We start from the raw sequence: 43,192 nt of genomic DNA, 5'->3' as shown, positions 1-43,192 counted from the left end.
GTGAGGACGTTGCCCTTGTCGTCGTAGGTAGTGGCCACCGTGCGGCCAGCCTCCGTCACCAAGGTCGGCAGCGCGAACGTGGGATGCCACTGGGTCGTGGTGGTCTGCGCCTGTGGGGTGCCGGCAGCGCGCGTCACCGACAGCGGCAGGCGGCGCACCGTGTCCCAGGTCGTCGTGGTGACGACACCCTTGAAGTCGGTCTCGCTCGTGATCAGGCCGTTGGCGTCCTGGGTGCGGGTAGCGGCATCACGCTCGCCGGTGCCCGAAGGCAGTGAGCCGCCACGGACGGCGAAGACTCCGTTGGCCGTGCCGTAGCTGAAGCGTCGACTGGTACCGAGTGGATCGGTGACCGTGGCAGAACCCGCTCCCGCATAGCTGACCTGGTAGCGGTCTGCCGCTGCGGCCAGCTCGGTGCCGATGGCCCGGCCCTGGGCGTCGTAGGTGAAGGTGGCCCAGCGCGCGCCCGTCTCATCGGCGATGCCGGTCAGGGCCTGCGGAAACATCGATTCCTCGTAGAAGAACCGCCGGGTCTTGCCGTCTGGATACGCCACCGAGATCAATCGGCCACCGCGGTCGTAGCCGTAGCCCACCACCCGCGCATCGGGGGTCGTAACGCTGCTCAACTGGCCCTGGCCGTTGTAGGCCAGCGTGAGCGTGCGGCCGAAGGGGTTGGTGATGGTGCTCAGGCGCCCTGCGCCGTCATGGGCATAGAGGGTGGTCCAGCCATTGCGCTCGGTGCGGCTTCGCAGCTTGCCCGCGGCATCGAAGCGATAGGTCGCATCGTCCTGGGCCTGGCGCCAGAGCCAGTCGGCGCCTTGCGGGGTCAGGGTGTCGGCACTGTTGCCGGCGCGCCAGACGCCGGTACCACCGGTCTGCGAGAAGGCCACGCGGTAGCCATCGGGCAAGGTGATGGTGGCGGCGTTGGGGGCGTCCGGCGATGGTGGGGAGAAGAGGTAGTCGTGGTCGTGGGCCCAGCCGATGCCCAAGGGGCTGCTCAGACGCGTGGGGTCGGTGCGCCAGCTGCTGCGGTAGGTGCGGGTGAAGCGCAGCGCGGCAGGGCCGGCATCGGCGAAGTCGTGTTCGAGGCGGTACTTCTCGCCGGTGGCCGGAAGGATGGGGTGGCCCGCAGTGCCGCCTGCGGTGCACATCTGCGACGGGGGTGGTGCGACTGCGACGCAACTGGCGTGCGACGGGTCTTCCTGGAAGCCCTCGTTGCACTGGCACTGGGCGCCCACCGGTGTGCTGTTGGCGGGACATGTATCCCGGACCTCCCGGATGCCGAGTTCGGCACGCGTGGCGGCGAAGGGCGCGGTGGGCGATATCTCCCAGCCCACGCCCCATGCGTCGTGCAAGAAGCACCACGTCTCAGACCACGAGGCGCCTTCGGGGAATGAACCCGCCGTCCAGGTCTTGGCGATCGGCAGTGCTGCGTCGCAGGCCGCGCGGATCGTCGGGAACTGGCCGCTCATGGGTTGGTAGACACGCAGCACGACGTAGCCGAGCGTCGGGGGCGAGAAGGCCGCGTGGGCCGCGAGCGAGACGAAGATCGACAAGGCGCTGATGCACAGGCGCCAATGGCCGAACACACGAAGCACACGAAGCACGCGCGCGACAGCAGCCACGCGCCCAACGGGCGCGGCAAAGATTTTGTTCATGATTTCCTCCCCGCCGCGATCGATCAGTCGGGGTTGTTGTTCTTGATGGGCGCGGATGATAGCCGGAGTTTTTGCGGCTCAACCCCAATCGGCGCGAACGCGAACAACGTTCAGGTTTGCGTCACCGCGCCGCGGTCATCCTTGCAAGCGATCGGGCCCAACCCGCTCCCCAGGCACCAGCGCACGCGAACGCCGCACCCAGGTCCACAGCGCCTCGGACGGCAACGGCAGCACCAAAAACCAATGCTCCAAGATCGCCAACGACAGCAGCGTCGCAGCAAAGGTGAGCGCGGTGGCGTCGAAGCTGCGCGCGCCGTCTGCCAGCGCGGCCTGCCAGAGCAGAACGGCCAGCCAGGTCGACGCCGCCACCGCGGCCGGGAACAGCGCGTTCATCGGTTTGCGGGTGAAATAGGTCTGCAGGTACTTCAGGTGGGCGGGCAGGAAGTCTTCGTTGAGGTTGCGCACGCCCAGGAAGACATTGAGCTTGGCGCTCTGGCGCATGACCCAGAGGATGGCGAAGGTCAGCAGGCCGGTCGGGTTGCTGCCGTTCCAGGTCAGCGCCACCACCGCAGCGCCGAGCACGACGAGCGCGAATTCGTGGTGCAGCAGGGTCTGCAGGGCGAAGCCGGCACGTCGCCAGCCGCGCGCACCGGGCGGGCAGGGCGTGCGCCGCGGCCCGGTCACGTAGCCCAGCAGGAAGGCGATCTCCTGCCATGCCCAGACCATCAGGGCGCAGGTGAACGACAGGTAGGCACCGGTCACGCGCTCGTCGTTGCGGGTCGCGTACAGGCCCAGCAGCGCCAGCGCCAGGAGCAGCGTGGCGCTGCCCATGGTCCAGCGGAAGGTCCAGCGCGGCTGGCCGTTCAGGTACAGGATGACGCCCGTGCTGAACCACCACAGGAAGACCGTGTAGAGCATGGGCAGCACGTACTGGGACATGCGGTGCTTTCGATGCGCGCGTGCGTGCTCACCAGGTGGGCGCGAGGCGCGCGTTCTCCGGCAGGGCATTGGGCTGCGCGCGCATCATGAAGAGCCGTCCGAACGCGACTGCGCCGCGCGCGGCCAGCCCCACGCGTTGCAGCGCCCCGGCCACGCCGCCGCGCGCCTTGGCTGCTTCGGTCGCGACCGAGATGGCGCGCAGGTTCTCGAGCCCGTCGCGGAAGGCCGGGGCCTCGATGTCGAGCGTCAGCGGAAACACCTGGCGCGTGATGGCCGAGGTGATGCGGAACACCGTGAAGTCGTAGGCCGTCGGGTCCATGCCCAGGGCCGCGTGCATCTCGGGGCGCTGGTGGTCCCGCACGTACATGGTCGCGAACACCGCCAGCAGGAAGAAGCGAATCCAGAGTTTGTTGACGCCCGCCAGCAGTTGCGGATTGGCCCGCAGCAGCAGCGCGAAGGCCTCGCCGTGCCTGAACTCGTCGTTGCACCAGCGTTCGAACCACTGGAAGATCGGATGGAAGCACAACTCCGGATGCCGCTCGACCTGCCGGTAGATCGCGATGTAGCGGGCGTAGCCGATCTTCTCCGAGAGGTAGGTCGCGTAGAAGATGAACTTCGGCCTGAAGTAGGTGTACTTCTTGGCCCGCGCGAGAAAGCCCAGGTCGACGCCGATGCCGAAGTCCTTGAGCCACTGGTTGATGAAGCCCGCGTGGCGGCTTTCGTCGCGCGCCATGTAGCCGAAGAGCTCCTTCATGTCGGGGTTGGTCACCCGCTTCCTGATCTCCGCGTACAGCACGCAACCCGAGAATTCCGAGGTGATCGAGCTGATCAGGAAGTCCGAGAACTCGTCGTACAGGGCCGGTGGCAGCTGCGCGTAGTTGCCGGCCATGTCCGCCGGCCGCTGGAAGTGGTCGGTGTTGTTGTCGGCCTGGAATTCCTTCATCAGCGCATTCCACTGCGCGCGGATCGGCTCCACGTCGATGCGGTCCATGGCCTTGAAATCGGTGGTGTAGAAGCGCGGCGTGAGCATGGTGTCGCGCAGCGCGGTCTCTGTCGATGTGTTGGTTGCGCGGGGCGGTGCGAAAGCCGTGGTGGACATGCGGTGCTCCTTCATCGGGCGGGCTGCGCGGCAGCGGGATCGCCGGTCATCAGCGCGGCGAACACCGCCGCATTCGTCGGGCCGAACGACCCGAGGTCGACGGTGCGGCCCGTGGCCGGGTCTTCGAGCGTGAGCTTGCCGTCGGCCCGGCCGATCATGCGGAACGGAATCTCCGGGCCGATGCCGCGCCGGTGCCGCTCGCGCGCCAGCCCGCGCATGGTGCCGCGCAGGAAGCCGTTGGTTTCGGGCGCGACCCGGTGCACGACGCGGCCGCTGCGCGCGTCCTTCACCTCGATCCCGCCGTTGGGGAGGTCTTCGAAAAGGAACTCGCGCTGGCTCACGGCCTGCGCCTGCGGCACGTGGACGACGCCGATGCCGGTGTAGCGCACGAAGCTCACACCGGCGAGCGCGCAGAGCACCAGTGCACCCAGCGCCAACAGCACGCCCCGCGGCAGCGCATCGGGCGAGCGGTGTTCGGTCTGCAACTGCACCGTGTCCATGGGTCAGGCCGTCAGGGCTTCGGGCATGGCCTCGCCGGCTTCGCGCGTGCCGGCCGCCGGCGCCACCGCATGAAGACCGCGGCGCGGAATGCCGGCCGACGCTGCCAGCGCACCGGCCAGCAGTGCCGCCACCTCGCGGGCACGGGGCAGCGCGCGCAGCATCGGCTGGGTGCGGCGAACGTGCCATGGGCGCGCATGGGGCCAGAGGTGCACGTAGGCGATCTGCGCGTCGCCGTTCAGTGCCAGCGCGATGTCGCCCGTGCCATCGGCGTGGTGGTGCACCGATGCGGAGGCGATGGCGCTGTAGGGCAGGTTGAAGGTCACGGTCAGCACGATGCCCACGCGCATGACGACACGGCGGTCGGTCACGGTGTAGACGCTGGTGCGCGCTGCCAGCCAGCCCAGGCCGACGAGCGTGCCGATCGCGAGGCCGGCCAGCGGCAGCAGCCAGGCCATCGACACGAGCGCGTCGAGCGCGCTGCCGCCGCCCGCCAGGGTGTTGGCACCGCGCCAGACGATGAGGACGCCGAAGTAGAAGGCCAGCCCTCGCACGTGGAGCGCGCTGCGCGTCAGGCGCTTCCAGTCGGGCGAGCCTTGCCACAGCATGTGTTCGCGTTCGGGCAGCTTCTCGGGCAGTCCGTAGGCCGGCTCGAAGTCGTGGTCGTCCCCGCCGTTGGCCGGGGTCAGGTTGGCGGCTTTCACAGCAGCGGCTCCTGGCGCTGCGGCGTCGCGTACAGCGTGCCGCCGCCGTAGTAGGCCATGACCTTGTCTTCCTCGAGCAGGGTGACTTGTTCCGCCTCGCGCGTGGCCGGCACGAAGGCGAACTGCGTGCTCAGGATGGAGCGCACGCGCACGCGGTGCGTTTCGACTTTCGCGAAGTTCATCGGCAGCAGCACGCGCCGCGGCCCGGCCTCGGTCGGCACCTCGAGCTCGAGGTAGCGGAAGACGGCCTCGGCCCGGTCCACCCACAGGTCGACCACGTCGCCCGCGACGAGTTCGTCGGCACCGAAGACGGGCATGCCGACGGGGTTCGGGTCCTTCCGCGACAGGCCGAAGCCCGGCGCACTGCGCAGCGGCACGATGCGCAATTCATGGTCGATGGTGGTGTCGGCGATGTCGGCGCGCTGCGCCCAGGCACCGGGGCCGATGCCGTCGAGCATCGGATCGCCCGTGGGTTCGAGCGGCGCCCCGAGCCATGCGCCGCTGGGTTCGGCCGCCAGGTCGCGCTCCTCGCGCAGCCGGTTGGGTGCCTGCACCGTGCGGCCGTCGCGCAGCAGGAAGGTCTTGGGGCTCGGCACGCCGGGAAAGCCCTGCACGTCGATGCGGCCGGACCGGTCGTTCTCGAGCGGATAGCCTTCCCGCTTGTTCTCGCGGTGAAGGTAGTAGACGAGTCCTGCGAAGAAGGCCCAGAACAGGTAGAGGACGATCTGCGCCACGTCGATGTAGCTGGTGATGGCTCCGTTTCCCATGGCGTTGCTCCTTGGAATGAGGGTGCGCGTGGCCGGGTGCGCCTGGCGATCAGCCCGGAAACTCCGTCAGGCCGAATTTGCCCGGCCTGGCAGTCGAGGCGGCGGTCGGCTCGGGTGCCGACGACGGCCGGTCATTCGATGTGCGTGGCTTGCGCGGCGTGCGCACCAGCGGGCCGATCGCGACCAGCGTCGCGAACAGCAGCACGATCTCGACGTAGTAGACGACGCTGTAGCCGATCGATGGCGCCGACATCACGGCACCCAGCGTGCCGTGGGACGCAAGGTACGTGACCGCGTCGCGCAGCCAGCCGCCGAGCGCGATCGCGAGCCCGCCGGTCGACGCCTGCACCGCGCCCCAGGCGCCCAGGGCCAGGCCGTTGCGTGCGCCGGTGTCGTGGCCCATGGCCGCGGTGAGCGTCGCCACCGAAAACAGGCCGCCACCGAAGCCGATCAGCAGCGCGCCGATGCGAAAGAGCAGCTGCGAGCCCACCGGGTCCGCGAACACCACCGCCGCGAAGGCGAAGATGCCGACCACCGTGCCGATGGCCGCCAGCCGGTGCGGCTCGCCGCCGTGGTGGAACCAGCGCGCCGCGAGCACGAAGGCTGCCAGAGCGCCGCAGGCGATCATCGCGGTGAGCTGCGTGGTCGACGCCACCGCCATGTGCATGATCTCGCCGCCATAGGGCTCGAGCAGCACGTCCTGCATGCTGAACCCGGCGCTGCCGAGCCCGACGGCGACCAGCAGGCGCGCCGAGCGGCCGCCCTGGATGAAGGCGCGCCACGACTGCCGGAACGACGGGCGCGGGTCGGACGGCGCGGCCGCGGTGCGCGACGGGATGCGCGCCTCCTGCTTCCACAGCGCGATGAGGTTCAGCACCATGGTGAGCAGCGCCGCGCCCTGGATGACCTGGATCAGCTTGACCTGCTGGAACTCCTGCAGCAGCACGCCGAAGCCCAGCGCACTGACCATCGTGCCGACGAGCAGCATCACGTAGAGCAGCGCCACCACGCGCGGCCGGTTCTCGGGCGTGGCGAGGTCGGTGGCGAGTGCGAGCCCGCCGGTCTGCGTGGTGTGGAGCCCGGCGCCGACCAGCAGGAAGGCGAGGGCGGCGCCGATCTGCCCGTAGACCACCGGTCCGTGGGTGTCGCCCGACAGCACGATCAGCGCGAAGGGCATGATCGCGAGCCCGCCGAACTGCATCAGCGTGCCCATCCAGATGTACGGCACGCGCTTCCAGCCGAGCGCCGAGCGGTGGTGGTCGGAGCGGAAGCCGACCAGCGCGCGGAAGGGCGCGAAGATCAGCGGCAGCGCGATCATGGTCGACACCAGCCAAGCCGGGACGTTGAGCTCGACGATCATCACGCGATTCAGCGTGCCGTTGAGGAGCGCGAGCGCCATGCCCACCGACACCTGGAACAGCGACAGCCGCAGGAGCCGGCCCAGCGGCAGCTCGCGCGTCGCGACGTCCGCGAAGGGCAGGAAGCGCGTCGCGATGAGGCTCCACTTGCGAGCCATCTCGTTGTTCAGGCGGGTGACGGCGTTCACGATCTCACCATCTCGAGGGCCTGGGACGTATAGAAGCCGCTGGCGATCCGCTGCGTGCGGCCGCGCCGCCAGCCGGCCAGAAGCGGGTCGGCGTCGAGCAGGCGATGCAGCGCCGGTTCGGCCACCGGCTCGATCCATGGCGCACGGTTGCCGCGCGGGAACAGCCGGCCCACCGCCCGAAAGACCACCAGCGCCGGGTTGCTCGGCGCGAAGGTAAACAGCACCGCCCGATCGGCGCGCTGCGCCAGGCCCGCCAGCACTTGCACCGCATCGGGCGTGCGGTAGTGGATCAGCGAGTCCATGCCGACGATGTAGTCGAAGCGGCCCAGGCCCGGGTCGAGCATGTCGCCGGCGCGGAAGTCGATGCGGCCGGCTCGTTCGCCAACGCCAACGCCAAGTCCGGCACCATCGACCAACGCCGCCGGCTGGCGCTCGCGCGCCAGGCCCACCAGCGTGGGCGACAGGTCGATCGCGACCACGTCGGCGCCGCGCCGGGCCGCCGCGACCGCGAGTGCGCCGGTGCCGCAGCCGGCGTCGAGCAGCCGCATGCCGCGCAGGTCGGCAGGCAGCCAGCCGAGCAGGGTGTCGCGCATGCGTTCGCGCCCGGCGCGCACGCTGGCGCGGATGCGCCCAACGGGCGCATCGGACGTGAGCCGGGCCCAGGCTTGCGCGGCGGTGCGGTCGAAGTAGGTTTCGATCTCGCCGCGTCGTTGCAGGTAGCTGACGTGTGCCATCGCCATTGTTCCTTGTGCGTCAGTCGAATCCGAGCAGGTCGAAGATGTCGCGGTCCTTCATCGGCACCGCATGCAGGGGCTCCGCGCCCAGCCAGAGCGCGGCGGCCAGGCGCATGTACTCGTTCTGCACGGCCTCCAGCTCGGGCGAATGCTCCATCTCGAACAGCGTCGACTTCTTGAGCCGGCTGCGGCGGATCACGTCCAGGTCGGGGAAGTGCGCCATCAGCCGCAGGCCGATCTGCGCGTTGAATTTGTCGATCTGGTCGGTGTCCCGGCTGCGGTTGGCGATCACGCCGCCGAGCCGCACGTTGTAGTTCTTCGCCTTGGCGCCGATGGCCTGCACGATGCGGTTCATCGCGAAGATCGAATCGAAGTCGTTGGCGGTCACGATCAGCGCGCGGTCGGCGTGCTGCAGCGGCGCGGCGAAGCCGCCGCACACCACGTCGCCGAGCACGTCGAAGATCACCACGTCGGTCTCGTCGAGCAAGTGGTGCTCCTTGAGCAGCTTGACGGTCTGGCCGACCACGTAGCCGCCGCAGCCGGTGCCGGCGGGCGGGCCGCCGGCCTCGACGCACATCACGCCGTTGTAGCCGGGGAAGACGAAGTCCTCCACGCGCAGTTCCTCGGGGTGGAAGTCGACCGTCTCCAGCACGTCGATCACGGTCGGCATGAGCTTCTTGGTCAGCGTGAAGGTCGAGTCGTGCTTCGGGTCGCAGCCGATCTGCAGCACCCGCTTGCCGAGGCGCGAGAAGGCCACCGAGAGGTTGCTCGACGTCGTGCTCTTGCCGATGCCGCCCTTGCCGTAGATGGCGAAGACCTTCGCGTTGCCGATCTTCAATTCGGGGTCGAGCCCCACCTGCACGCTGCCCTCGCCATCGGCGCGCGACGACGGTGCGAGCGAACGCAGCCCGGGCTTGCGGACATCGGGGAAAGGCACGGTGACGGCGTTCATGCGGGGCTTCCTTCGTAGACACCTTCGAGCCGGTCCTCGAGTTCCTCGCCGGCCCGCCGCAACGCTTCGAGCATCGTGTCGTCCGGCTTCCAGAACTGGCGCTCCGACGCTTCGAGCAGCCGGCTGGCGACGCGGGCCGACGCGCTCGGGTTGAGTTCGGCCAGGCGCTCGCGCATGGCGGCGTCGAGCACGAAGGTCTCGCTGAGCTGCTGGTACACCCAGGGCTGGACCTGGCTCGTGGTGGCCGACCAGCCCACGGTGTTGGTCACGTGCACCTCGATCTGCCGGACGCCTTCGTAGCCGTGCTTGAGCATGCCTTCGTACCACTTGGGGTTGAGCATGCGCGTGCGTGTTTCGAGCGCGACCTGCTCGCTCAGCGTGCGCACCGTGCCGCTGCCGCCGTCCTGCGTCTGGTCGCCGATGTAGACCGGCGCCACGGCGGCGTCGTCGCCCTTGGCCCGCTTGATCGCGCGGCTGATGCCGCCGAGCGTGTCGAAATAGGTGTCGATGGTGGTCACGCCCAACTCGACCGAGTCGAGGTTCTGGTAGGCCAGCGCCACGCCGGACAGCACGCTGCGCAGCAGGCGAGCCTGTTGCACCGGCCTGCCCGCGCGGCCGTAGGCGAAGCCCTTGCGGCGGCTGTACGTCTCGGCGATCTCGTCGGCGTCGTCCCAGCGGCGGTTGTCGATCAGGCTGTTCACGTTGGCCCCGTAGGCGCCCTCGGCATTGCCGAACACGCGCAGCGACGCGGTCTCCAGGTCGCCGCCGTGCTCGGCCTGGTAGGCCAGCGCATGCTTGCGGATGAAGTTCTGCTCGAGCGGCTCGTCGGCGCTCGCGGCCAGGAAGGCGACTTCGGCCAGCAGCTTGATCTGCAAGGGCAAGAGGTCGCGGAAGATGCCCGACAGCGTGATCACCACGTCCACGCGCGGCCGTCCGAGCTCGGCCAGCGTCATCAGCTCGCCGCCGGCGAGCCGGCCGTAGCCGTCGAAGCGCGGGCGTGCGCCCATCAGCGCGAGCGCCTGGCCGATCGGCGCACCCTCGGTCTTCAGGTTGTCGGTGCCCCACAGCACCAGCGCGATCGATTCCGGAAAGGCGTGGCCGTCGGCCATGTGCCGGTCGAGCAGGCGCGTGGCCTGGCGCGCGCCGTCCTTCACCGCGTAGGCGCTCGGAATGCGGAAGGGGTCGAAGCCGTGCAGGTTGCGGCCGGTCGGCACGATCGACGGCGTGCGCAGCAGGTCGCCGCCAGCGGCGGGGCGCAGGAAGCGGCCGTCGAGCGCGTGCAGGATGGCGTCGAGCTCGTGGTCGCGTGCGAGCAGCGGGTCGAGCGTTGCGAGTTCGTTCAGGATGGGCAGCAGGGACGGCCCGTCGACGGCCTCGGTTGCGCACTCGGCGAGCGCATCTTCGGCCGTCCGGCCCGCGACGATCGCGGCGATGACGGCCTGGGGCGGCCGCACGCCGTGCGAGGCTTCGGCCAGCGACATCAGCAGATCGATGCGCTCGGCCGCGGTGGGTGCTTCGCCCACCACATGCAGCCCGCAGGGAATCAGCGTGTATTCGAGTTCGAGCACGGCCTGGGCGAGCGCGACGATGCGTTGTGCCGTGTCGTCGCGCCAGGGCGGCTCGGCCGCGGCCAGTTCGAGCACGGCCGCCTGCGACTGGATCATGCGGGCCAGTTCCTCGCCTTCGCCGTCGCCGCTGTCGAGGCCGCGGAAGCGCTCGATCATCTTCTTGAGTTCGACCAGGCCCTTGTACAAGCCCGCGGTCGCGACCGGCGGCGTCAGGTAGCTGATCAGCGTGGCGGCCGAACGGCGCTTGGCGATGGTGCCTTCGGACGGGTTGTTCGAGGCGTAGAGATAGAAGTTGGGCAGGTCGCCGATCAGCCGGTCGGGCCAGCAGCCGGCGGACAGGCCGTTCTGCTTGCCCGGCATGAATTCGAGCGCGCCATGGGTGCCGAAGTGCAGCACCGCATGCGCGCCGAAATCCTCGCGCAGCCAGCGGTAGAAGGCCGAGAAGGCATGCGTCGGTGCGAAGCCTTTTTCGAACAGCAACCGCATCGGGTCGCCCTCGTAGCCGAAGGCCGGCTGGATGCCGACGAACAGGTTGCCGAAGCGCTCGCCCAGCACGAAGATGCCGGCGCCGTCGCTCTGCTGCCGGCCAGGCGCCGGGCCCCATTGGGCCTCGATTTCCTGCAGGTGCTTTTCGCGCCGCACGTGTTCGTCGGCCGTGATGCGCACGTGCACGTTGGCCATGGCGCCCAGGCGTGCGGCGTTGCCTTCGATCACGCGTCGGCGCAGTTCATCGACGCTGGCAGGCAGCGCCACGTCGTAGCCTGCGTCGCGCATGGCCCGCATGGTGTTGAAGAGCGACTCGAACACCGACAGGAAGGCGGCGGTGCCGGTGTTGCCGGCATTGGGCGGAAAGTTGAAGACCACCGCCGCGACCTTGCGTTCGGCGCGCTCAGCGCGGCGCAGGTCGACCAGCTTGCCCACGCGCGCGGCAAGCATGTCCGCGCGCTCGATGCAGCTGTGCATGTCGTGCGCGCCGGCTTCGTTGCGGAAGGTGCAGGCGTGGGCGCATCCGGTGCAAGCGATGTGCGTCGCGCTGCCGCGGCCGCCGAACACCATCGAGCCGGTGGCGCCGTCGAGCTCGGGAATGGCGACCATCATCGTCGCCTCCACCGGCAGCAGGCCGCGCGGCGATGCGCCCCACTGGTCGAGCGACTGGAACTCCACCGGCGTGACCGCCAGATAGGGCACGTCGAGCGCGGCCAGGATGTCTTCGGCCGCTCGCGCGTCGTTGTAGGCCGGCCCGCCGACCAGCGAGAAGCCGGTGAGCGACACCAGCGCGTCGATGGTGCTGCGGCCGTCGTGGCGAAAGAAGGCGTCGATGGCCGGGCGGGAATCGAGCCCGGTCGCGAAGGCCGGTATCACGCGCAGGCCGCGCGCCTCCATCGCGGTGATCACGCCGTCGTAATGGGCCGTGTTGCCGGCCAGCAGGTACGAGCGCATGAGCAGCAGGCCGACCGTGCCGCGCTGCCCGCTCTGCGCCACGCGCGGCAGTGCGCCGAGGCTGTCTGACAGGCGCTGCTTCATGCGCGGGTGGTAGACGCCGACCTCGGGGTAGTCGACGGGCTCGTGCGTCTTCGCGACGCCGCGCAGCGCGCGCCGCGGGCCGTCGGCATAGCGGTCCACCAGGAAGTGGACCATGTTGGCGATGTTGTCCTCCGAGCCCGCGAGCCAGTACTGGAGCGTGAGGAAGTAGGCCCGCACGTCCTGCGCGGTGCCGGGAATGAAGCGAAGGATCTTGGGCAGCCGGCGCAGGGTCTTCATCTGCCGCGCGCCGGCCGTGGTCCGGGCCGAAGCGTCGGCGCCGTCGGCCGGCTTGCCGCGCAGCCGCCTGAGGAAGGCCAGCGGCCCGGTGCCGGGGGCCGACATGTCGAACTTGCCCATGCGCGTGAGGCGCGTCACCTCGGGCGCCGACATGGCGCAGACCATGGCGTCGCAGCCGGCGCGACGCGATTGCAGGGCGGGCAGCACGGGCAGGAAGTGGTCTTCCATGAAGAGCATCGTGGCGATGACGATGTCGCCCTGCGCGATGTCGTCGAGGCAGCGCGTCAGCGCCTCGGGCCGGTCGCCCCATTCGGCCGCGGCGTGCACGCTGAGCGACAGGGCAGGCAGCTTGCGGCGCAGGCCGCGCCACGCGCGCTCGGTGGCGCTCGCGAGGTGGCTGTCCATGGTCACGATGACCACGCGGATCGGGACGCCGGTGCCGCCGCGCTCACTGGCTGAAATGGGCTTTGGCGTCATAGAGCGTCTCGAGGGTGATCAGCGGCACGCCGCGGTCGAGCGCATAGCGCTCGGTATTCCGGCGTGCCTTGCCGCGCACGAAGAAGGGGATCTTGCGCAGCTCCTGCTCCGCGTCCGACGCCCAGGCGGCGCCGGTCGTGGGCGCGGCGAGCGGGGCGGGTGTGGCAATGGGTGTGACAGCCGTGGTGATTGCGATGGGCGCAGCGGCGGCCCCGCCCAGATGCGACGGCGCGGCGTCTTCGTGGAATTCGGCGTCGCCGCGGAACATGCCGATCAGGTGCTCCTCCAGGCCCATCATCAGCGGATGGACCCAGGTGTCGAAGAGCACGTTGGCGCCTTCGAAGCCCATCTGCGGCGAGTACCGCGCCGAATAGTCCTGCACGTGTACGGGCGCCGAGATCACCGCGCAGGGCACGCCGAGGCGCTTGGCGATGTGGCGCTCCATCTGCGTGCCGAGCACCAGCTCGGGCTGCAGTTCCGCGATGGCGGCCTCGATCTCCAGGTAGTCGTCGCTGATCAGCGGCGCCACGCCGTACAGCCGGGCCGCTTCGCGCACCTCGCGCGCGAACTCGCGGCTGTAGGTGCCGAGGCCCACGACGGTGAAGCCCAGCTCGGTCGCGGCCACGCGGGCCGCCGCGACGGCGTGCGTGGCGTCGCCGAAGACGAAGACGCGCTTGCCGGTGAGGTAGGTCGCATCGACCGAGCGCGCATACCAGGGCGCGCGCGCGGTGGCGTCGTGCAGCGCGCGGGCCGGGTCGATGCCTGCGAGCTGCGCCACCTCGGCGATGAAGTCGCGCGTGGCACCGGTGCCGATCGGCACGGTCTTCGTACACGGCTGGCCGAAGCTGCGTTGCAGCCATTGCGCGGTGAGGCTCGCGATCTCGGGGTACAGCACCACGTTGAAGTCGGCTTCGCCCAGGCGAGCCAGGTCGGCGGGCGCGGCCTGCAGCGGCGCGGTGACGTGGACGTCGATGCCCAGCGCATCGAGCAGGCCGGTGATCTCCTGCACGTCGTCGCGGTGCCGGAAGCCGAGCGCCGTGGCGCCGAGCAGGTTGCAGCGGGGCCGCTGCCCGGCTTCGCGCGGCGCCCGCACCGTGCCGGGCGGCGGCACGTGCGGGCCGGCCAGGGCGCGCACCATGCGGTAGAAGGTCTCGCTGGCGCCCCAGTTCTCCTTGCGCTGGTACGACGGCAGTTCGAGCGCGACCACGGGAATCGGCAGGTTCAGCGCACGGGCCAGGCCGCCCGGGTCGTCCTGGATCAGCTCGGCGGTGCAGGAGGCGCCCACCATCAGCGCGGCCGGCTTGAAGCGCTCGAAGGCCTCGCGCGCCGCGCGCTTGAAGAGCTCGGCCGTGTCGCCGCCCAGGTCGCGCGCCTGGAAGGTCGTATACGTGACCGGCGGGCGGCGCGGCAGGCGCTCGATCATCGTGAAGAGCAGGTCCGCATAGGTGTCGCCCTGCGGCGCGTGCAGCACGTAGTGCACGTCCTTCATCGCGGTGGCGATGCGCATCGCGCCGACGTGCGGCGGTCCTTCGTAGGTCCAGAGGGTAAGCTGCATGATCGTGCGGCTTTCTCTTCTGCACGGCCTAGGCGGCCAGCCGCAGCCGCCGGACCAGCGGACGCGTGAACAGCTCGGCCAGGTCGGCCGCCTGCTCATAGCCCTGCAGCGGCGTGAAGACCAGTTCGATCGACCACTTGGTGGTCATGCCCTCGGCCTCCAGCGGGTTGGCGAGACCGAGTCCGCAGACCACGATGTCGGGCCGCAGTGCGCGGCAGCGGTCGAGCTGGCGATCGACGTCCTGGCCCTCGGACAGGGTGGTGCCGGCCGGCAGCATCGCGAGCTCCTGCGCGAGGTGCTGGCGGTGCAGGTAGGGCGTGCCGACTTCGGTCAGCGCCATGCCCAGTTCGCGCGACAGGAAGCGTGCGATCGGGATCTCGAGCTGCGAATCGGGGAAGAAGAAGACGCGCTTGCCGGCCAGTTGCGCGCGGTGCCGGGCGAGCGCCTGCGCGGCACGCTCGCGCGCCGGGGCCGTGACGCGGTCGAAGGTGGCGGCCGGCACCTCGAAGGCGTCGGCGGCGGCACGCAGCCAGTGCGTCGTGCCTTCCGCGCCGAGCGGGAAAGGCGCCGCGATGCGCGTGGCCCCGCGTTCTTCGAGGGCGCGCGCCGCGTCCGCCAGGAAGGGCTGGGCCAGCAGGAAGCGCGTGCCGGGGCCGACCGGGGGCAGGGCGTTCGCGCGCCTCGGCGGGAAGAAGCGCGCCGCGATGCCGAGCTGCGAGAACAGGCGCGCGAACTGGTCTTCGACCACGTCGGCCAGCGTGCCGACCACCAGCAGCTCGGCCGGCGCGCGCGCGGGGCGGGGCGGCAGCACGGGCACCATCGATGCGAGGCAGGCGTCTTCGCCCTGGGTGAAGGTGGTCTCGATGCCGCTGCCCGAATAGTTGAGCACGCGTACCTGCGGTGCGTGCGCCTTCGTCAGCCGCGCGGCGGCGCGCGACAGGTCGAGCTTGATCACTTCCGACGGGCACGAGCCGACGAGGAACAGCAAACGGATGTCGGGCCGCCGCCCGAGCAGGCGCGTGACCACGCGGTCGAGTTCGTCGTTGACGTCGGCCAGGCCCGAGAGGTCGCGCTCGTCGATGATCGCGGTGGCGAAGCGCGGCTCGGCGAAGATCATGACGCCCGCGGCCGACTGGATCAGGTGCGCACAGGTGCGCGACCCCACCACGAGGAAGAACGCGTCCTGCACCTTCCGATGCAGCCAGATGATGCCGGTGAGGCCGCAGAACACCTCGCGCTGGCCGCGCTCGCGCAGCACGGGGGCGTCGGTGCAGCCGTCGGCGCGCGCGTCTTCGCGAATCGGGATCACGCCGCGGCCGACGCCAGTGCGGGCGTCCACGGTGGCAAGGGTGCCCGGGGCATCGGCGACTTCGGTCATGCGACGGCTCCGGTGGACTGCATGCCGCGCGACTGCCGCGCCATGTCCAGGCGCGCTGCGCGCAGCTTGAGCACGAACTGGGTGGCGTTGACGACGTAGGCCACGTAGGCCGCGAGCGCCAGGTACATCAGGGGCCGGTCGGCCAGCGCGCCGGTGGCGAGCGCCACCAGGTAGGCCGTGTGCAGGGCCAGCACCCCCATGCTGAACACGTCCTCCCAGTAGAAGGCGGGTGCGAAGAGGTACTTGCCGAACACCACCTTCTCCCAGATGGAGCCGGTGACCATGATGGTGTAGAGCGCCAGCGTCTTCACGACGACCGAGAGCGTCGCGGCGGCGTGGCCCTCGCCGGTCCACAGGTAGCGGAGCACCAGCACCAGGCTGGCCGCGAAGATGAAGAACTGCACGGGCGCCAGCACCCCCTGCACCAGCGTCCAACCCGACGCATCGCGCCGGCGCCGCTCGTCGGGCGTGTAGAGCGGCCGTCTCGGCGCGCGGCCGGTGCCGTTCGGGGATGGCGGGTTGCGCATGCCGGCCAATCTAGATCGGCCGATGCAAAGTGTCAACTGAAATGGACGTAAATAGAAATTGACAGTCGTCGCGACTCGGTGAATCATGGCGCCGCAGACGCCTGTCAGACAGCACGCCGACGCCATGAAGGACTCCCGCAACCCCACCGGACCGCAAGCGCCTACGCCTGCCGGCGGCGGCGCGGCGCCGGCGCCCAGCAACGTGCTGCCGTTCATCGGCCCGGCAAGCGCCCGCGCAAGGCGCACGCCGCCGGACGCGAAATTCGACAGCACGGCGTTCGTGCGTCATGATTCGTCGCCGAAAGTGCCGCCAAGACCGGCCCAGCGAAGAGACAACCCCACCAGGAGACTGGCCATGCCCCGATTGGCTCGACAAGCTCTGGATCTCGATGGCGCGAGTCAGCCGCCCGACGGCGATCTCGAATGGTCTACCGGCGCTGCGTCGCCGGCTTCATGGAACCGGGCGCCCAACGACCGGGCTGCGGTGGCCGACTGCCAGACCCAGCTCGCCCGAACGCTCAAGCTCGACATCATTCCCCGTCTCATCGACGTGCATCGCGCGCCGGCACCGGCAAGCCGGGTCGACGACAACGCGAGCCATCGGCCGACCGCCCGCGAGGTCGAAGACTTCGTGCAACTCGTGCTGGCCCGCGAGCATTCGCCCGCGCAGGCCTTCGTCGACTTGCTCGGGCAGCGCGGCATGTCGGTCGAGACCATCTACCTCGACCTGCTGGCGCCCGCGGCGCAGCACCTGAACTACCTGTGGACGCAGGACCTGTGCGACTTCACCCACGTCACGCTGGGCCTGGCACGCCTGCAGCGGCTGCTGCACGAGCTGAGCCCGTCGCTGAACGGCGGCCAGCGGCCGTTTCGCGGCAATGCCAGGCGCGTGCTGCTGTTGCCCGCCTGCGGCGAACAGCAGACCTTCGGCCTGTCGATGGTGGCCGAGTTCTTCCACCATGCGGGCTGGGAGGTCGACCGCGGCCATTTCCCGCTCGACAGCGACGCGGCCGAACTCGCGCAGGCCGAATGGTTCGACGTGATCGGCCTGGCCGCGGGCAACGAGACGCGGCTGCAGCCGATGCGCCGCACGATCCTCGACATCCGCGCGTTGTCGCGCAACCGTGACGTGCGCGTGATGGTGGGCGGCCCGATTTTTGCGGGGCATCCCGAGCGTGTAAAGTTCGTCGGCGCCGATGCATGCGGACTCGACGGGCAAAAGGCACCTGTCCATGCCGAACGACTGATCGCATTGCACCAGCACACCGATTGACAACCGCGCCGGAACCTGAAGGTCATTCTTGAAGAACGATGCGAGAACTGCTTTTCAGCCATGAAGAGTTTTGCGGCTCATGCCAAGCACCTGGCCGACCTGCAAGCTGGATTGGTCGGACAACTGATCGCCGCGTCGTCCGATGTGGTCTTGATCGTCGATGCGGACGGGGTCGTGCGCGATCTCGCGCTCGGCGGCTCCGGCCTCGATGACCAGGGCTGCGAAGACTGGATCGGCAAGCCCTGGGCCGACGGCGTCGCCAAGGATTCGCGCGCCAATGCCGAGTGGCTGCTTCGCAATGCCGGCGCCGATGGTGCGCTGGAGTGGCGCCAGCTCACCTGCAGGACCACTCGAGGCGCCGAGCTTCACCTGAGCTGCACGGCCATCAAGCTGCGCGGCAGGGCCCGCAGCCGCGACATCGGCCGCACCGTCGTCTTCTGCCGCGACCTTCGCGGCATGACGGCGCTGCAGCAAAGCGTGGTCGATGCGCAGCAGGCCAACCTGCACGACCACTGGAAGCTGCGCGACGCGCAGTCGCGTTACCGGCAGCTGTTCCAGACCGTGTCGGATGCGGTGCTCATCGTCGACGCGGCCACGCAGAAGATCGTCGAAGCCAACCCCGCCGCGGTGCAGCTCTTCGGCGACAGCGTGCGCCGCCTCGTCGGCTCCGGCTTCCCGGCCGGCCTCGACGCGCGCAGCAACGCGGCGGTGCAGACGATGGTCGCCGCACTGCGCACGGCGGGCCGGGCCGAAGACATCCGGGCGCAGGTGGCCGACGGCGGCGGCGAGGTCACGGTGTCGGGCTCGGTCTTCCGCCAGGAGAACGGCGTGCAGATGGTGGTGCGGCTCTCGCGCGTGGCCGCCAAGGCCGTCACGCCCGACCGCGCCAACGCCAACGCGGTGCTGCTCAAGATCGTGCAGAGCGCGCCCGACTGCATCGTCGTCACCGACATCAACGGACAGATCATCTCGGCCAACCAGGCCTTCGTCGAACTGGTGCAGCTGGCCAACGAGGAACAGGTGCGCGGCGAGTCGCTCGGCCGCTGGATCGGGCGCACCGGCGTCGAACTCAGCGTGCTGATATCGACCCTGCGCCAGCGCGGCTCGCTGCGGCTGTTCCCCACCAGCCTGCGCTGCGAACACGGGCTGGTTTCCAACGTCGAGATCTCGGCCACGCTGGTGCGCGACGACGGCGACGAGGCCTACCTGGGTTTCACCATCCGCGACGTCAGCCGTCGCCAGGGAACGGAAGTCCGCGCGGCCAAAGAGCTGCCCCACTCGGCGGGCCAGCTGTCGGAGTTGGTCGGTCGCATGCCGATGAAGGACATCGTGGGCGAAACCGCCGACCTCATCGAGCAACTGTGCATCGAGGCCGCGCTCGACCTCACGCGCGACAACCGCGCCGCGGCCGCCGAGATGCTCGGCGTCTCGCGCCAGAGCCTGTACGTGAAGCTGCGGCGCTACGGCCTGCACGAGCTCGCGCCCGAAAGCGAAAAGCAATAGCAATCGACGTCGGCGCAATGTAAATCCAGATTGACAGTTTGACGTGTCAGGCGGGAAACTAGCCGACATGTCCCGCCCAGCGCTGTCAGCGGTCGCCGAACTGTTCAAGCCGATCACCTGGTTTCCGCCGATGTGGGCCTTCGCCTGCGGCGTCGTGGCCTCGGGCGCCAGCCTCGACGAGCGCTGGATCGTCGCGCTGATGGGCATCGTGCTGGCCGGCCCGCTGGTGTGCGCGAGCAGCCAGGCGGCGAACGACTGGTTCGATCGGCACGTCGATGCCATCAACGAGCCGCAGCGCCCGATTCCCTCGGGCCGCATGCCGGGTCGATGGGGCCTCTACGTGGCCATCGGTTGGACGCTGCTGTCGCTGGCCTGGGCCTTCCTGCTGGGCCCATGGGCCTTTCTCGCGGCCGTGGTCGGCCTGGCGCTGGCCTGGGCCTACAGCGCGCCGCCGCTGCGGCTCAAGCAGAACGGCTGGTGGGGCAACGCGGCGTGCGGGCTCTGCTACGAGTGCCTGGCCTGGGTCACGGGCGCCGCGGTCATGGCGGGCGGCGCCATGCCGGGCAGCCGCTCGCTGGGCCTGGCCCTGCTCTACAGCATCGGCGCGCACGGGATCATGACGCTCAACGACTTCAAGGCCATCGAGGGCGATCGGCTCATGGGTGTGCGGTCGCTGCCGGTGCAGCTCGGCGCCCAGCGCGCCGCCCGCGTGGCCTGCTGGTTCATGGCGCTGCCGCAGTGCGCCGTGGTGCTGCTGCTCGTGCACTGGCAGCGGCCCGTGCATGCGGCCGCCATCGGGCTGCTCGTGGTGGTGCAGCTGGTGATGATGGACCGCTTTCTGCAGGATGTCGGCCGGCGTGCCATCTGGTACAGCGGCTTCGGCGTGCCCGTGTTCGTGAGCGGCATGATGATCAGCGCCTTCGCCTTGCGGGGCATCGGGAGCGGCGCTTGAAAGCGGACTTCGGCTGGCCCGCGATCCTTCGGCTCGGGCTCGTGCAGGCCGCGCTGGGCGCGGTGGTGGTGTTGACCACCTCGACCTTGAACCGCGTGATGGTGGTCGAGCTGGCCTTGCCCGCGATGCTGCCGGGCGGCCTCGTCGCGTTGCATTACGTCCTGCAGGTGCTGCGCCCGCGCATGGGCCACGGTTCCGACCGCGGCCAGCGGCGTACGCCGTGGATCGTCGGCGGCATGGCGATGCTGGGGGCCGGCGGTTTCGGCGCGGCTTGCGCCACGGCCTGGATGGCGAGCGATCCGGTCGCCGGCATCGTCGCGGCCGTGCTGGCCTTTGCGGTGCTGGGCGTCGGCGTCAGCGCGGCCGGAACGTCGTTGCTGGTGCTGCTCGCGCAGCGCGTCGCGGCGTCGCAGCGCGCCGCTGCGGCCACCACGGTGTGGCTCATGATGATCGGCGGGTTCGTCGTCACCGCGGGCATCGCCGGTGCGCTGCTCGATCCCTTCTCGCCCGCGCGGCTGGTGGCGGTGAGCGGCGTGGTGTCGCTCGTGGCCTTTGCGGTGGCTTGCGCCGCGATGGCCGGTCTCGAAGGCCGGGTGGGGGCGCGACGCGCGGATGCGGTGTCGCCCGATGCCGATGCCGATGCCGATGCAACGGCGACGCGCGCCGAGGCCACGCGTTTTCGCGACGCGCTGGTGCAAGTCTGGGCCGAGCCGGCCGCGCGGCGCTTCACGCTGTTCGTCTTCGTCTCGATGCTCGCGTACAGCGCGCAAGACCTGATCCTCGAGCCCTTCGCGGGTTCGGCGATGGGCTTCACGCCTGGCGAATCGACCAGCCTCTCGGGCACCCAGCACGCGGGCGTGCTGCTGGGCATGGCGGCCGCCGCGTTGGCCGGCCGCGGACGCAACGGGCGGCGCTTCGGCTCGCTTCGCACCTGGCAGGTCGGCGGTTGCCTGGTGTCGGCCGCGGCGCTGCTCGGGCTCGTGGCGGCTGGCGTCGTCGGTGCGTCTTGGCCGTTCAAGGCCAACGTGTTCCTGCTGGGCGCGGCCAACGGCGCGTTCTCGATCGCGGCCATCGCCTCGATGATGGCACTGGCCGGCGAAGGCCGGGCGTCGCGCGAGGGCGTGCGCATGGGCCTGTGGGGCGCAGCGCAGGCGGTGGCCTTCGGGCTGGGCGGCCTGGCGGGTGCGGCCGCGAGCGACCTGGCGCGCCTCTTCATCGGCACGCCGGGCCTGGCCTATGCGACGGTCTTCGCGGCCGAGGCGGCGCTGTTCGTCGTCGCAGCGGGCTTGGCCGGCAAGGTCGGCGGCGCGCCTGCGGTGCGGGCCGTGCCCCTGGGCATCGGCGAGAAGCCTGCCTGAAGGCGAGGTGGTCCCATGGAAGCGCTCCAACCGGCTGTGGTCGAGACATTCGATGCGGTGGTCGTCGGCGGTGGCCCGGCCGGCGCCACGGCGGCGCACGACCTGGCGCGGCAGGGCTGGTCCGTGCTGCTGCTGGACCGGGCCGGGCGCGTCAAGCCCTGCGGCGGTGCCATACCGCCGCGGCTCATCAAGGACTTCGAGATTCCCGATGCGCTGCTGGTCGCCAGGGCGCGCTCGGCGCGCATGGTGGCGCCGAGCAGCAAGTGCGTCGACATCCCTATCGACGACGGCTTCGTCGGCATGGTCGACCGCGAAGTCTTCGACGAATGGCTGCGCGAGCGCGCGGCGCAAGCGGGTGCGGTGCGGCGCATCGGCAGCTTCGAGCGCCTGACGCGCGACGACGACGGGGTCAGCGTCGTGCACTACGCCGGGCGCGCCGCGCGCGGCAAGGCCGGCACGCACCCGGGCCATGTGCGCGCACGCAGCGTGATCGGCGCCGACGGGGCCTGCTCGCGCGTGGCGGCCGAAGCGATGCCCGAGGCGCGAGCGCCGCGCTACGTGTTCGCGTACCACGAGATCGTGCAGTTGCCGCCGGTCGCGCCCGCCGGCTACGACGGCGCGCGCTGCGACGTGTACTACCAGGGCCGGCTGTCGCCCGACTTCTACGGCTGGGTCTTCCCGCACGGCGACACGCTGAGCATCGGCACCGGCAGCGCCGACAAGGGCTTCTCGCTGCGCACGGCCGTCGGCCAGCTGCGCGCGGCCGCCGGCTTGTCGGGCGCCGCGACGCTGCGTCGCGAAGGCGCGCCGCTGCCGATGAAGCCACTGCCGCGCTGGGACAACGGCCGCGACGTCGTGCTCGCCGGCGACGCGGCCGGCGTGGTCGCGCCGGCGTCGGGCGAGGGCATCTACTACGCCATGGCCGGTGGCCGCTTCGCGGCCGAGGCGGTGGCGCAACTGCTGCAAGGCGCCGATGCCCGCTGCCTCAGGCAGGCCCGGCGGCGTTTCATGAAAGCGCACGGCACGGTGTTCCGCGTGCTCGGCGTGATGCAATGGTTCTGGTACTCGACCGATCGACGCCGCGAGCGCTTCGTCAAGATCTGCGAAGACCGCGACGTGCAGCAACTGACCTTCGAGTCGTACATGAACAAGGAACTGGTGCGAAAGAAGCCCATGGCCCACGTGCGCATCTTCTTCAAGGACATGGCGCACCTGCTGGGCTTCGCGCGCGTATGACCGCCTCGCGCCGCGGACGCCTCTGGAAGCCGGTGGTCGTGGCCGCCTTCGCCGCGCTGTGCGTGGCGACGCTGGGCGCGCTGATGACCGACATCGGCCCCTGGTACCGCAGCCTGCAGCAGCCCGCGTGGAAGCCGCCCGACGCTGCCTTCGGGCCGATCTGGACCCTGATCTTCGCGCTGGCCGCGGCCGCCGGCGTGATCGGCTGGCGCCGCACGGCGCCGGGGCGCGTGCGCGAATGGATGCTCGTGCTGTTCGCGTTGAACGGCTTTCTCAACGTGCTGTGGAGCCTGCTGTACTTCCGTCTGCACCGGCCCGACTGGTCGCTCGTCGAAGTGCCCTTTCTCTGGCTGTCGGTGCTGGCACTGGTGGTGATGCTGTGGCGCGTGGCGAGGCTCGCGTCGGTGCTGTTGCTGCCCTATCTGCTGTGGGTGGCCATCGCGGCGGTGCTCAACTGGGAATCGGTGCGGCTCAACGGGCCGTTCCACTGAACCGGAGCGGGCCGTGGACAGCTCCCCGATCTTCCTGTTCCTGGTCGACGCGGTGATCGCGCTGACGGCCGCCGAAGCCATCGTGCTGGTCGCGCTTCACCGGCTCACGGGTCGTGGGCCGCGGCCTGGCGCCTATCTGCTCAACCTGGTATCGGGCCTGTGCCTCATGGCGGCCCTGCGATGCGCGCTGGGCGACAGCGGTGGCGTCCCGTGGATCGCCCTGTGGTTGCTGGCCGCCGGGGCGAGCCATGCCGCGGACATGTGGCGGCGCTGGGTCAATGCAGCTTCTGCCCGTCCGCGGCCATGAACACCAGCTGGCTGAAGCGGCCCAGCCGCAACGACTTCTCGTTCGCCTCGATCTTGCGGTCGTCGCGCATCGCGCTGCAGTAGGCCTGGGCCAGGCCGTTGATCAGCTCCGCGTTGTCGGCTCTGGGCGCACGCGCACGCAGCTGCGCCACCAGGCGTTGCGCCTGGGCCGGCATCGTCGCGTCAGTCATGCCGGCGAGCTGTGTGCGGATGGCCGCGCGCTGGCTTTCGAAAGCCTTGCCGAGGCTCGGCGTGTCGACCTTCGGGCAGCCGCTCACGCCGCCCGCGCTCATCAGCGTGTCGGCGTTGCGCCGCGCGTCGGCGACCATGCCGGCTTGCGCGGTCGCAGGTGCGCTGTTGTTCCATGCCTGGCGCACGTAGTTCGTGACGTCGGCAATTTCCTGGTCGCTCATGCCGGCGCCGATGGCCGGCATCGGCGCGTACTTCTCGCGCGCCTGAAGCCCGCCGACGATCACGTTGATGACGTTCTGCGGCCCCTTGGCCGTGACCGCGCCATTGCCGTCGAGCGCCGGGATCGTCCCTGCCATCCCCTTGCCGTCGATGCCATGGCACGACACGCAGAAGTTGAGATACGCCTCGCCGCCCCGCGCGTCGCGGCCCTGGAACAGGGCGAGCTTTCGATCGACGCCTTTCGCCGGGGCGGGCGGCGTGGCCTTCAGGTAAGCCGCGATGGCCAGCAGATCGGCATCGCTCAACTTGCTCAGGCTGTGAACGGTTTCCGACATCGGCCCCACGGCGACGCTCTTGCCGGGTGCGATGCCGGTCTTCAGGTAGTTCGCGATCTCGCTGTTGCTCCAGCGGCCGATGCCGTTGCGCGGGTCGGGCGTGATGTTGGGTGCGTACCAGGAGTCGATGACCCCGCCCTGCAACGATCCCTTCCACTTCGACGTGCCGGCCACGGGCCGCGCGTTGTGGCATTCGCCGCAATGCGCCAGGCCTTCGGCCAGGTAGCGCCCGCGGTTCACCTCGTCGGTTGCCGCGGGGTCGGGCGCGAACGTGCCCGGCTCGAAGAACACCTGCCGCCAGGCCAGCAGCGACGTGCGCACGCTGAACGGGAACGCGAGCTTGATGGGCGGCCGCGGCTTCTCGACTGCCGGCTGCGTCATCAGGAAGGCCTTGATGGCCAGCACGTCGTCGCGCGTCACCGTGGTGTACCAGGGGAAGGGCATCACCGGGTAGATGTACTCGCCGTGGCGGCCGATGCCTTCGTGCATGACCCGGTAGAACTCGTCGTCGCTCCAGTCGCCGATGCCGGTCTTGCGGTCGGGCGTGATGTTCGGCGTCGAGATCTGGCCGAAGGGCGTGTTCATGTACAGCCCGCCGGCGAAGGGCTGGCCGCCCTTGCTGGTGTGGCATGCGAGGCAGTCGCCCGCGTTGGCCAGGTAGGCGCCACGACGCACCGTGTCCGCCATGGTGGCGTCGGCAGCCGCCGCGATCCATGGAGCGACGGCAACCAGGGCGATGCCTGCCCACTGCATCCATCGTTGCGACAGAAGGATCTTCGAGGCGTGCGACATCGCGGCTCCGGGCTGTCTCGGGTCGCCGATCTTTCGTCCACGGCGCGGGGCCGGCTGTACGCCGCCATGCCGCAGGGGCGTAGGAAGTGCCGAATGCGCGCGACCTCACTGCATCGCGACCGCCGCATGGCGTGCCGCCATGCGCTCCACCTCCTCGCACGTCAGCCACGGCGCGCCGTGCAGCTGCCGGCCCGGCTCGCCGGGTAGCGGCACGTCGGGCCCGCCCAGGTGAGGCAACACCAGGGCGGCGTCGCCGAAGTCGTGGCCCTCGGTCCAGAAGCAGGGCGTGACGACGGTGCGCAGTCCGGCCGCGGTGGCGGCGCGCAGCCCGTTGCCCGAATCCTCGAAGGCGACTGCCTGCTCGGGCGCGATGCCGAGTCGGCGCAGTGCGAGCTGGTAGATGTCGGGCGCCGGCTTCTTGCACGCGACCTGGTCGCCGCAAGCGATCACCGTGAACATGTCGAGCCCGGTCGGCCCGCAGGTCGAGTGCAGCAAGGCGCTGATGCTGCCGGCGGTGGCGGTGCTGGCGATCGCGAGCTTGCAGCCGCGCGACAGCGCCTCGTCGAACAGGCGTGCGACGCCGGCGCGCAAGGGCACCCCGCCGTCCTTGATCGCCAGGCTGTAGAACCGCGTCTTGTCGAGATGGATGTCGCGCACCCGCGACCTGATGCGAGCCCGCTCGGCGTCCGGCATCGGCAGCGCGTCCAGGTAGCTGCAGATCCGTTCCTTTCCGCCGGCCACGTCGAGCAGTTGTCGATACGCTGCCGCGCCCCAGTGCCAGCCCAGCCCGTGCAATTCGAAGGCCTGGTTGAAGGCTATGCGGTGCGCCTCCTCGGTATCGGCGATGGTGCCGTCGACGTCGAAGATGAAGGCCTTGATCTGCATTTCGGCTCCCGCGAGTTCGGCTCATGGCGTGCGACACATGCGGCGGCGCGTTGGAGAGTGGCCGCCGGAAGCCGCTGGGGGCTTCCGAAGAAGCCGAATCTATGCACAAGGACTCATCACGAAAAGTTAAATCTATTTACGAAGCTTTAAGCGATTCCTAACATGAGCCCATGACGCTCGCTCGCAACGCCACGTTCCGGCAGCTGGCCGCTTTCGACGCGGTGGCGCGTCTGGGCAGCGTGTCGCTCGCTGCCGCCGAGATGCACCTGACGCCGCCGGCCGTGTCGATCCAGATCAGCGGGCTCGAAGCGTCGGCGGGCACGCCGCTGGTGCAGCGCTCGGGCCGCGGCATCCGCCTGACCGAGGCCGGCGACCTGCTGGCGCACTATGCGGCCCGGCTGCTGGCGCTGTGGCAGGAAGCGGGCGACGAAATGGCCACCTTGCAGGGCGTGTTCTCGGGCACCCTGCGCGTCGGGGCCGTGACCACGGCCGAATACCTGCTGCCGCCGCTGCTGGTCGATTTCGCCAATGCCAATCCGAAGGTCAAGGTCAAGCTGCAGGTGGGCAACCGCGATGCCATCGTGCGGATGCTCGCGGGGCAGGGCGTCGACCTGGCCATCATGGGCCGGCCGCCGCGTGAGCTGAAGACGGTGTCGCACGCGTTTGCCAAGCACCCGATGGCCTTCGTCGCCGCGCCGAGCCATCCGCTGATGGTTGACGGCCGGCCCGGCATCGAGCGCCTGGCGGACGAGTTGATCCTCGTACGCGAGCGCGGTTCGGGCACGCGGGCGATGGTCGAGCAGCTGTTCAAGGACGCGGCGCTGCCGCTGCGCATCGGCTCCGAGCTGTCGAGCAACGAGGCCATCAAGCAGATGTGCGCGGCCGGCTTCGGCGTCGCGTTCCTGTCCTTGCACACCTGCGTGCTCGAGATGGACGCGGGGCTGCTCGCGCTGCTGCCGATCGCCAACAACCCGATCGAGCGGGACTGGCACGTGATGCACCTCGCGACCAGCCAGCTGTCGCAGGTGGCCACGGCCTTCGAGGCGTTCCTGTGCGCGGAAGGTCAGCGCCAGGTCGATGCGCGCATCGCCCGCATCGAGCCCGGTTCGGCACGCCCCTCGACGCGGCCCCGGCGCGGCGCCGGTTCGCGCTCCCGTGGATCGCTCAGGCCGCCTTCTTGACCCACGCGCTGCACCAGCCCTTGCCGGCGACGATCTTGCCGGCGTAGAGCTGGCAAGGGCCGGTCGCGTCGGCGGCCTTGCCCTGGAACAGCTGGCAGTTGTTGCACATCTGCGTGGGCTGGTGCTGCGGGTACTTGGCCTTGTCGACCTTGGTCGAGTCGGCCTTGTAGCCGAGCGCCGCGGCCTGCGGGTCGGTTTCGGTCAGGGTGGCTGCCTGGGCCCAGGCATGCGACGCGCCGAGGCCGGCGCTGCCGGCGACGACGCTGATCACGAATGTCCTGCGACTTGGGTGGCTCATGGGGCGTCCTTTTTTTCATGTGGTTCGAGACCAACCGTTGTATAGTCTGACACGCAGTGTTGTCAATTAAAGATGACACTTGGCGCGATCGAGCAAGGCGATCGAGCAAGGCGATCGAGCAGGGCGATCGAGCGTTGGCTCAGCTTCGGAGTGCAACCATGGTTTTTCCCTTTTCTGCCATCGTCGGCCAGGACGACATGAAGACGGCGATCCTGATCGCGGCGGTCGACCCCACGGTCGGAGGCGTTCTGGTTCTCGGCGACCGCGGCACCGGCAAGTCGACCGCGGTGCGCGCATTGGCCGCCTTGCTCCCGCCGATGCGGGCCGTGGCCGACTGCCCCTACCACTGCGATCCCGCAGCGTCGGGCGCCTCCTGCGAGCACTGCGCGGCGTCGAGGAAGACCAAGGCCGCGAGGCGCACGCAGCGCGTGCCGGTGCCGGTGGTCGACCTGCCGCTGGGCGCCACCGAAGACCGCGTCGTCGGCGCCCTCGACCTGGAGCGTGCGCTCTCGCAGGGCGTCAAGTCCTTCGAGCCCGGCCTTCTGGCACGCGCGCATCGCGGCTTTTTGTACATCGACGAAGTGAACCTGCTCGAAGACCACCTGGTCGACCTGCTGATCGACGTCGCGGCATCCGGCGAGAACGTGCTCGAGCGCGAGGGGCTGAGCGTGCGCCACCCGGCGCGCTTCGTGCTGATCGGCAGCGGCAATCCGGAAGAGGGCGAACTGCGGCCGCAACTGCTCGACCGCTTCGGCCTTTCTGTGGAAGTGACCACGCCCCGCGACCTGGCCGTGCGGGTCGAGGTGATCCGCCGGCGCGACGCCTACGACCGCGACGAGGCGGCGTTCTCGCGTCAGTGGGCGCCGCACGATGCCAAGGTGCGGCGGCGCATCGTCGCCGCCAAGGCACTGCTCGGACGGGTGCAGGTGCCTGACTCGGTGCTCGAATGCGCGGCGCGCCTGTGCATCAGCCTGGGCACCGACGGCCTGCGCGGCGAACTCACGCTGATCCGCGCCGCCCGCGCGCTGGCCGCATTGGATGGCCAGCAGGCGCTCGACGCCAGCCACCTGCGCCGCGTCGCGCCGCTGGCGCTGCGGCACCGGCTGCGGCGCAATCCGCTGGACGACAGCGGTTCGACCGTGCGCGTCGGCAAGGCCGTCGAAGAACTGCTCGGGCTGTGAACACGAGCGCTGCCGCGCCGACATCGACACCAGCCGGCGATGAAGCCCTGGTCGCTGCGCTGCTGTGCGTGGACGCGGTCGGGCTGGGCGGTGTGGTCGTTCGCGCGCCCGCGGGGCCGGCGCGCGATGCCTGGCTGCGCGACGTCGCGGCGCTGCTGCCCGAAGGCGCGCCGTTGCGCCGTCTCCCGCATCACGTCCAGGACGACCGGCTGCTGGGAGGCCACGACCTGGCCGCCACACTGCGCGCGGGACGACCGGTCGAGCAGAAGGGGCTGCTCGCGGAATCCGATGGCGGCATCGTGATCGCCTGCATGGCCGAGCGGCTGTCGCCGCGAACCGCGGCGCAGCTGGCGGCGGTGCTCGACACGCAGCAGGTCCAGGTGCAGCGCGACGGGCTTGGCCGCTGCCATGCGGCACGCATCGGCTTGATCGCGCTGGACGAGGGCATCGGCGTGGACGAGCGCCTGCCCGACGCGTTGCGCGACCGGCTCGCCTTCGGCCTCGACCTCGGCTTCGCGCCGGCCTGCATCGATGCGAGCGCCGATGGCTGGACGCGAACGCACATCGCCGACGCACGCCGGCTGCTGCCGACGGTTGCGGTGCAGGCCGACGTCGTCGAGGCGCTGTGCGCGGCGGCCTTGGCACTCGGCGTCGATTCGCTGCGCGGCTCGGTGCTCGCGCTCCGAGCCGCGCGCGCCCATGCGGCACTTCAGGGACGCGCGGAAGCCGAGGTGTCGGACGCGGCGCTCGCGGCGCGGCTGGTCTTGCTGCCGAGGGCGACGATGCTGCCGGACACCGGCTCGGACCCGGATTCGCCGGCGGATCAGCCAGAACCCGGCCCGGCCGGTGAAGGCCAGGCCGAGGACCGGCAATCCCCGTCGCCGACCTGCGCCGGCCATGCGCAAGCGCAAGCCGATGGCGACGCGCCGGCGCAGGCGCAGGCGGGAGTGCAGGAAGACCGCGTGCTCGAAGCCGCATCGGCCGTGCTCCCGCCAGGCCTGCTGTCGCTGCTCGCGTCGCAACATGCCGATCGACGCTCGGCCCGCAGCGAGGGACTCGCCGGGCCCGCCTCCCAAGGCCGACGCGGCCGGCCGAACGGCGTGACGCCGGGCCACCCGCGCGACGGTGCACGGCTCAGCCTCATCGATACGCTGCGTGCAGCCGCACCCTGGCAGGGCCTGCGCCGCCGAAGCGAAGCGCCGCCCAACGCCGGCGGTGCGGCGGTGCGGGTTCGCCGCGAAGACTTTCGAACCATGCGCTTCAAGCAGCGCAGCGAAACGACGATCGTGTTCACCGTCGATGCGTCCGGATCGTCCGCGCTGCATCGCCTGTGCGAAGCCAAGGGCGCGGTCGAACTGCTGCTCGCCGATTGCTACGTGCGCCGCGACAGCGTGTCGCTGATCGCCTTTCGCGGGCGAAGCGCACAGGTGCTGCTGCCACCCACGCGCTCGCTCGTGCGCGCGCGTCGCAGCCTGGCCGGACTCGCCGGCGGCGGCGGCACGCCCTTGGCGACGGCCATCGATGCGACCGTGGCATTGGCAGAATCGGCGCGGCGGCGCGGCTGCACGCCCGTGGCCGTTCTGCTCACCGACGGCTGCGCCAACGTGGCGCTCGACGGCACCGGCGGCCGCGAACGCGCCGGCATCGAGGCGCTGCACTCGGCGCGGCTCATGCGCGCATCGGGCATCCACACGCTGGTGCTCGACACATCGCCCCATGCCCAACCGCCGGCACGAAAGCTGGCCGACGCGCTGGGTGCGGTGTACCTGCCGCTGCCGCATGCCGATGCCTTCGCGATGTCCCGCTTCGTTCGCGCCGCCGCCGCAGACCGGGCCTTGCCATGAGTCGTGCGCTGGACTGGAACGTGGACGGCCTCGACTGGCCGCACCGCGAGCACAGCAGCTTCGTGCAGGCGGCGGGCATCCGCTGGCACGTGCAGCGCATGGGCCACGGCCCGGTGCTGCTGCTGATTCACGGGACCGGTGCCGCGAGCCATTCGTGGCGCGACCTGATGCCGCTGCTCGCGCCGGCGTTCAGCTGTGTCGCGGTGGACCTGCCGGGGCATGGATTCACCTCGATGCCGCCCGGCCAGTTCATGTCGCTCGACGGCATGGCCGACGTGCTGAGCGCGCTGCTGGAGCGCCTCTGCCTCAGGCCGACGGTGATCGTGGGGCATTCCGCAGGGGCGGCCCTGGCGGCACAACTGTGCCTGTGCGAGCAGGTCGATGCCGAAGCCATCGTCGCGCTCAACGGGGCCTTCGTGTTCTTCGCCGGCCTGGCGGGCCTGGTGCTGCCGCAGGCGGCGCGGGCGATGGCCCTCAACTCGATCGCCGCCCGCTTGTTCGCGTGGCGCGCCGCCGATGCGATGGCCGTGCGGCGCCTGGTCGGCAGCACCGGCTCCAAGCTCGATGCCCGTGGCGAAGCGCTCTATGCACGATTGGTGCGCAACCCGGTTCACGTGGCTGCGGCGCTCGGCATGATGGCGCGCTGGAACGTCGCGCCCTTGCATGCACGGCTGCCGGCGCTCGGGTCGCGGCTGCATCTGGTCACCGGCGCATCGGATCGCGCCGTTCCGCCATCGCAATCGCGGCGGGTGCAGCGGTGGGTCGCCGGGGCGAGCCTGTTGGAGTTGGACGGCGTCGGTCATCTTGCGCACGAAGAAATGCCGCAGCGGGTCGCGTCGTCGATTCTTGCGTTGGAGCGGCGCTCGCGCTTCGACGAGGCGGCAAGGTACGCATGAAGCGGCAGCGCCACCTGACCAGCGCGCCGGCGCTGCAGCCGTTCAACTATTGCGGCTGGTCGTTCATGTGTTGCGCCGTGCCCGACGATCGAGGGCAGTTCTGGCCCGTCGTCATCGGCGAGCTGTGCTGGCCCGGCGGCCTGCCCGTCGTGCGATCGACATCGCAGCCTTGCACCACGCCCGAGCTCGCACGCCGCTGCGCACGAAGAACCGCAGTGGCATGGGTCAAGCAGAGGACGTGTGCCGCCGCGGGAGATCGTTGAGCGTTCGGCGTTCGGCGTTCGGCGTTCGGCTTTCGGCCTTCAACGCAGGCCGGCGATGTAGTCGGAAACGGCCTTGATCTCGCGATCGTTGAGCTTCGCGGCCACGCCGGTCATCGGGCCGCTGTTGCCCCGCACGCCGTCGCGGAACGCGGTGAGCTGCGAGGCGATGTAGTCCGCATGCTGGCCCGCGATGCGCGGGTACTGCGACGGAATGCCGGCACCGTTCGGGCTGTGGCAGCCGGCGCAGGCCGGCGCGCGACCTGCGATGCCGCCCCGGTAGATCTTCTCGCCGATGACGACCAGGTCGCGCTCCTTCGCGAAGCCCGGCTTCTCCGCCTTCGATGCCAGGAACCAGGACACGTCGCGCATCTCGTCGTCCGTCATCGTGGCGGCCATGCCGGTCATGATGGCGTTCTTGCGCTTGCCCGACTTGAATTCGAGCAGCTGTTTCAGGAGGTATTCGGGGTGTTGCTGCGCCAGCTTGGGATTGGCCGGCACGCTGGAGTTGCCGTCGGCGGCGTGGCAAGCGACGCATGCCTTGGCGGCGTACACCTGCTCGCCTTTGACCAGGTCGGGCTTGGCGGCGGCGGGCTTGCCGGCCGGCGCATCGGCAGCCAGCGCCATGCCGGAAACGGCACCGAAAGCGAAGGCGGCCAGCCAGGACGCAATGTGCTTCATCGCAAGTGTCCACAACGCGAGACAGGCGGCCATTCTAGGCGCCAAGCGCTCGTCGTTTCAACGAACGACGCATCGCGTTCGCCACGCATCGACGCGCGGCGCGATGCATCGCATCAAAGCCCGCTCTCGCGCGCCAGCACCCGCAGCACTTGCTGCGTCGCCTTGGCTGCGAGGCTTTCGCCGGCGGCGTCGAGCGTCACCATGCCGCGCATGACCTGGCGCGCGTGCAGGCCGTCGGGTTGCGCGGCCACCGGCTGCAGGCGCAACGGGTATTGGCTCTGGTCCGGCACCGCCTTGCCCTTGTCGGTGACGTTCACCGCGATGGGCCCGCCGTTCACCGACTGCAGGTAGGCCAGCTCGATTTCCTCCGCCGCCACGGCCGACAGATCCGCGAGCGCGACCTTCAGGCTCGGCAGCCGTGGATCGTCGGGCACGAAGCGGCCTTCCGCGCCGGCGCGCACGCGCCAGGCGTCCTGCCCCTCGACGTAGCCGCGCAGGTCTTCCACGCCGCGCGTGTCGACGATGCGCGTCAGCAGCTGCTTGCCGGTGATCCATTGCCCCGCATGCAGGTCTGCATCGACGTCGGCGGCCGTGCCGTCGAAGGGCGCCTTCACCTCCAGCAGCGCGCGGCGCCGGGCCAGGCCGGTGCGCTTCTCCTGCTCGGCGACCGCGCCGCGCAGCAGTTCCTGCGTCTGGGCGCGGTCGATCTTGTCGGCCACGGCGCGGGCGAGCCGGGCCTGCAGCAGCGCGAGGCGGATGCGCGTTTCGCGCTCCTCCTGCTCCAGCGTCGGCGAATGCAGCGTGAAGAGGGCCTGGCCCTGGCGCACGTACTGCCCCGGTCGCACGTGCAGCTGCGCCACCTGCGCGGCTTCGGGCGCGAAGACCGGCTCCTCGCGCGCCGCGCCCAGCACCGCGGGCACTTTCACGCTGCGGTCAAGCGGCAGGAAGGCCGCGATCAGCAGCAGGCCCAGCAGGCCCAGCGTCATGAGGCCGCGCGGGCGCCGCGTGATGGCGCCGCGCAGGGTCCACCACTGCCGCAGCTCGCGCCACACCGGCAGCACGATGAACCAGCAGATCTCTACCGCGAACAGGAAGATGCCGGCCGCCTTGAAGAAGAAGTGGTAGACCAGCAGTGCGATGCCGAGGAACAGGAAGAAGCGGTAGACCCACGTGGCCCACGCGAAGAAGGCGAAGCGGCGCGCCGTGCGCTGCGATGCCGGCTCGGGCATCGGCGCGCGCAGCCCGAACAGCCACTCGCGCAGCTTCCATTGCCCGAAGGCCTGCGCGCGCGCCGCCAGGTTGGGCACGCCGAGCATGTCCGACAGGAAGTAGTAGCCGTCGAAGCGCATGAACGGGCTCAGGTTGATCGCCAGCGTGCTGACCCAGCTCGTGGTGCCGATCACGAAGGCCGCGCTGCGCAGCGGCCCGGCCGGAAGAAAGGCCCACAGAAAGGTCGCGATGCTCGCGAGGCACAGCTCGGTGATGACGCCCGCGCCGTCGACCAGCAGCCGCTGGCGGCGCGAGCGCAGCTTCCAGGTGTCGGTGGTGTCGGTGTAGAGCACCGGCACCAGCACCAGGAACGACACGCCCATGGTCGGCACGCGGCAGCCGTAGCGCGTGGCGGCATAGGCATGCCCCAGCTCGTGCAGCGTCTTGGTGAAGGCCAGGCTCAGGCCGTAGACCAGCAGGCCCTGCGGCGAGAAGAAGTAGGGAAAGGTGTGGATGAACTCGTCCCACTGCCGCGACGCGAAGTACAGCCCCGCCAGCCCGAGCACCGCCGCCAGCGCCACGAAGCCGCGCGTGAAGAGGGGCGCCACCCAGTGCACCGTGCGGCGCAGGAAGCGGTCGGGCTGCACGAGCGGAATGCGCACGAACAGGTAGTGGTGCAGCAGCCAGGTCCACCAGTGCTGCTGCTGCGCCTTGGCCTGCGCGCCCAGGCTGCGCACCGAGTCGCCCAGCGGCGCGCGCACCAGGCTGTTGGCGAGCAGGAACTGCAGCAGCGCCTTGACCAGGCCGGCCTCGGGCTCGGCACCTTGCGCCTGCGCGAAGAGCTGCTTCACGCGCCCGACGGTGCCGCCGCGCCAGGCCGACAGCAGCGCCAGCTCGACCTGGCCGATCTGGAAGTACGCATGCCGCACCGGGTCGAAGATGCTCCAGCTCGGCGCGCCGTCGAGCAGCGGCGCGCTGCGGTCGATGCGCAGCTCCTCGCGCAGCTCGGGCAGGCGCGTGTCGTCGGGCAGGTCTTGCTGCGCCGCCTGGAGCATGAGCGTACCGGCCATGCCGCTACCAGCCCATCGTCTGGCGCAGCACCGTGATGGGCCGGCGCAGCACGTAGAAGATCAGCGGCACCTTGCCGCCGTAGATCTGCGCGGTGCCGCGCGTGCCGATGCGCAGCGGCCGCATCGCTGCGCCGTCGCTCGCGCGCGCGGCGAGGCGGAACGACAGCGTGTCGCCCTGCGTCTTCTCGGCCTGGTAGGCCGCGCGCACCAGTTGCGCATCGATGGGGCGCAGCGGGTCGCTGTCGAGGTAGATGCGCACGCGCGCGCCGTCCTCGATGAGCAGGCTGTCGTGCACCGGCAGGAACACGCTGAACTCGGTGCGCTCGGGGTTGGCCACCTTCATGATCTGCTGGCCGGTCTCCACCGGCCGGCCCTGCCAGTCGCGGCGGTCGGTGTACACGGCGACGCCGTCGACCGGGCTGCTCAGCACCGCCTTGGCCAGCAGGTCGCGCGCATAGTCGTGCTGCGCGGTGGCCAGCTCGAGCTCGGCCTTGTCGATGGCGACTTCGCGGTTCGCATCGGCGCTGTCGATGGCGGCCTGCGAGGTGCTCGCGAAGCGCGCCTGGGCCACCTGCATCCGGCGCTGCGCCAGCTCCAGCTCGTTGCGCAGCTTGGTGTCTTCGAAGCGCAGGATCGGCTGGTTGGCCTTCACGGCCGAATTGGGCGGCACCAGGATCTCGGCCACCACGCCGGTCAGCGGCGCCGCGATCACCGCGGGCTCCGAGGCGGCGACCTCCATCGGCGCCAGCGCGCTCATCGACACCGGGAACACGCACAGCAGCGCGAGCGCCGCCGCCAGCAGCCAGCGGGTGCGGCGGTCGAAGCGCCAGCGTTGCCAGGCGCGCTGCGGCCCCGCCAGCGCCCCCCAGGCGTGCGAATAGGTGTCGGCGAGCCGTGCCGCGATCTTCTGCTGCCCCTCGGTCCAGGGTGCGTCGGCGAAGAGCAGGGCGCCGGCCAAGGCGCTGCCGTCGTCGACGCGCAGCGGCAGCCATAGCGCGTGGCCGAAGGGGTAGGCCGCGGCGTCGCGCTCCTCGGCCTCGACGAAGGCCTCGCGGCCGAAGGCCTGCGGCGCGGCTGCGTTCAGCTGCGCGGGCGGCAGGGCGGCGACCAGTCGTTCGATCCAGCCGATCAGCGGCACGTTGCGGTCGACGGCCGCGAGGCTCGACACGCCGATCACCTGGAAGGCGGCGCTGCCATGCCGCCGGCGCAGCGCGAAGGACTGGCGGAAGGGCAGCAGCCGCTTGGTCTCGTTGAGCAGGTGGAAGACCAGCTCCTTCTCGGTCTGTTGGCGGCGGATGTCGGCTTCCAGCTCCAGCAGCACCAGCGTCGGGTCGCGAAAGCGCGGCGATGCATCGACCACGCGCGGCGCCGCGGCCGGCGGCCTCTCGGCGCCGTTCGGATCGTTGCGGGGCGAGACGCTCATCGCGATGCCGTCGCGTTGGCCTGCCGGTCGAAGTCGGCGCTGCCGCTCATGCCGGGCAGCACGCCGTCGCGGCCGCCGGTGAAGGTGCCGACCACGCGCACCGTCTGGCTCACCGGGTCGACCGAGGCGCCCAGGCGAATCACCTTGCCTTCGTGCGTGCGGCCGGTCTCGTCGATGCGAAAGCGGAAGGCGCTGCCGGGCTGCAGCCAGGCCAGCCAGGCCGAGGGCGCGATCAGGTGCATCTCGAGCTCGCTGTCGTTGAGCACGCGCATGAGCTCCTTGCCGGCCGCGGCGTTCTCGTGCTGGTGCGAGATGTTCTGCACCACGATGCCCGAGAAGGGCGCGGAGATGCTGCAGTCGCGCATCTGCGATTCGAGCGCGGTGGCCTCGGCGCCGGTCTGCTCCGACTTAGCGCGGGCGATCTGCACCTCGTTCTTGCCGATGGCGTTGTAGGTGTCTAGCTCCACGCTCTGCTGCAGCACCTGCCGGCTCGCGCGATTGGCGGCCCAGGCGGCATTGGCCTCGGCGCGCAGGCGCGAGCAGTCGAATCCCACCAGCAGGTCGCCCTTCTTGAAGCGCTCGCCTTCTTTGAAAGGCATCTGCGCGATGCGCGCGGCGATCTTGGCGGAGAACAGCACCTCGTCCTTGGGCTTGACCACGCCGCGCGCGGCGGCAGCCGGGTTGCCGCTGGCCGTGCCGGTCGCGGGTGCGGCTGCGCGCGGCAGGTCGGGGGCGAGCGCCGTCGGCACGGTCGCGGATGCCGGTGCGGTTGCCGACGCAGGCACGGCCACCGCCGCCGTCGATGCCGGCGGCGCCTGCCGCCCACCCGACCCGCCGCCCAGGTAGCCCCAGGCGATGGCGCCCAGCGCGACGGCGAAGGCCGCGCCGATGGCGATGCCGCTGCGCGAGACGCCCGGGCGGCCCGCGGATGGTGGCGCGTCGGCTTCGGGCTTCATGAGCTGGCCGTGCAGGCGGTCGCGCTCGTGGCGCCGCTCAGGTCTTGCCGGCTCAGCCACAGCTTCTGCAGCTTGTCCGACAGCACCGGCACCGCATCGCTGCTGCTCACGTCGGGCGTGAAGCTGTCGAGCCCGACCGAGCTGTAGACGTTGGCGAAGGCGTTCTGCATGTCGGCATAGGCCAGGTCGTAGCGCACCTCGGCGAGCAGGCCGTTCATCTCTTCGCGGATCAAGCGCTGGCGGCCTTCCTGCCGGGCCTTGAAGGCCGACTGCACCTGGTCGTTGATGCCCGTCTGCACCTGCGAGTAGCGCGCCGCGGTCAGCAGCGACTGGCGCGCGAAGGCGAACTGCGCGCGGCTCACGTGCACCTGCGTCATCACGGCCATCGTGAGGGCACGTTCGCGCTCGCCCAGCCATTCGGTCTGCGCTTCGATGACCCGCTTGTCGGCCGGGTAGCGGAAGATGCTCATCAGGTTCCAGCTCGCGCGCACGCCGACGCCCGACCAGTGGTTGTTGTAGAGGAAGTCGTTCGAGTCGTAGTTGGTGCCGATGAAGGCGCGCAGGCTGGGAAGGTTGCGCAGCAGGGCCACGGTGCCGTCCTGTTCGTTGATGCGCAGGCGGTAGGCCACCTCGCGCAGCTCGGGCCGGTTGGCGAGTGCGGCCTTCATCATGCCTTCGCCCGACATGCAGAAGTCGGTCGACAGCGCATTGCGCTGCGGCAGCGCCAGCTTGAAGGGCGTGCCGGGCTCCAGGTTCATCAGCGCGGCGAGCTGGCCCTTGGCGATCACCAGCTCGCGCTGGAGCGACTGGATCTGCCGCTCCACGTCGATCAGGTCGCGCTGGTAGGTGAGGGCGGCCAGCGGGCTGGTGTTGCGGCGTCGCGCCAGCTCCTGCGAATCGTCGAGGGCGGTGGTGACTTCGCCGGCCAGCTGCGACAGCCGCGTGATCAGGCGCTCGGCGCTCACGGCGCGCCAGTAGGCCGTGCGCACGTCCTCGACCATGCGGTTGGCCACCTTGCGGCGGTTCTCGAGCGAGATCAGCGTCTGGTCCGACTGCTGCCTGGCGCGGGCGTACGAGACGCCGAAGTCCAGCACGTCCCAGCTCAGGCTCAGGTCGGCGCCGGTGGTCTGCCGTTCGGACGAGGTCGAGGGCTCGAGCGACTGCCGGCCGGTCAGGAGCGACCGGCTGCTCGCGCCGCTGTCGTTGTCGCGCGAGCTGTAGCCGGCGTTGGCGACCAGCTGCGGCAGCATGTCGTAGCGCGCGCGGTCGAGTTCGCGCGAGCGCACGGCCTCTTCCATCATCGCGACCTTGTAGTCCAGGTTGTACTTGAGCGCGCGGGCCATGGCCTCGTAGAGCGTGATCTCCTTGCCCACCGGCTCCTGCCCGGTGGTGAGCGAGGCGAGGTTGCGGTTCACGCGCACCGTCAGCGCCTCCTGCGACAGCGGCTCCGGCGTCACGCTGCAGCCGGCGAGCAGGGCGGCGATGGCGGCTGCGACTGCGACGGTGCCCGGCCGCCGCGGCGTGCGGCGATCGGTGGCCGGTCGAGGGAAAGGCATTGCAGGCTTCTGCATCTTCGGTTCTCTCTTTCTTCTACGGAAGTCTTGCCGGCACGGAAATCTCAAGGTGCAGGGCGATGGGGAAGTCCGGCCCGCAACGCGGCGGCCAGCAACTCGGTGTCGTCGGACGGGCCGTGCGCGTGCAGCTCGATCTGCTCGCTGAACAACAACTCGCCGACGGTGCGCGGTTCCGGCGGCGCCGCGGGTGCCGGGCCGCCGGCTCGCGGCCCGCCGGGCGGCGGCATCGCGTCGGCACCAGGGCCGTCTGGCTGGATGTCGCCCACCACCACGTCGCTGCCGCCCTGCGTGGCCTCGGTGACGTTCGGATCGCCCTGCTGCTCGAACAGGGCCTGCACCGGGTCGAGCAGCCGGTAGCGGTCGCGCAGGTTCTCCACCAGGTCGAGGATCGGCGTGCCGCTTCCGATCGGCGCGATGCCGTCGAGCGAGCGGATGCCGTTGACCGTGCGCAGCACCGGCGCCGTGCCGTCGAGGAAGGGCGTGCCGTTCAGCGAGCGCACGCGGTTGACGGCCTCGTCGATGTAGAGCGGCACGGCCATGCCCTGGCGCCCGTCGTGCTGGTAGCCCCAGTCGCCGGCCACCTCGCGGCCGGCGGGCCAGGTGGGCTGGCCCATCGCGATCAGCTGGCTCACGTCCGTGCCGTCGGACGCGACGCCCGGCGGCGGCAGTGGCGACGGAGGCGGCAGGCCCGGAAGGGTGGGCAGTGCGATCGACACCGGCACGCTCACGAGCGCGATGCCGCCCTGGCCGTCGGACACGGACACGGTGAAGCCGTCGAGGCCGACGTAGCCCGGCAGCGGCGTGTAGACGTAGCGGCCCTGCGCGTCGACCGTCAGCGTGCCGTGCATCGGCCCTTGCTGCACCGCGTAGACGAACACCGTGCCGTCAACGTCCGTGGCGGCGATCTGCCCGGCGACCGGCTGGTCCTGCACCGTCGATGCCGGCGGCGACGAGGCCACGGGCGGATCGTTGACGGCCGCCAAGTCGAAGCGCAGCGTGTTGGGCGTGGTGTCGAACACGCCGGAAGAGTCCTGCACGCTGAAGGCGAAGCTCGCATAGCCCGCGCCGTTGCCGTCGGCGCCGGGCACGAAGCTCAGCCGGCCCGAGGCGATGTCCACGGCCGAGATCACTTGGCCCGCCACCACCGGCGTGCCGTTGTAGAACAGCCTGCCGGCGGCCGGCAGCGTGTCGATGCGCACGTTGGCGAGCGCCTGGCCCGCGTCGGCATCGCTGAAGGGGAAGTCGGCGAGCGTCAGCACCACCGGCAGGTCTTCGACGCCCGCCACGGTGGCGTCGCCACCCTGCGGCGCCGTGTTGGGGCCGACGTCGACCGTGAGCACGGCGGTCGCGGTGCCGCCGCGGCCGTCGCTCACGGTGTAGCTGACCTGCACCGGGCCGCTGACGTTGGGCGCGGGCGTGAAGTTCAGGCTGCCATCGGGGTTGATGCCGACCGTGCCGAGGGCCGGGTTCACGCTGGCGGCGGTGACCGTGAGCGGGTCGCCTTCGGCATCGCTGTCGTTGGCCAGGACGACGATGTTCCCGAGCGGCGTGTTGATCGGCGTCGAAGCCACGTCGTTGCCGGCCACCGGCGCCGTGTTGGTCCGCGTGACGGTGATGCTCAAGCTGGTGCTCGCGACGCCGTTGCCGTCGCTCACCACGTAGCTCGCCGCCGGCATGGGCCCGAAGTAGCTGGCGACCGGTGCGAACACGTAGGCGCCGTTGGCGCCGATGGTCAGCGTGCCCACGTTGGCGATGCTGGCCGTCTGGCCGGCCGCATACGTGGTGCCGCCGTAGCTGAACTGCAGCACCGTGAGCGGGTTGCCGTCGACATCCACGTCGTTGGCGAGCACGTTGCCCGTGGCGCTCGTGCCTTGGACGATCACTTGCGAGTCGGGGTTGGCCGTCGGCGGGGCGACCACCGCCGCGACGTTGACCGTCACGGTCGCGGTGGCGGTGCCGCCGTTGCCGTCGCTCACGGTGTAGGTGAAGCTCGCCGGGCCGTTGAAGTTGGGGGCAGGCGTGAAGACGACATTGCCGCCGACGAGTGCCACGCTGCCGTTGACGGCGCCTTGCACGCTCGTGATAGTCAGCGGGTTGCCGTCCACGTCGCTGTCGTTGCCCAGCAGCGTGGCGGGCGTGATGGTGAGCGGCGTGTCCTCGGTGGCCGCCACCGTGTCGGCCGACGCCACCGGTGCGTCGTTGACCGCCGCGATGTCGAAGCTCAGCGTGTTCGGCGCCGTGTCGAAGGCGCCGCCCGAGTCCTGCACCGAGAAGGTGAAGCTCGCGTAGCCGGCGCCGTTGCCGTTGGCCGCCGGCACGAAGACCAGCCGCCCCGCGGCGATGTCGGCCGCCGAGACCACCTGGCCTGCCACCACCGCCGCGCCGTTGAGCTGCAGCGTGCCGGTGGCCGGCAGCGTGTCGATGCGCACGTTGGCCAGGCTCTGGCCGGCATCGGCGTCGGTGAAGCCGAAGTTGGCCACGGCCAAGACGAGCGGCGTGTCTTCCACGCCGGCCACCACGCTGTCCGCGCCCTGCGGCGCCGTGTTGTTGCCCACGTTCACGGTCAGCGTGGCGGTGCTGGTGAGCGAGCCGTCGCTGGCCGTGTAGCTGATCAGCACCGGGCCGACCACGTTCGGCGCGGGGACGAAGTTCAGCGTGCCGTTCGGGTTGATGGTGACCGTGCCCAGGGCCGGGTTCACGCTGGCCGCGACCACCGTCAACGGCGGGCCGTCCACGTCGATGTCGTTGGCCAGCACCGCGATGTTGGCCAGCGGCGTGTTGATGGTCGTGCTCGCCACGTCGTCGACCGCGACCGGCGCGTCGTTCACGGCCGCGACGTTGACCGTCACCGTCGCGGTGGACGTGCCGCCGTTGCCGTCGCTCACGGTGTAGGTGAAGCTGGCCGGCCCGTTGAAATTGGCCGCCGGCGTGAACACCACGTTGCCGCCCACCAGCGCCACGCTGCCGTTGACGGCGCCCTGCACCGACACGATCGACAGCGCGTTGCCATCGGCATCGGTGTCGTTGCCCAGCAGCGCGGCGGGCGCGATGGTGAGCGGCGTGTCTTCCACCGCCGCCACCGTGTCGGGGCCGGCCACCGGCGCGTCGTTGACGGCCGTGATGTCGAAGCGGAAGACCTTGGGCGTCGGGTCGGTGTTCTGCCCGCCGTTGGCGGTGCCGCCGTTGTCGACCACCTGGAAGCTGAAGGCGCCGAGCCCGGCGCCGTTGAGGTTGGCGGCCGGCGTGAAGGTCAAGAGGCCCAGGCTGCCGGCCGGGATCACCTGGCCTTCGACCACCGCCACGCCGTTGAAGCGCAGCACGCCCTGGCCCGCGGGCGGCAGCGTGGTGACGATGACCGATTCGAGCACGTGCGGCGGGCTGTCGTTCGCGTCGGTGATCGGGAAGTCGGCCGCCGAGAAGGTGTAGGTGCCGTCCTCGGCCAGCACCACCGTGCGATCGGCGCCCGAGGGTGCGTCGTTGACCGACGCGACGATGATGATCGTGGCCGCGTCCACGTCGACGAGCACGCCGCCGCTGCCGGTGTTGCCGAGGTCGCTGGTGGTCATGGTCAGCGTCACGCTGCCGCTGGCGTCGTTCACTGGCACGTAGCTCGGCCGCGCGCCGCTGGCCAGGAAGGCGTTGATGTCGGCGAGCGTGCCTTCGAGCACGATCGCGCCGGTGCCGCTGCCGCTCACCGCCACGCCGGCACCCGAGGTCGCGGTGAAGGCGCCGGTCGGCGCGCTCAGCGTGACGCGGATCGTCCCGCCGTTCGCGTCCACGTCGCTCACCTGTAGGCCGGTCAGGCTCACCGGCGTGTCCTCGTTCGTCAGGTAGGTCGACGGGATGGTGTTGACGGGCGGATCGTTGACCGGCGCGACGGTGATGGTCAGCGTCGAAGCGGTCAGCGCGCTGCCGTCGGTCGCGGTGTAGCTGACGACCGGCACCGGGCCGAAGTAGTTGGCCGCGGGCGTGAAGGTCCAGCCGCCGGTGCTGCCCAGCATGAAGCTGCCGATGCCGGCGATGGTGGCCGTCTGCCCCGCCGCGTAGACCGTGCCGTCGCCCGCGATGCCGAAGGTGGTCACGGTCAGCGTGTCGCCGTCGATGTCGGTGTCGTTCGCGAGCACGTTGCCAGACAGCGGCGTGTCTTCGGTCGCCGCTCCGGTGTCGGCATTGGCGACCGGCGCATCGTTGACGCCGGTGACGGTGATGGTCAGCGTCGAGGTGTCGCCGCTGGAGCCGTCGGTCATGGTGTAGGTCACCACGGGCACGGCACCGTTGAAGTTGGCCACCGGCGTGAAGGTGTAGCTGCCGTCGGCGTTGATGCAGCAGGTGCCGATGCCGGCGATGGTGGCGGTCTGGCCGGCGGTGAACACGGTCGCATTGCCTGCCACCTGGAAGCTGGTGACGGTGACCGGGGCCATCGGGACTGGTCGTCCCCGTGAGCACCGAGCCCGAAAGCGGCGTGTCCTCGTTCGTCGCCACGACCTCGTCTGCATCGGTGAACGGATCGTCCACCGGTGCCACGCTGATCGTCAGCGTCGACGTATCGCCGCTGGACCCGTCGGTCATGCTGTACGTGACCGCGGGCACCGGGCCGTTGTAGTTGGCCGCAGGCGTGAAGGTGTAGCTGCCGTCGGCGTTGATGACCAGCGTGCCCACGTTGGCGATGGTCGCCACCTGCCCGGCAGTGAACGTGGTGGGGTTGCCCGCCACCGTGAAGCTGGTGACCGTGACCGGGCCATCCGGGCTGGTGGTGCCGGTGAGCACCGAGCCGGACAGCGGCGTGTCCTCGTTCGTGCTGACGATTTCATCGGCGTCGCTGAACGGGTCGTCCACCGGCGAGACCGTGATGGTCAGCGTCGAAGTGTCCCCGCTGGAGCCGTCGGTCATCGTGTAGGTGACGACCGGCACCGGGCC

34 protein-coding genes and 1 pseudogene are annotated in these 43,192 nt (G+C 70.4%); 12 read left to right on the top strand and 23 right to left on the bottom strand.

What is annotated here, in order from left to right:
* From B0W80_RS25315 to bchF, 13 genes are all read right to left on the bottom strand, one after another.
* Positions 1 to 1,655, bottom strand: a 1,655-nt coding sequence (locus B0W80_RS25315; RefSeq protein ID WP_143684779.1) for a DUF6531 domain-containing protein, incomplete at its 3' end; no start/stop codon positions are given.
* A gap of 135 nt (positions 1,656 to 1,790) precedes the next feature.
* Positions 1,791 to 2,594 (bottom strand): putative photosynthetic complex assembly protein PuhE, encoded by an 804-nt coding sequence (gene puhE / locus B0W80_RS25310; RefSeq protein ID WP_077001913.1) that lies wholly within the window; start codon positions 2,592 to 2,594, stop codon positions 1,791 to 1,793.
* Between the two features lie 28 nt (positions 2,595 to 2,622).
* Positions 2,623 to 3,693 carry a magnesium-protoporphyrin IX monomethyl ester (oxidative) cyclase gene (gene acsF, locus B0W80_RS25305; RefSeq protein ID WP_077001912.1) on the bottom strand — a complete coding sequence of 357 codons (1,071 nt, stop codon included), beginning with the start codon at positions 3,691 to 3,693 and terminating at the stop codon, positions 2,623 to 2,625.
* An 11-nt stretch (positions 3,694 to 3,704) separates the two neighbouring features.
* Positions 3,705 to 4,193, bottom strand: a complete 489-nt coding sequence (gene puhC / locus B0W80_RS25300; RefSeq protein WP_077001911.1) for a photosynthetic complex assembly protein PuhC — start codon at positions 4,191 to 4,193, stop codon at positions 3,705 to 3,707.
* A gap of 3 nt (positions 4,194 to 4,196) precedes the next feature.
* Entirely contained in the window at positions 4,197 to 4,895 is a 699-nt protein-coding gene (puhB, locus tag B0W80_RS25295) for a photosynthetic complex putative assembly protein PuhB (RefSeq protein WP_218668950.1), read from the bottom strand.
* On the bottom strand, positions 4,892 to 5,662 hold the full coding sequence (gene puhA / locus B0W80_RS25290) for a photosynthetic reaction center subunit H (protein WP_077001910.1): 771 nt from the start codon (positions 5,660 to 5,662) through the stop codon (positions 4,892 to 4,894). The genes puhB and puhA overlap by 4 nt, the downstream gene beginning before the upstream one ends.
* A 49-nt stretch (positions 5,663 to 5,711) precedes the next feature.
* On the bottom strand, positions 5,712 to 7,208 hold the full coding sequence (locus B0W80_RS25285; protein ID WP_306171873.1) for a BCD family MFS transporter: 1,497 nt from the start codon (positions 7,206 to 7,208) through the stop codon (positions 5,712 to 5,714).
* Positions 7,205 to 7,942, bottom strand: a complete 738-nt coding sequence (gene bchM, locus B0W80_RS25280; protein ID WP_077001909.1) for a magnesium protoporphyrin IX methyltransferase — start codon at positions 7,940 to 7,942, stop codon at positions 7,205 to 7,207. The genes B0W80_RS25285 and bchM overlap by 4 nt, the downstream gene beginning before the upstream one ends.
* A gap of 19 nt (positions 7,943 to 7,961) precedes the next feature.
* Positions 7,962 to 8,894: a ferredoxin:protochlorophyllide reductase (ATP-dependent) iron-sulfur ATP-binding protein gene (bchL, locus tag B0W80_RS25275; protein WP_077001908.1), complete on the bottom strand. Its 933-nt coding sequence runs from the start codon at positions 8,892 to 8,894 to the stop codon at positions 7,962 to 7,964.
* Positions 8,891 to 12,700, bottom strand: coding sequence for a magnesium chelatase subunit H (locus B0W80_RS25270; RefSeq protein WP_077001907.1), 3,810 nt, complete (start codon positions 12,698 to 12,700; stop codon positions 8,891 to 8,893). The genes bchL and B0W80_RS25270 overlap by 4 nt, the downstream gene beginning before the upstream one ends.
* On the bottom strand, positions 12,672 to 14,255 hold the full coding sequence (bchB, locus tag B0W80_RS25265; protein WP_077001906.1) for a ferredoxin:protochlorophyllide reductase (ATP-dependent) subunit B: 1,584 nt from the start codon (positions 14,253 to 14,255) through the stop codon (positions 12,672 to 12,674). The genes B0W80_RS25270 and bchB overlap by 29 nt, the downstream gene beginning before the upstream one ends.
* A 28-nt stretch (positions 14,256 to 14,283) precedes the next feature.
* Positions 14,284 to 15,633 (bottom strand): ferredoxin:protochlorophyllide reductase (ATP-dependent) subunit N, encoded by a 1,350-nt coding sequence (locus tag B0W80_RS25260; protein WP_083745633.1) that lies wholly within the window; start codon positions 15,631 to 15,633, stop codon positions 14,284 to 14,286.
* Positions 15,630 to 16,160, bottom strand: a complete 531-nt coding sequence (gene bchF, locus B0W80_RS25255) for a 2-vinyl bacteriochlorophyllide hydratase (RefSeq protein WP_077001905.1) — start codon at positions 16,158 to 16,160, stop codon at positions 15,630 to 15,632. Before bchF ends, B0W80_RS25260 begins: the two co-directional genes overlap by 4 nt.
* Positions 16,161 to 16,515: 355 nt before the next feature.
* Between bchF and B0W80_RS25250 the strand changes: the two genes are divergently transcribed.
* The 7 genes from B0W80_RS25250 (at position 16,516) to B0W80_RS25220 (ending at position 23,280) form a co-directional block, all read left to right on the top strand.
* Complete coding sequence (locus tag B0W80_RS25250; RefSeq protein ID WP_179107024.1) at positions 16,516 to 17,433, top strand: B12-binding domain-containing protein; 918 nt, start codon at positions 16,516 to 16,518, stop codon at positions 17,431 to 17,433.
* Between the two features lie 60 nt (positions 17,434 to 17,493).
* The gene (ppsR, locus tag B0W80_RS25245; RefSeq protein WP_077001903.1) at positions 17,494 to 18,936 is read left to right on the top strand and encodes a transcriptional regulator PpsR; all 1,443 of its coding nucleotides are present in this window, start codon (positions 17,494 to 17,496) and stop codon (positions 18,934 to 18,936) included.
* Between the two features lie 67 nt (positions 18,937 to 19,003).
* Complete coding sequence (gene chlG, locus B0W80_RS25240) at positions 19,004 to 19,888, top strand: chlorophyll synthase ChlG (protein ID WP_077001902.1); 885 nt, start codon at positions 19,004 to 19,006, stop codon at positions 19,886 to 19,888.
* Positions 19,885 to 21,246 carry a BCD family MFS transporter gene (locus B0W80_RS25235; RefSeq protein WP_077001901.1) on the top strand — a complete coding sequence of 454 codons (1,362 nt, stop codon included), beginning with the start codon at positions 19,885 to 19,887 and terminating at the stop codon, positions 21,244 to 21,246. The genes chlG and B0W80_RS25235 overlap by 4 nt, the downstream gene beginning before the upstream one ends.
* 15 nt (positions 21,247 to 21,261) lie before the next feature.
* A complete protein-coding gene (locus B0W80_RS25230; protein WP_179107023.1) occupies positions 21,262 to 22,482 on the top strand; it encodes a geranylgeranyl diphosphate reductase in 1,221 nt (406 codons plus the stop codon).
* Positions 22,479 to 22,973 carry a TspO/MBR family protein gene (locus B0W80_RS25225; RefSeq protein WP_077001900.1) on the top strand — a complete coding sequence of 165 codons (495 nt, stop codon included), beginning with the start codon at positions 22,479 to 22,481 and terminating at the stop codon, positions 22,971 to 22,973. Before B0W80_RS25230 ends, B0W80_RS25225 begins: the two co-directional genes overlap by 4 nt.
* Before the next feature lie 13 nt (positions 22,974 to 22,986).
* Complete coding sequence (locus tag B0W80_RS25220) at positions 22,987 to 23,280, top strand: hypothetical protein (protein WP_077001899.1); 294 nt, start codon at positions 22,987 to 22,989, stop codon at positions 23,278 to 23,280.
* Here B0W80_RS25220 and B0W80_RS25215 read toward each other — a convergent pair.
* Together B0W80_RS25215 and B0W80_RS25210 are read right to left on the bottom strand one after the other, a co-directional pair.
* Positions 23,249 to 24,817, bottom strand: a complete 1,569-nt coding sequence (locus B0W80_RS25215) for a cytochrome c (protein WP_077001898.1) — start codon at positions 24,815 to 24,817, stop codon at positions 23,249 to 23,251. The genes B0W80_RS25220 and B0W80_RS25215 overlap by 32 nt on opposite strands.
* A gap of 105 nt (positions 24,818 to 24,922) precedes the next feature.
* Entirely contained in the window at positions 24,923 to 25,702 is a 780-nt protein-coding gene (locus tag B0W80_RS25210; protein ID WP_077001897.1) for an HAD-IA family hydrolase, read from the bottom strand.
* Between the two features lie 170 nt (positions 25,703 to 25,872).
* On the opposite strand from B0W80_RS25210, the gene B0W80_RS25205 reads away from it, so the two are divergent.
* Positions 25,873 to 26,883 carry a LysR family transcriptional regulator gene (locus tag B0W80_RS25205; protein ID WP_077001896.1) on the top strand — a complete coding sequence of 337 codons (1,011 nt, stop codon included), beginning with the start codon at positions 25,873 to 25,875 and terminating at the stop codon, positions 26,881 to 26,883.
* On the opposite strand, the gene B0W80_RS25200 is transcribed toward B0W80_RS25205, so the two are convergent.
* A complete protein-coding gene (locus B0W80_RS25200; protein WP_077001895.1) occupies positions 26,867 to 27,181 on the bottom strand; it encodes a high-potential iron-sulfur protein in 315 nt (104 codons plus the stop codon). The genes B0W80_RS25205 and B0W80_RS25200 overlap by 17 nt on opposite strands.
* Before the next feature lie 158 nt (positions 27,182 to 27,339).
* On the opposite strand from B0W80_RS25200, the gene bchI reads away from it, so the two are divergent.
* Genes bchI through bchO form a run of 3 tightly spaced genes read left to right on the top strand, consistent with a single transcriptional unit; the run spans position 27,340 to position 31,102 of the window.
* Positions 27,340 to 28,362, top strand: a complete 1,023-nt coding sequence (gene bchI, locus B0W80_RS25195; RefSeq protein ID WP_077001894.1) for a magnesium chelatase ATPase subunit I — start codon at positions 27,340 to 27,342, stop codon at positions 28,360 to 28,362.
* Positions 28,359 to 30,206 (top strand): magnesium chelatase subunit D, encoded by a 1,848-nt coding sequence (locus B0W80_RS25190; RefSeq protein ID WP_077001893.1) that lies wholly within the window; start codon positions 28,359 to 28,361, stop codon positions 30,204 to 30,206. Before bchI ends, B0W80_RS25190 begins: the two co-directional genes overlap by 4 nt.
* On the top strand, positions 30,203 to 31,102 hold the full coding sequence (bchO, locus tag B0W80_RS25185; protein ID WP_077001892.1) for an alpha/beta fold hydrolase BchO: 900 nt from the start codon (positions 30,203 to 30,205) through the stop codon (positions 31,100 to 31,102). The genes B0W80_RS25190 and bchO overlap by 4 nt, the downstream gene beginning before the upstream one ends.
* Positions 31,103 to 31,404: 302 nt before the next feature.
* On the opposite strand, the gene B0W80_RS25175 is transcribed toward bchO, so the two are convergent.
* From B0W80_RS25175 to B0W80_RS34520, 6 genes are all read right to left on the bottom strand, one after another.
* Positions 31,405 to 32,043 (bottom strand): cytochrome c, encoded by a 639-nt coding sequence (locus tag B0W80_RS25175; protein WP_077001890.1) that lies wholly within the window; start codon positions 32,041 to 32,043, stop codon positions 31,405 to 31,407.
* A 113-nt stretch (positions 32,044 to 32,156) separates the two neighbouring features.
* Positions 32,157 to 34,322 carry an HlyD family efflux transporter periplasmic adaptor subunit gene (locus B0W80_RS25170; RefSeq protein ID WP_083745630.1) on the bottom strand — a complete coding sequence of 722 codons (2,166 nt, stop codon included), beginning with the start codon at positions 34,320 to 34,322 and terminating at the stop codon, positions 32,157 to 32,159.
* 4 nt (positions 34,323 to 34,326) lie between these two features.
* Positions 34,327 to 35,745 (bottom strand): efflux RND transporter periplasmic adaptor subunit, encoded by a 1,419-nt coding sequence (locus tag B0W80_RS25165; RefSeq protein ID WP_077001889.1) that lies wholly within the window; start codon positions 35,743 to 35,745, stop codon positions 34,327 to 34,329.
* Positions 35,742 to 36,701, bottom strand: a complete 960-nt coding sequence (locus B0W80_RS25160) for an efflux RND transporter periplasmic adaptor subunit (protein ID WP_083745629.1) — start codon at positions 36,699 to 36,701, stop codon at positions 35,742 to 35,744. The genes B0W80_RS25165 and B0W80_RS25160 overlap by 4 nt, the downstream gene beginning before the upstream one ends.
* Positions 36,698 to 38,257, bottom strand: a complete 1,560-nt coding sequence (locus B0W80_RS25155) for a TolC family protein (protein WP_083745628.1) — start codon at positions 38,255 to 38,257, stop codon at positions 36,698 to 36,700. The genes B0W80_RS25160 and B0W80_RS25155 overlap by 4 nt, the downstream gene beginning before the upstream one ends.
* Before the next feature lie 62 nt (positions 38,258 to 38,319).
* Positions 38,320 to 42,696, bottom strand: a complete 4,377-nt coding sequence (locus tag B0W80_RS34520) for an Ig-like domain-containing protein (protein ID WP_179107022.1) — start codon at positions 42,694 to 42,696, stop codon at positions 38,320 to 38,322.
* Between the two features lie 17 nt (positions 42,697 to 42,713).
* Here B0W80_RS34520 and B0W80_RS35665 point away from each other — a divergent pair, with 17 nt between their 5' ends.
* Positions 42,714 to 42,878 (top strand): hypothetical protein, encoded by a 165-nt coding sequence (locus B0W80_RS35665; protein WP_179107021.1) that lies wholly within the window; start codon positions 42,714 to 42,716, stop codon positions 42,876 to 42,878.
* On the opposite strand, the pseudogene B0W80_RS36520 reads toward B0W80_RS35665, so the two are convergent.
* A pseudogene (locus B0W80_RS36520) lies at positions 42,860 to 43,165 on the bottom strand (cadherin-like domain-containing protein); the annotation flags it as partial. The gene B0W80_RS35665 and the pseudogene B0W80_RS36520 sit on opposite strands and share 19 nt — an antisense overlap.
* Positions 43,166 to 43,192: the final 27 nt, after the last annotated feature.

Origin of the sequence: Variovorax sp. KK3 (assembly GCF_001984055.1) — a bacterium.
Lineage (GTDB): Bacteria > Pseudomonadota > Gammaproteobacteria > Burkholderiales > Burkholderiaceae_C > Variovorax.
The sequence above is the reverse complement of the archived record's forward strand: the minus strand, read 5'-3'. Positions and strand labels throughout refer to the sequence as shown.

Coding starts and splice junctions, on each gene's coding strand:
- puhE (WP_077001913.1), bottom strand. CDS start 2,594: ATGTCCCAGTACGTGCTGCCCATGCTCTACACGGTCTTCCTGTGGTGG.
- acsF (WP_077001912.1), bottom strand. CDS start 3,693: ATGTCCACCACGGCTTTCGCACCGCCCCGCGCAACCAACACATCGACA.
- puhC (WP_077001911.1), bottom strand. CDS start 4,193: ATGGACACGGTGCAGTTGCAGACCGAACACCGCTCGCCCGATGCGCTG.
- puhA (WP_077001910.1), bottom strand. CDS start 5,662: ATGGGAAACGGAGCCATCACCAGCTACATCGACGTGGCGCAGATCGTC.
- bchM (WP_077001909.1), bottom strand. CDS start 7,942: ATGGCACACGTCAGCTACCTGCAACGACGCGGCGAGATCGAAACCTAC.
- bchL (WP_077001908.1), bottom strand. CDS start 8,894: ATGAACGCCGTCACCGTGCCTTTCCCCGATGTCCGCAAGCCCGGGCTG.
- B0W80_RS25270 (WP_077001907.1), bottom strand. CDS start 12,700: ATGACGCCAAAGCCCATTTCAGCCAGTGAGCGCGGCGGCACCGGCGTC.
- bchB (WP_077001906.1), bottom strand. CDS start 14,255: ATGCAGCTTACCCTCTGGACCTACGAAGGACCGCCGCACGTCGGCGCG.
- B0W80_RS25260 (WP_083745633.1), bottom strand. CDS start 15,633: ATGACCGAAGTCGCCGATGCCCCGGGCACCCTTGCCACCGTGGACGCC.
- bchF (WP_077001905.1), bottom strand. CDS start 16,160: ATGCGCAACCCGCCATCCCCGAACGGCACCGGCCGCGCGCCGAGACGG.
- B0W80_RS25250 (WP_179107024.1), top strand. CDS start 16,516: ATGCCCCGATTGGCTCGACAAGCTCTGGATCTCGATGGCGCGAGTCAG.
- ppsR (WP_077001903.1), top strand. CDS start 17,494: ATGAAGAGTTTTGCGGCTCATGCCAAGCACCTGGCCGACCTGCAAGCT.
- chlG (WP_077001902.1), top strand. CDS start 19,004: ATGTCCCGCCCAGCGCTGTCAGCGGTCGCCGAACTGTTCAAGCCGATC.
- B0W80_RS25230 (WP_179107023.1), top strand. CDS start 21,262: ATGGAAGCGCTCCAACCGGCTGTGGTCGAGACATTCGATGCGGTGGTC.
- B0W80_RS25225 (WP_077001900.1), top strand. CDS start 22,479: ATGACCGCCTCGCGCCGCGGACGCCTCTGGAAGCCGGTGGTCGTGGCC.
- B0W80_RS25215 (WP_077001898.1), bottom strand. CDS start 24,817: ATGTCGCACGCCTCGAAGATCCTTCTGTCGCAACGATGGATGCAGTGG.
- B0W80_RS25210 (WP_077001897.1), bottom strand. CDS start 25,702: ATGCAGATCAAGGCCTTCATCTTCGACGTCGACGGCACCATCGCCGAT.
- B0W80_RS25205 (WP_077001896.1), top strand. CDS start 25,873: ATGACGCTCGCTCGCAACGCCACGTTCCGGCAGCTGGCCGCTTTCGAC.
- B0W80_RS25200 (WP_077001895.1), bottom strand. CDS start 27,181: ATGAGCCACCCAAGTCGCAGGACATTCGTGATCAGCGTCGTCGCCGGC.
- bchI (WP_077001894.1), top strand. CDS start 27,340: ATGGTTTTTCCCTTTTCTGCCATCGTCGGCCAGGACGACATGAAGACG.
- bchO (WP_077001892.1), top strand. CDS start 30,203: ATGAGTCGTGCGCTGGACTGGAACGTGGACGGCCTCGACTGGCCGCAC.
- B0W80_RS25175 (WP_077001890.1), bottom strand. CDS start 32,043: ATGAAGCACATTGCGTCCTGGCTGGCCGCCTTCGCTTTCGGTGCCGTT.
- B0W80_RS25170 (WP_083745630.1), bottom strand. CDS start 34,322: ATGGCCGGTACGCTCATGCTCCAGGCGGCGCAGCAAGACCTGCCCGAC.
- B0W80_RS25165 (WP_077001889.1), bottom strand. CDS start 35,745: ATGAGCGTCTCGCCCCGCAACGATCCGAACGGCGCCGAGAGGCCGCCG.
- B0W80_RS25160 (WP_083745629.1), bottom strand. CDS start 36,701: ATGAAGCCCGAAGCCGACGCGCCACCATCCGCGGGCCGCCCGGGCGTC.
- B0W80_RS25155 (WP_083745628.1), bottom strand. CDS start 38,257: ATGCCTTTCCCTCGACCGGCCACCGATCGCCGCACGCCGCGGCGGCCG.
- B0W80_RS34520 (WP_179107022.1), bottom strand. CDS start 42,696: ATGGCCCCGGTCACCGTCACCAGCTTCCAGGTGGCAGGCAATGCGACC.